Annotated in this window: 43 protein-coding genes; 21 read left to right on the forward strand and 22 right to left on the reverse strand. The window is 65.3% G+C overall.

The window, feature by feature from the left end; all coding sequences use genetic code 11:
• Positions 1-356: 356 nt before the first annotated feature.
• Positions 357-1,139, reverse strand: a complete 783-nt coding sequence (gene ubiG, locus QJT82_RS37560; RefSeq protein ID WP_028343593.1) for a bifunctional 2-polyprenyl-6-hydroxyphenol methylase/3-demethylubiquinol 3-O-methyltransferase UbiG — start codon at positions 1,137-1,139, stop codon at positions 357-359.
• A gap of 14 nt (positions 1,140-1,153) precedes the next feature.
• Positions 1,154-1,621 (reverse strand): PH domain-containing protein, encoded by a 468-nt coding sequence (locus tag QJT82_RS37565; protein ID WP_028343592.1) that lies wholly within the window; start codon positions 1,619-1,621, stop codon positions 1,154-1,156.
• Between the two features lie 209 nt (positions 1,622-1,830).
• On the opposite strand from QJT82_RS37565, the gene QJT82_RS37570 reads away from it, so the two are divergent.
• The 3 genes from QJT82_RS37570 to prfA all read left to right on the forward strand — a co-directional run bounded on the left by QJT82_RS37570 (position 1,831) and on the right by prfA (position 6,933).
• Positions 1,831-3,087, forward strand: coding sequence for an aspartate kinase (locus QJT82_RS37570; protein ID WP_028343591.1), 1,257 nt, complete (start codon positions 1,831-1,833; stop codon positions 3,085-3,087).
• Positions 3,088-3,528: 441 nt separating this feature from the next.
• Positions 3,529-5,796: a phosphoenolpyruvate--protein phosphotransferase gene (gene ptsP / locus QJT82_RS37575; protein ID WP_028343590.1), complete on the forward strand. Its 2,268-nt coding sequence runs from the start codon at positions 3,529-3,531 to the stop codon at positions 5,794-5,796.
• A 57-nt stretch (positions 5,797-5,853) separates the two neighbouring features.
• Positions 5,854-6,933: a peptide chain release factor 1 gene (gene prfA, locus QJT82_RS37580; protein WP_028343589.1), complete on the forward strand. Its 1,080-nt coding sequence runs from the start codon at positions 5,854-5,856 to the stop codon at positions 6,931-6,933.
• A 34-nt stretch (positions 6,934-6,967) separates the two neighbouring features.
• Here prfA and QJT82_RS37585 read toward each other — a convergent pair whose 3' ends face one another.
• Together QJT82_RS37585 and QJT82_RS37590 are read right to left on the reverse strand one after the other, a co-directional pair.
• On the reverse strand, positions 6,968-7,438 hold the full coding sequence (locus QJT82_RS37585; protein WP_028343588.1) for a helix-turn-helix domain-containing protein: 471 nt from the start codon (positions 7,436-7,438) through the stop codon (positions 6,968-6,970).
• A 145-nt stretch (positions 7,439-7,583) separates the two neighbouring features.
• On the reverse strand, positions 7,584-8,045 hold the full coding sequence (locus tag QJT82_RS37590; protein WP_245288859.1) for a hypothetical protein: 462 nt from the start codon (positions 8,043-8,045) through the stop codon (positions 7,584-7,586).
• A gap of 292 nt (positions 8,046-8,337) precedes the next feature.
• Here QJT82_RS37590 and QJT82_RS37595 point away from each other — a divergent pair, with 292 nt between their 5' ends.
• The 4 genes from QJT82_RS37595 to QJT82_RS37610 all read left to right on the forward strand — a co-directional run bounded on the left by QJT82_RS37595 (position 8,338) and on the right by QJT82_RS37610 (position 13,246).
• Positions 8,338-9,693, forward strand: coding sequence for a substrate-binding protein (locus tag QJT82_RS37595; protein WP_028343586.1), 1,356 nt, complete (start codon positions 8,338-8,340; stop codon positions 9,691-9,693).
• 114 nt (positions 9,694-9,807) lie between these two features.
• On the forward strand, positions 9,808-10,683 hold the full coding sequence (locus QJT82_RS37600) for a branched-chain amino acid ABC transporter permease (protein WP_028343585.1): 876 nt from the start codon (positions 9,808-9,810) through the stop codon (positions 10,681-10,683).
• Positions 10,684-10,697: 14 nt separating this feature from the next.
• Positions 10,698-12,551 (forward strand): branched-chain amino acid ABC transporter ATP-binding protein/permease, encoded by a 1,854-nt coding sequence (locus QJT82_RS37605; protein ID WP_028343584.1) that lies wholly within the window; start codon positions 10,698-10,700, stop codon positions 12,549-12,551.
• On the forward strand, positions 12,548-13,246 hold the full coding sequence (locus QJT82_RS37610) for an ABC transporter ATP-binding protein (protein WP_028343583.1): 699 nt from the start codon (positions 12,548-12,550) through the stop codon (positions 13,244-13,246). Before QJT82_RS37605 ends, QJT82_RS37610 begins: the two co-directional genes overlap by 4 nt.
• Positions 13,247-13,499: 253 nt before the next feature.
• On the opposite strand, the gene QJT82_RS37615 is transcribed toward QJT82_RS37610, so the two are convergent.
• Positions 13,500-13,925 carry an HIT domain-containing protein gene (locus tag QJT82_RS37615; RefSeq protein WP_028343582.1) on the reverse strand — a complete coding sequence of 142 codons (426 nt, stop codon included), beginning with the start codon at positions 13,923-13,925 and terminating at the stop codon, positions 13,500-13,502.
• A gap of 104 nt (positions 13,926-14,029) precedes the next feature.
• Here QJT82_RS37615 and prmC point away from each other — a divergent pair, with 104 nt between their 5' ends.
• Both prmC and QJT82_RS37625 read left to right on the forward strand, forming a co-directional pair.
• The gene (prmC, locus tag QJT82_RS37620) at positions 14,030-14,920 is read left to right on the forward strand and encodes a peptide chain release factor N(5)-glutamine methyltransferase (protein WP_028343581.1); all 891 of its coding nucleotides are present in this window, start codon (positions 14,030-14,032) and stop codon (positions 14,918-14,920) included.
• A gap of 497 nt (positions 14,921-15,417) precedes the next feature.
• Positions 15,418-16,185: a DUF4167 domain-containing protein gene (locus QJT82_RS37625; RefSeq protein WP_028343580.1), complete on the forward strand. Its 768-nt coding sequence runs from the start codon at positions 15,418-15,420 to the stop codon at positions 16,183-16,185.
• A 49-nt stretch (positions 16,186-16,234) separates the two neighbouring features.
• Here the strand turns inward: QJT82_RS37625 and QJT82_RS37630 are convergent, their stop codons facing one another.
• On the reverse strand, positions 16,235-16,987 hold the full coding sequence (locus tag QJT82_RS37630) for a class I SAM-dependent methyltransferase (protein WP_028343579.1): 753 nt from the start codon (positions 16,985-16,987) through the stop codon (positions 16,235-16,237).
• Positions 16,988-17,171: 184 nt separating this feature from the next.
• Between QJT82_RS37630 and gloB the strand changes: the two genes are divergently transcribed.
• Positions 17,172-17,939 (forward strand): hydroxyacylglutathione hydrolase, encoded by a 768-nt coding sequence (gloB, locus tag QJT82_RS37635; protein ID WP_028343578.1) that lies wholly within the window; start codon positions 17,172-17,174, stop codon positions 17,937-17,939.
• A complete protein-coding gene (locus QJT82_RS37640; protein WP_028343577.1) occupies positions 17,939-18,370 on the forward strand; it encodes a cupin domain-containing protein in 432 nt (143 codons plus the stop codon). The genes gloB and QJT82_RS37640 overlap by 1 nt, the downstream gene beginning before the upstream one ends.
• Positions 18,371-18,570: 200 nt before the next feature.
• Here the strand turns inward: QJT82_RS37640 and QJT82_RS37645 are convergent, their stop codons facing one another.
• The 3 genes from QJT82_RS37645 to QJT82_RS37655 all read right to left on the reverse strand — a co-directional run bounded on the left by QJT82_RS37645 (position 18,571) and on the right by QJT82_RS37655 (position 21,802).
• Positions 18,571-19,443, reverse strand: a complete 873-nt coding sequence (locus tag QJT82_RS37645; protein WP_028343576.1) for an EamA family transporter — start codon at positions 19,441-19,443, stop codon at positions 18,571-18,573.
• Between the two features lie 185 nt (positions 19,444-19,628).
• Positions 19,629-20,354 (reverse strand): acetoacetyl-CoA reductase, encoded by a 726-nt coding sequence (gene phbB / locus QJT82_RS37650; RefSeq protein WP_028343575.1) that lies wholly within the window; start codon positions 20,352-20,354, stop codon positions 19,629-19,631.
• Between the two features lie 269 nt (positions 20,355-20,623).
• The gene (locus tag QJT82_RS37655; RefSeq protein WP_028343574.1) at positions 20,624-21,802 is read right to left on the reverse strand and encodes an acetyl-CoA C-acetyltransferase; all 1,179 of its coding nucleotides are present in this window, start codon (positions 21,800-21,802) and stop codon (positions 20,624-20,626) included.
• Between the two features lie 313 nt (positions 21,803-22,115).
• Between QJT82_RS37655 and phaR the strand changes: the two genes are divergently transcribed.
• Positions 22,116-22,706, forward strand: a complete 591-nt coding sequence (gene phaR / locus QJT82_RS37660) for a polyhydroxyalkanoate synthesis repressor PhaR (protein WP_016841133.1) — start codon at positions 22,116-22,118, stop codon at positions 22,704-22,706.
• A 76-nt stretch (positions 22,707-22,782) separates the two neighbouring features.
• Here the strand turns inward: phaR and QJT82_RS37665 are convergent, their stop codons facing one another.
• Positions 22,783-25,161 (reverse strand): acetamidase/formamidase family protein, encoded by a 2,379-nt coding sequence (locus QJT82_RS37665; protein WP_028343573.1) that lies wholly within the window; start codon positions 25,159-25,161, stop codon positions 22,783-22,785.
• 385 nt (positions 25,162-25,546) lie between these two features.
• Between QJT82_RS37665 and QJT82_RS37670 the strand changes: the two genes are divergently transcribed.
• A complete protein-coding gene (locus QJT82_RS37670; RefSeq protein WP_028343572.1) occupies positions 25,547-27,001 on the forward strand; it encodes an acetamidase/formamidase family protein in 1,455 nt (484 codons plus the stop codon).
• A gap of 260 nt (positions 27,002-27,261) precedes the next feature.
• On the opposite strand, the gene QJT82_RS37675 is transcribed toward QJT82_RS37670, so the two are convergent.
• Entirely contained in the window at positions 27,262-28,953 is a 1,692-nt protein-coding gene (locus QJT82_RS37675) for a bifunctional diguanylate cyclase/phosphodiesterase (RefSeq protein WP_028343571.1), read from the reverse strand.
• 219 nt (positions 28,954-29,172) lie between these two features.
• Here QJT82_RS37675 and QJT82_RS37680 point away from each other — a divergent pair, with 219 nt between their 5' ends.
• Positions 29,173-29,457: a hypothetical protein gene (locus QJT82_RS37680; protein WP_028343570.1), complete on the forward strand. Its 285-nt coding sequence runs from the start codon at positions 29,173-29,175 to the stop codon at positions 29,455-29,457.
• Between the two features lie 52 nt (positions 29,458-29,509).
• Here QJT82_RS37680 and QJT82_RS37685 read toward each other — a convergent pair whose 3' ends face one another.
• The 4 genes from QJT82_RS37685 to mtgA form a co-directional block, all read right to left on the reverse strand.
• Positions 29,510-29,980 (reverse strand): nuclear transport factor 2 family protein, encoded by a 471-nt coding sequence (locus QJT82_RS37685; protein ID WP_035632811.1) that lies wholly within the window; start codon positions 29,978-29,980, stop codon positions 29,510-29,512.
• 18 nt (positions 29,981-29,998) lie between these two features.
• Complete coding sequence (locus QJT82_RS37690) at positions 29,999-30,631, reverse strand: hypothetical protein (protein WP_028343568.1); 633 nt, start codon at positions 30,629-30,631, stop codon at positions 29,999-30,001.
• Positions 30,632-30,774: 143 nt separating this feature from the next.
• Positions 30,775-30,960 carry a 50S ribosomal protein L32 gene (gene rpmF / locus QJT82_RS37695; protein ID WP_021077536.1) on the reverse strand — a complete coding sequence of 62 codons (186 nt, stop codon included), beginning with the start codon at positions 30,958-30,960 and terminating at the stop codon, positions 30,775-30,777.
• 157 nt (positions 30,961-31,117) lie between these two features.
• Positions 31,118-31,789, reverse strand: coding sequence for a monofunctional biosynthetic peptidoglycan transglycosylase (mtgA, locus tag QJT82_RS37700; protein ID WP_028343567.1), 672 nt, complete (start codon positions 31,787-31,789; stop codon positions 31,118-31,120).
• Between the two features lie 199 nt (positions 31,790-31,988).
• Between mtgA and QJT82_RS37705 the strand changes: the two genes are divergently transcribed.
• Positions 31,989-32,909: a polyprenyl synthetase family protein gene (locus QJT82_RS37705; RefSeq protein WP_028343566.1), complete on the forward strand. Its 921-nt coding sequence runs from the start codon at positions 31,989-31,991 to the stop codon at positions 32,907-32,909.
• 257 nt (positions 32,910-33,166) lie between these two features.
• Positions 33,167-33,847, forward strand: coding sequence for a DUF1345 domain-containing protein (locus tag QJT82_RS37710; RefSeq protein WP_028343565.1), 681 nt, complete (start codon positions 33,167-33,169; stop codon positions 33,845-33,847).
• A 78-nt stretch (positions 33,848-33,925) separates the two neighbouring features.
• On the opposite strand, the gene QJT82_RS37715 is transcribed toward QJT82_RS37710, so the two are convergent.
• The gene (locus QJT82_RS37715) at positions 33,926-34,360 is read right to left on the reverse strand and encodes a GFA family protein (RefSeq protein WP_028343564.1); all 435 of its coding nucleotides are present in this window, start codon (positions 34,358-34,360) and stop codon (positions 33,926-33,928) included.
• A gap of 202 nt (positions 34,361-34,562) precedes the next feature.
• On the opposite strand from QJT82_RS37715, the gene QJT82_RS37720 reads away from it, so the two are divergent.
• On the forward strand, positions 34,563-34,937 hold the full coding sequence (locus QJT82_RS37720; protein WP_028343563.1) for a nuclear transport factor 2 family protein: 375 nt from the start codon (positions 34,563-34,565) through the stop codon (positions 34,935-34,937).
• 108 nt (positions 34,938-35,045) lie between these two features.
• Positions 35,046-36,653 carry a Na+/H+ antiporter gene (locus tag QJT82_RS37725; RefSeq protein WP_028343562.1) on the forward strand — a complete coding sequence of 536 codons (1,608 nt, stop codon included), beginning with the start codon at positions 35,046-35,048 and terminating at the stop codon, positions 36,651-36,653.
• 477 nt (positions 36,654-37,130) lie between these two features.
• Here QJT82_RS37725 and QJT82_RS37730 read toward each other — a convergent pair whose 3' ends face one another.
• From QJT82_RS37730 to ispG, 3 genes are all read right to left on the reverse strand, one after another.
• Positions 37,131-38,471, reverse strand: coding sequence for a Rieske 2Fe-2S domain-containing protein (locus QJT82_RS37730; protein WP_259245053.1), 1,341 nt, complete (start codon positions 38,469-38,471; stop codon positions 37,131-37,133).
• 175 nt (positions 38,472-38,646) lie between these two features.
• Positions 38,647-39,540: a TauD/TfdA family dioxygenase gene (locus QJT82_RS37735; protein WP_028343560.1), complete on the reverse strand. Its 894-nt coding sequence runs from the start codon at positions 39,538-39,540 to the stop codon at positions 38,647-38,649.
• Between the two features lie 268 nt (positions 39,541-39,808).
• Positions 39,809-41,098 (reverse strand): flavodoxin-dependent (E)-4-hydroxy-3-methylbut-2-enyl-diphosphate synthase, encoded by a 1,290-nt coding sequence (ispG, locus tag QJT82_RS37740; protein ID WP_028343559.1) that lies wholly within the window; start codon positions 41,096-41,098, stop codon positions 39,809-39,811.
• 259 nt (positions 41,099-41,357) lie between these two features.
• On the opposite strand from ispG, the gene QJT82_RS37745 reads away from it, so the two are divergent.
• Positions 41,358-42,233, forward strand: a complete 876-nt coding sequence (locus QJT82_RS37745; protein WP_028343558.1) for a sulfurtransferase — start codon at positions 41,358-41,360, stop codon at positions 42,231-42,233.
• A gap of 232 nt (positions 42,234-42,465) precedes the next feature.
• Here the strand turns inward: QJT82_RS37745 and QJT82_RS37750 are convergent, their stop codons facing one another.
• The 3 genes from QJT82_RS37750 to QJT82_RS37760 form a co-directional block, all read right to left on the reverse strand.
• Positions 42,466-42,654 (reverse strand): hypothetical protein, encoded by a 189-nt coding sequence (locus QJT82_RS37750; protein WP_028343557.1) that lies wholly within the window; start codon positions 42,652-42,654, stop codon positions 42,466-42,468.
• A 118-nt stretch (positions 42,655-42,772) separates the two neighbouring features.
• A complete protein-coding gene (locus tag QJT82_RS37755) occupies positions 42,773-43,729 on the reverse strand; it encodes a DMT family transporter (RefSeq protein ID WP_028343556.1) in 957 nt (318 codons plus the stop codon).
• A gap of 239 nt (positions 43,730-43,968) precedes the next feature.
• Positions 43,969-44,457, reverse strand: coding sequence for a transcriptional repressor (locus tag QJT82_RS37760; protein WP_026191999.1), 489 nt, complete (start codon positions 44,455-44,457; stop codon positions 43,969-43,971).
• Between the two features lie 168 nt (positions 44,458-44,625).
• On the opposite strand from QJT82_RS37760, the gene QJT82_RS37765 reads away from it, so the two are divergent.
• Both QJT82_RS37765 and QJT82_RS37770 read left to right on the forward strand, forming a co-directional pair.
• Entirely contained in the window at positions 44,626-45,105 is a 480-nt protein-coding gene (locus QJT82_RS37765; protein WP_085970781.1) for a MarR family transcriptional regulator, read from the forward strand.
• Positions 45,098-46,270 carry an HlyD family secretion protein gene (locus tag QJT82_RS37770; RefSeq protein ID WP_259245054.1) on the forward strand — a complete coding sequence of 391 codons (1,173 nt, stop codon included), beginning with the start codon at positions 45,098-45,100 and terminating at the stop codon, positions 46,268-46,270. Before QJT82_RS37765 ends, QJT82_RS37770 begins: the two co-directional genes overlap by 8 nt.
• Positions 46,271-46,406: the final 136 nt, after the last annotated feature.

Genomic DNA, 46,406 nt, shown 5'->3' on the forward strand with positions numbered 1-46,406 from the left:
AAGCTGCTCACGGTCCTCAATGCCATGATGCGAGACCGAAAGCCGTACCTACAGACCAAACCGACATAACAGTTGCCTGCTTTCGCAGGGACGACACCTTTCGGGAGGCAACAACGTCTCACATTTCCACCGATTGCACCACAATCTCGCTGTCGTCCCTGCGGAAGCAGGGATCCATAACCGCAGGGAGCGGTTTGGGGCACGGTGGTTGAACGGAAGATAAGATGGATGGTGTTGATCAGATTCCGAAGCAGGTCCTGAACCAAGATCGCACTCAACAACATTGGCCGGTGGTTATGGGTCCCTGCTTTCGCAGGGACGACACCTATTGTGTGGCCGAGACCGTGGTATCTAACTCACACCTCTTCCGCCACCACCATGTAGTTCACATCCATGTCGGTCGACACGGTCCATTTGTCGGCGAGCGGGTTGTAGACCACGCCGGCCTGTTCGGTGACGGTGAGGTTGACATCGCCGAGGTAGCGCTCGAGCTCGGCGGGGGTGACGAACTTGCTCCACTCATGGGTGCCGCGCGGCAGCCAGCGCAGCACGTATTCGGCGCCGACAATGATCAGCGCAAAACTCTTCCAATTGCGGTTGATCGTCGACGCCACCATCAGCCCGCCGGGCTTGAGCATCGCCGTACAACGCTTGATGAAGGCGCCGACGTCGACGACGTGCTCGACCACCTCCATCGCCAGCACGATGTCGAAGCGCTCCCGCACGTCCATCTCCTCCACCGTGGTGCAGCGGTAGTCGATCGACAGATGGCCCTTGTCGGCGTGCAGCTTCGCGGCGGCGATGTTGGTGGCGGAGGGATCGATCCCGATCACCTGGGCCCCTAACCGCGTGAACGGCTCGCACAGCAGGCCGGCGCCGCAGCCGATGTCGAGCAGGCGCAGGCCGGACAGGCAGCTGAGGCTCTTGGCGTTGCGCTCGAACTTACGGCAGGCGGCGTCGCGGATATAGGTCAGGCGCAGCGGGTTGATCTTGTGCAGCGGCGCCATCTTGCCGCGCGGATCCCACCATTCATCGGACAGCTTCGAGAATTTCGCGACCTCGGCCGGATCGACCGAGCTGGCGGAGGCATTGGCGGAGGAACCGGCGGAGGAACTGGAAAGCGTTGATTGCGTGGCCATGATTGCGCGCGCCCCTATCGCGCGGTGATCGAATTGCGGAACGACAGCGGCGCGGCGATGGTCCTGATGGTCTCGATGCCCTCGCCGACGCCGCGGATGGTGACGTCGCCATAATTGAGCAGGCGTCCCATGATGCTCTGGTTGACGTCGACGCTCTCGACCTTGTCGAGGCTCATCTCGAAGGTGCGCCGCTTGATGAAGCCGCTCTTGTGCACCACGCGGAAATTGGTGACGTCGGTTTCGGTGGTCCAGCGGTGGAACCAGGCCGCGGCGGTCCAGTACAGCGCCGCGACCGCGACCACGGCGGCGGCCGCCAGGCAGGCCATCACGAGGCCGTCGACCGTCGTCATCCGCGACAGGATGAAGAGCGCCAGCACCACGATCCAGGCCCCGATCGCCGGCAAATAGAACATCCAGTGCGCATTGGTGGAATACAGCACCTTCTCGCCAGGCTGCAGGATCTCGTCGATATAACGTCCCATCCAATCCGCCTTCGAGTTGTCCCGTGTTACCCGTGCGCCACAACCCGCCCGCAACCGGTCAAAACACCCCCAAAAGACACTCGAGGGCCCCCTACCTACCGGCTTGCCCCCGGGCGCGGCGCTATGTATACGCGCGTTTCGGTCCCCGCGCTTGCGGTTTTCGGCGTGGGTTAACCTACTTATCCTCTTAAAGGAATAGACGCGTCGTCATGGGCCGCCTCGTGATGAAATTCGGCGGTACGTCCGTCGCCAATATCGATCGTATCCGCAACGTCGCGCAGCATGTGAAGCGCGAGGTCGACGCGGGCCACGAGGTCGCCGTCGTCGTCTCCGCGATGTCCGGCAAGACCAATGAGCTGGTGGCCTGGTGCACCGATGCCTCGCCGATGCACGACGCGCGCGAATATGACGCGGTGGTCGCCTCCGGCGAACAGGTCACCTCGGGCCTGCTCGCGATCGTGCTGCAGGGCATCGGCATCCAGGCGCGCTCCTGGCAGGGCTGGCAGATCCCGATCAAGACCTCGGAGGCGCACGCTTCGGCGCGCATCCTCGATATCGACGGCACCGAGATCATCACCCGCTTCAAGGAGCGCAAGGAAGTCGCCGTGATCGCAGGCTTCCAGGGCATCAATCCCGACACCGGCCGCATCACCACGCTCGGCCGCGGCGGCTCGGACACCTCGGCGGTGGCGATCGCGGCCGCGCTGCGCGCCGACCGCTGCGACATCTACACCGACGTCGACGGCGTCTACACCACCGATCCCCGCGTGGTGCCGAAGGCGCGCCGGCTCGACAAGATCGCCTTCGAGGACATGCTGGAACTGGCCTCGCAGGGCGCCAAGGTGCTGCAGGTTCGCTCGGTGGAACTCGGCATGGTGCACAACATGCCGATCTTCGTGCGCTCCAGCTTCGACAAGCCAGAGGATATCGACCCGCACGCCAACCAGCCGCCGGGCACGCTGATCTGCAGCGAGGAGGAAATCATGGAAATGCACGTCGTCACCGGCATCGCCTTCTCCAAGGACGAAGCCCAGATTTCCGTGCGCCAGATCGAGGACAAGCCCGGCATCGCCGCCGCGATCTTCGGGCCGCTCGCGGACGCCAGTATCAATGTCGACATGATCGTGCAGAACGTGTCCGAGGACGGCAAGACCACCGACCTCACCTTCACCGTTCCGGCCAGCGACTATAACCGCGCCAAGGACACGATTACCGCCGCCAAGGCCAAGATCGGCTACGCAAGGCTCGATACCGCGACCGACGTCGCCAAGGTCTCGGTGATCGGCAGCGGCATGCGCAGCCATGCCGGCGTCGCGGCGAAGGCGTTCAAGGCGCTGGCCGACCGCAACATCAACATCCGCGCCATCACCACCTCCGAGATCAAGTTCTCGGTCCTGATCGACGCCGCCTACACCGAACTCGCGGTCCGCACGCTGCACACGCTGTACGGCCTGGACCAGGCGTAGGCGCGACCGGCAGGGGCGGGGCTCGCTCCGCTGTCATTCCGGGGCGATGCGACAGCATCGAACCCCAATTCGCAATTGCGAATTGTGGAATCTCGAGGTTCCGGGTTCGCCGCTTCGCGGCGCCCCGGAACGACGAGACCGAGCATTGGCCGTGCTCCCCAGCCCCGCCCGGAGTTAGAATTTCTCTTAGCGGGCGCAGCATTGGGCTGACGCAGACGTTATTTGCTACTGGCAGGCGTTTTGCTTGGCAAAGCAAGCCTCGATTGGCTATACGGCCAGTCAGGTAGGCTGTCGCAAACTGTGGCACAGTTTCGGTGATCGCGAATCGGCGGGAACTGGCGAGCGGCGACACCGAATGACTAAAATTGTTGTTTTTGACGAGTTTTACGCCAGCGGCCGGCCGCACCGGTGCGCCGGCTTCGTGGGGAGGGACTGAAACACATGCGGAGCGCGTCGGGAGGCCCCCGCATCCTGTTGAGACGGCTTCGCGAGACCATGGCGGAGCAAGTCTCCGCCCAGGAACGGCTCGACAAGATCGTGGTGCTGATCGCGGCCAACATGGTGGCCGAGGTCTGCTCCTGCTACGTGCTGCGCATCGACAACACCCTCGAGCTCTATGCCACCGAAGGTCTGAACCGCGACGCCGTCCACCGCACCGTGATGAGCGCGCATGAAGGCCTGGTCGGCCTCGTCGCCAGCGAGGCGACGCCGCTCAATCTGTCCGACGCGCAAAGCCATCCGGCCTTCGCCTACCGCCCGGAGACCGGCGAAGAGGCCTACCACTCGTTCCTCGGCGTGCCGATCCTGCGCGCCGGCAACACGCTCGGCGTGCTCGTGGTGCAGAACCGCGCCAAGCGCACCTATGTCGAGGAAGAGGTCGAGGCGCTGCAGACCACCGCCATGGTGCTGGCGGAGATGATCGCCTCCGGTGAGCTTGCCGCGCTGGCGCAGCCCGGCGCCGAGCCCGCCGCGCGGCATTCGCTGCACAAGACCGGCGCGGTGCTCTCCGACGGCATCGCGCTCGGCCATGTCGTGCTGCACGAGCCGCGCGTCGTCATCACCAACTACATCGCCGAGGATCTGCCGAAGGAGATCAAGCGGCTCGACACCGCGCTCGCCAATTTGCGCGCCGATCTCGACCGCATGCTGGAGCGCGGCGACGTCGCCGACGGCGGCGAGCACCGCGAGGTACTGGAAGCCTACCGCATGTTCGCCAACGACCAGGGCTGGTCGCACAAGCTGCATGAGGCGGTCGCCACCGGCCTCACCGCGGAAGCCGCCGTCGAGCGCGTGCAGTCCGACACCCGCGCGCGCATGCTGCGCTCGACCGATCCCTATCTGCGCGACCGCCTGCACGACCTCGAGGATCTCGGCCATCGCCTGATGCGGCAGCTGGTCGGCCAGGACCATGCGCCCTCGCGCGAGCAATTGCCCGACAACGCCATTCTGATCGCCCGCGCGATGGGCCCCGCGGCGCTGCTCGACTATGACCGCAAGCGGCTGCGCGGCCTGGTGCTGGAGGAAGGCACCGCGAATTCCCACGTCTCGATCGTGGCGCGCGCGCTCGGCATTCCCGCGGTCGGCGAGGTGCCGAACGCGCCCGGCATCGCCGATCCGGGCGACGCCATCATCGTCGACGGCATTTCCGGCGAGATCTATGTCCGCCCCTCGACCGAGATCGAATCCGCCTATGCCGAGCGCGTCCGGTTCCGGGCGCGGCGGCAGGCGCAATATTCGGCGCTGCGCGACAAGGCCTGCGTGACCAAGGACGGCCAGCCGATCGAGCTTTTGATCAATGCCGGCCTGACCATCGACCTGCCGCATATCGACGACACCGGCAGCGCCGGCATCGGCCTGTTCCGCACCGAATTGCAGTTCATGGTGAGCCCGAACCTGCCGCGCTCGAGCGACCAGCTCGCGCTGTACCGCACCGTGCTCGACGCCGCGGGCTCTAAGCCCGTCACCTTCCGCACGCTCGACATCGGCGGCGACAAGGCGCTGCCCTATATGGAGACCGTGATCGAGGAAAATCCCGCGCTCGGCTGGCGCGCGATCCGGCTCGGCCTCGACCGTCCCGGCCTGCTGCGCGGCCAGATCCGCGCGCTGCTGCGTGCCGGCGGCGGCCGCGCGCTGAAGATCATGTTCCCGATGATCTCCGACATCGCCGAGTTCGACCAGGCCAAGGCGATCGTCGAGCGCGAGCTGACCTATCTGCGCCAGCACGGCCATTCGCTGCCCGAGCGGATCGATATCGGCACCATGGTCGAGGTGCCGGCGCTGCTCTACCAGCTCGACGAGCTGCTGAAGAAGGTCGACTTCGTCTCGGTCGGCTCCAACGACCTGTTCCAGTTCCTGTTTGCGGTCGACCGCGGCAATGCCAAGGTCTCCGAACGTTTCGACATTTTGTCGGCGCCGATCCTGCGCGCGCTGCGCGACATCGTGCGCAAGGCCAAGGCGGCGAAGAAGGCCGCCTCGCTGTGCGGCGAGATGGCGTCGAAGCCGATCGGCGCGCTGGCGCTGATCGCGATCGGCTACCGTTCGCTTTCATTGTCGGCAACTGCGCACGGCCCGGTCAAGGCGCTGATCCTCGACCTCGACGCCAAGAAGGCCGAGGCGATGATCAATCCGCTGCTGGACGCGCCGGTCGGCAGCGTCTCGATCCGCGCGGCGCTGACGAAGTTTGCGGAAACCGAGGGGCTGGCCTTGTAGCGACGCTGCCGTCGCCGCTGCCGCCCTTCCGTACCTTCCGCAATTCGAGATACCGCCATGCTACCCGAAGCCAAACTCGACGTCCTGCTCGCCCATCATGCCTCGCTCGAGGCCGAGCTGCTCGGCGAGGTCAAGTCCGAGCGCTATGTTGCGATCACGCGCGAGCTCGCCGAGCTCAATCCGCTGATCGACGCGGTGAAGGCCTATCGTTCCGCGCGTAGCGAACTCGCCGATACCGAGGCGATGCTGGCGGATGCCGGGACCGACGCCGAAATGCGCAGCATGGCGGAGGCCGAGCTGGAAACGCTGCAGGCGCGGCTCGGCGAGCTCGAGCAGCAGATCCGGATCGCGCTGTTGCCGAAGGACGCAATGGACGACCGCAACGTGATGCTGGAAATCCGCGCCGGCACCGGCGGCGACGAGGCCTCGCTGTTCGCCGGCGACCTGTTCCGGATGTATGAGCGCTTCGCATCCTTGCAGGGCTGGAAGGTCGAGGTGATTTCGGCGAGCGAAGGCACCGTCGGCGGCTACAAGGAAATCATCGCCGAGGTGCAGGGCCGCGGCGCGTTCGCGAAGCTGAAATTCGAATCCGGCGTGCACCGCGTCCAGCGCGTGCCCGACACCGAGACGCAGGGCCGCATCCACACCTCGGCCGCCACGGTCGCCGTGCTGCCCGAGGTCGAGGACGTCGACGTCGATATCAAGGACACGGACTTGAGGATCGAGACCATGCGCGCGGGCGGCGCCGGCGGCCAGCACGTCAACAAGACCGAATCGGCGATCCGCATCACCCATCTGCCGACCGGGATCGTCGTGATGATGCAGGACAGCCGCTCGCAGCACAAGAACCGGGCGTCGGCGATGAACATCCTGCGCTCGCGCATCTACGATGCCGAGCGCCAGCGCGTCGAGGCGGCGCGCTCCGCCGACCGCAAGGAGAAGGTCGGCTCCGGCGACCGCTCGGAGCGCATCCGCACCTATAATTTCCCGCAAGGGCGAGTCACCGACCACCGCATCAACCTGACGCTCTACAAGCTGCCGCAGGTGATCGCGGGCGAAGCGCTCGGCGAATTGATCGACGCGCTGACGACCGAGCACCAGGCGGCACAGCTCGCCGCGCAGGGCGCCGCGGCCTGACGCGCGCCGCCGCTTGCGCCGGCGGATGCGTCACTCACGGCTCGCCGGAAGACGGCGAAGACTTCAGCAAGCGGCGCAGCGCCGGGCTCGCGACGCGGCGGAGCTCCTCGATGTTCTTCTTCGAAACGGACTGGAGCTTCTGCTCGCCCTTTGCCGTCAGCCTGAGCTGAACCCGCCGCGCGTCGTCGGGATCGGCAAGGCGGCTGACCAGCCCGAGCTTTGCCATGCGGTTCATCAGCTCGACGGCGGAGTGATGCCGGATCAGCAGAAACCGCGCGATGTCGCCGACGGTCGGCGGACCGGGGTCGACGAAACCCTTGATGCCGAGCAGCGCCTGATGCTGTCGCGGCGTCATTCCGGCCTTCCGGGCCCCCTCCTCGCTGAATGCGAGAAACCTCCGCAACTCGTAGCGAAACTGCGCCAGCGCCCGGTAGTCCACCGTCGCGGATACCGTCTTGCGTTTCGTTGCTCCGGCTGGCGCTCGTCGTTGCTTTGGTTGCGGCATTCGATCGTCCTGCTGCTGGCTCGCTCCGCCGGACGGCAGACGCCGCGCAACGCTATCAAGCCCGCGCCGGACGCACCATACTACCGGCCGTCCTTCCACCCATGTTTTCAACGGTTTGACGATCGAACGGCGGGGCCGGTAAAGGTCAGGGCTGCGGCCAGCGATCGTAGGTCGAGCTCAATATCTTCAGCAGCACGATCTGGAAGGCGACCGGAATCCGCGGGCTCCTGCGGCGAATGGATTTCTCCAGCGCCTCGGTGATCTCGCTCTTGGTGAGATGCCCGGCCGAAGCGCGCGCGACCAGATCGCCCCAGACCTCCGACAACGACTTGCCGGTGTGATGCGGAGACGGGATCGTTATTCCGCGCGTCTCGGCCCAATCGATGATCTCGCGCATGGTTTGCCGTCCGCAATTTCGCGCGGTCGCGAGATGGCGCGCGGTGAGCAGGCGCAGCAGATCGTCCGGCGGCGTCCAGCCCATCTTCGGCGGCACGTCGTCGAGCAGCTCGACCGCCAGCTCCTTCAGGACGTTGATCGCGCGGATGCTCAGGCTGCCCGATTGCTCGGCGCCACCGTGTTCGGTCACGGCGTGACCGTGCTCGGTCACGGCGTGCTCTCCGGCATTTCCGGTGCGACTTGAAGGCTCCTGGATCATCGCTCCCTCACTTACAGGACCCGCACCCGGTCGGTAAACCCTCGATACATCGTAGAACGATATTATTTCTATCGTATGCCGATATGATTCGACGAAAGGTGACATTGACTAAATATGCCGGTGAGGAATTGTAGCTGTGACAGGCTGCTCGATTGCAGCCGGCGCATCGTGCCGCCGATCGATCCGATCCGGCGACGAGTGAATATGCGCGGCAACAATCAATATAATTGGAGGATACTGAGCGATGAGCACCAAGGATTTTCGGCCGGGCAGCGCCCTGAACGTTTCGCGCCGCACTTTGCTGCAAGCCGGCGCGGGCCTGATCGGCGGCACCGTGCTGCCGGCCTCGATCGCGTCGCGGGCATTCGCCGAGGACCATCCGGCGATCGGAACCTATCCCGCGGGCACGTCGGGCTCTTCGGCATTCATCGGCATCTCGGTGCCGCGCACCGGCACCTACGCGGTGCAAGGCGAGGATGAGCTCAAGGGCTACCAGCTCGCGATCGAGCACATCAACAGCGGCCACGAGCTGATCAAGAAGATCTCGCCGAAGACCAGCAAGGGCGTGCTCGGCAAGGAGCTGAAGTTCGGCGTCGCCGATTCCGCGGCGAAGCCGAACGAGGCCGTGCAGGCGCAGCAGCGCTTCATCTCCGAGAACAAGGCGGTGATGATCACCGGCGGCACGTCGAGCGCGGTCGCGGTGGCGCTCAACAAGCTGGCGCAGCGCGAGAAGGTGATCTTCGTCTGCGGCATTTCCGGCTCCAACGACACCACCGGCAAGGATTGCGTGCGCTACGGCTTCCGCCAGAACTTCTTCGGCCAGACCGCCGCGGCGGCGATCGCGCCGGTGCTGATCAAGCAGTTCGGCAAGAGCAAGAAGGCCGCCTACCTCACGCCCGACTACACCTACGGCCACACCGTCACCAAGTCGATGCAGGACTACCTCGCCCAGGCGGGCTGGACCACCGTCACCAACCAGGTCTCGCCGCTCGGCGCGCCGGACTATTCGTCCTATCTGCTCAACGTCGCGAATTCCGGCGCCGACGTGCTGATCAACGTCAACTGGGGTCACGATGCCGTGCTGTCGACGCAGCAGGCCAAGCAGTTCGGCGTGCTCGACAAGATGAAGCTCGTGGTGCCCTACCAGGTGCCGTTCATCGCCCGCGAGACCGGCGGCCTGATGCAGGGCGTCTACGCCGCGACCGATTATTGGTGGACCATCGAGGACAAGTATCCGCTGGCCAAGATGTTCAACGAGGCCTTCGAGAAGAAGTACGGCTACAAGCCGGAATGGGGCGCGGAGAACGCCTATGTCAGCTTCGCGCACTGGGCCCGCATGGTCGAGGATGCCGGCAGCTTCTATCCGCCCGACGTCATCAAGGCCTATGAGAAGGGCGAGACGCTGCCTTCGCTGGTCGGCGACGTGCATTACCGCCCCGAGGATCACCAGTGCGTCCGCCCCGTCGTCATCGTCCGCGGCAAGATGGAAAAGGAGATGAAGAACAAGGAGGACTATTACGAGGTGATCGAGATCGTCCCCGGCGACGGCTTGATGCAGAAGCCGGATGCGTTCGGCTGCCATCTCGGCGACTACACCTGATTAACGTGGGAAGACTCGGCGCCGTGGGCGGGGCGACCCGACCCGCGGCGCCGCTTTTCTCGGAACGCATCCTCCACTGACCGGGCCAGATAAACGGCTGAGTGAACGCGCGCCATGATCAACTGGCCAAATTTCATCTCGCAACTTTTCAACGGGCTGGCGCTCGGCGCGCTGCTCGCGCTGATCAGCTCCGGACTGACGATCATCTACGGCACGCTCGGGGTGCTCAACCTCGCCCACGGCGCCATGTTCATGATCGGCGGCTACGCCGGATATGTGGCCTATTCCTACACCGGCTCGTTCATCCTCGCCGTGATCGCCGGATCGCTGTTCGTGATGCTGCTCGGCGTCGCGATGGAGCGGATCATCATCCGCCACTTCTACCATCGCCCGCATGAGGACCAGCTGCTGGTCACGTTCGGCCTCGGCATCTGCTTCGTCGAGATCGTGCGGCTGATCTTCACCAGCCAGTCGCAGGTGGTGCCGCCGCCGGCGCTGTTGCAGGGCATCACCTCGCTCGGCTTCCTGTTCTACCCGACCTACCGGCTCGCGGTCGTCGGCATCGTCGCGGTCGCGCTCGGCGCGCTGTTCCTGATCCTGTACCGCACCCGGCTCGGCATGATCGTGCGCGCCGGCATCGAGGATTCGGTGATGGTCGATTCGCTCGGCATCAACGTCTACCGCGTCTTCATGATCGTGTTCGGCATCGGCGCGATGGCCGCGGGCTTCGCCGGCATAATCAACGCGCCGGTGGTGTCGCTGACGCCGGGTGTCGGCGACGACATCCTGGTCGAGACCTTCGTGGTGGTGGTGATCGGCGGCGTCGGCTCGTTTCCCGGCGCCATCCTCGGCGGACTGATCGCCGGCGAGATCATCAGCATCACCTCGATGTTCAACCCCGGCTACGCCTACGTCATGCTGTTCGCGGCGATGACGCTCGTGCTGGTGCTCAGACCGCACGGCCTGCTCGGCACGCAGGGCCGCGAATGACGACGGATATTTAGATGCTTAAACAGCGCCCATACCTGATCGAATTCCTGACCGCCGCCGGCCTGATCGTCGCGCCCTTCGTGCTGCCGTGGCTCGGCTTCGCGCCCAACACGGTGAACCGGATCCTGGTCTGGGGCCTGTTCGGCCTCGGCTTCGACATCCTGTTCGGCTTCACCGGCCTGCTGTCGTTCGGCCAGTCGGCCTTTTACGGCACCGGCGGCTTCGTCGCCGCCTATCTGCTGACGCGCGCCGGCTTTCCCTACGTCGTGCTCGCCCTCGTCATCGGCATGATCGCGGCCGCCGCCACCGGCTATCTGATCGGCCTGATCGCACTACGCCGCACCGGCATCTATTTCGCCATGATCACGGTCGCGATCGCCGAGGTGTTCTTCTTCGTCGAGTTCAATCCGCTGTCGGACTTCACCGGCGGCGAGAACGGGCTGCCGGGCGTGCCGACCCCGAGCTTCAATCTCGGCTTCACCACGCTGCACTTCACCACCGGCTGGTCGCTCTACCAGTTCCTGGCACTGTGCTACTTCATCGGCGTCGTGATCGCGCTGCGCATCGTGCGCTCGCCGGTTGGCGCCGTGTTCAGCGCGATCCGCGACAATCCGCTGCGCGCGACCGCGGTCGGCCACAACATCCACGGCTACAAGCTGACCGCCTTCGTGATCGCCGCCGCCTATGCCGGCTTTGCCGGCGGGCTGCTGGGCGTGCTGCAGGCCTTCATGCCGCCCGACGCATTCACCTTCGATACGTCGGGCCAGCTCGTGATGCAGACCGCGATCGGCGGCCGCGGCACGCTGTTCGGGCCGCTGGTCGGCGCTGCGGTCTGGCTGTCGCTGCAGGACTTCCTGCAGGCGGCGCTCGGGCTCGGCGCGGCCTGGAAGCTCGTGCTCGGCATCGTGTTCGTGCTGCTGGTGTGCTTCCTGCGCCGCGGCATCATCGGCGGCCTCGCCGATCTCTACCGCCTCCTGACCGGACAGCGCGGCGCCAAGGAGCCCGAGGAGAGCGCACCCGAGGTCGTCGCCGTGGCAAGCGACCGGCACGCCACAGCGCCCGCGCCGAAGCCGGCGGCGCCTCGCGCCGGCGGCAATCGGTCCGGTCCGATCCTCCAGGCCAAAGGCCTGACCAAGCGCTATGGCGGCCTGCTCGCCAACAGCGACATCGACTTCACCGTCAATCACGGTGAGCTGCGCGGCATCATCGGCCCGAACGGCGCCGGCAAGTCGACCTTCTTCAAGATGCTGACCTGCGAGGTGCATCCGACCTCGGGCACCATCCTGTTCGAGGGCCGCGACATCACCGGCATGAATGTCACCGATGTCTGTCAGCTCGGCCTGACCAAGAGCTACCAGGTCAACCAGCTGTTCGCCGGGCTGACGGTGCGCGAGAATTTGGTGGTCGCGGCGCTGTCGGCGCTTCGCGGCAAGTTCAAGCTCGACCTGTTCCGCAGCATCGACAGCATCCCCGGCCTGTCCGAGCGCGTGCAGCAGACGCTCGAGCTGGTCAATCTCACATCGAGGCCCGATACGCCCGTGTCCGAGCTTGCCTATGGCGAGAAGCGGCGGCTGGAGATCGGGCTGGCGCTGGCGACGTCGCCGAGCCTGTTGCTGCTGGACGAGCCGCTCGCCGGCATGAGCCCGCGCGAGCGCGTCGAGACCGTCAAGCTATTGAAGTCGATCAGCCAGGGCCGCACCATGATCATCATCGATCACGACATGGATGCGCTGTTCGAGCTCGCCGAGCGCGTCACCGTGCTGCAGGAGGGCCGCGTGCTGGTCGAGGGAACGCCGGAAGAGATCAAGAACAATTCGACCGTCCAGGAGGCCTATCTTGGCGGCGTGCATGGAGTGCTCGCCGCATGAGCCTGCTCGAGGTCAACGGACTGAACAGCTATTACGGGGATTCCCACATCCTGTTCGACGTCTCGATGCGCGTCGAGCGCAACGAGGTGGTGGCACTGCTCGGCCGCAACGGCGCCGGCAAGAGCACGACGCTGAAGAGCCTGATGGGCGTCGTCACCCCGCGCCGCGGCTCGGTGATGTTCGACGGCGTCGATATCTCCGGCAGGAAGAGCCACAAGATCGCGCAGGCCGGCATGCAGCTGGTCCATGAGGAGCGCCGCATCTTCGGCAGCCTGAGCGTCGAGGAGAACCTGGTGATCGCGGGCCTGACCGCCTCGCAGCGCTGGCCGCTCGACCGCATCTACGAGATGTTCCCGCGGCTTCGCGAGCGGCGGAGCAATCGCGGCACCGACCTGTCGGGCGGCGAGCAGCAGATGCTGGCGATCGCGCGCGCCTTGGTGCGCGATCCCAAGATCATCCTGCTCGACGAGCCGTTCGAGGGACTGGCGCCGGTGATCGTGCGCGACCTGATGAAGGCGTGCCGCGATCTGGCCGAGGCCGGACAGACCATCGTGCTGGTGGAGCAGAACCTCGCCGCGACGCTGGCGCTGGCGCAGCGCATCTACATCATCAACAACGGGCACATCGTCCACGAAGGTCCCGCGCAGGAGATCAAGGCCCAGCCCGACGTCCTGCAGCGCTATCTGGGGGTTTAACCCGCTAACTCGTGATGAAGCCAGGGAGAATAGATCTCACCGCACGCTCACTGCACCTCTCCCGCTTGCGGGGGTCGAGACGAGCGAAGCTCGCTCTTAGGTCGCTTCGCATCGAAGATGCGACGCGGGTGGGGGCTCTCTCCACAATGCGACTCGCGGAGAGAGCCCCCACCCCAACCCTCCCCCGCAAGCGGGAGAGGGAGCGTACTGCCGCTGGCGCCGCTCTTCCGCGCTGACCGCTTCCAGCTGCAACTCAGTCCGCGAGCGCCGCGATCATGCGTTTGGCGTGATCTGCTAGCACATCCATCTCCGCCTTGACGGTTTGCGCGGGCAGCAGCGCGACGCCGGCCTTCACCGGCATCACATGCATGTGCAGGTGAAACACCACCTGGCCACTGGCGGGCTCGCTGAACTGCTGGATAATGATGCCGTCGGCGGCAAACGCCTTCATCGCCGCGATGGCGATGCGCTTGGCCGACTGCGCCACCGCGGCAAGGTCGTCTTCGGCGATATCGAGGATGCCGCGCGCGGGCGCCTTCGGAATGACGAGCGTGTGACCGGGCGATCGCGGCATGATGTCGAGAAAGGCAAAGGTCCGGTCGGTCTCGTAGACCTTGAAGCTCGGGACCTCGCCGCGCAGGATCCTGGCGAAGATGTTCTGGTCGTCATAGCCCGTCATGGTCGCGCGTTCCGGATCGATGGGTTGAGATTTGACCGTGCGCGCCGGCCGCACGGGGCGCAAGCGATATCGACGCCGCATCGACCATCGGCTAACAACGCGCGATGAGCACATCTGCCGACAATGCCAGCCAGACCGTCGAGAGTATCAGGCGCAGCCTCGCCGCCCGCCTCAAGGCGGCCGGCCGCGACGCCGCCGAACTCGATGCACGACTGCTGGTCGGCGCCGCGCTGGGGCTCGATCTGACCGGCATGGTCACGGGCGCCAAGCGCACGCTGACGAAGGACGAAGCCGATCGCCTCGAGCACCTCGCACGGCGCCGTCTCGCCGGCGAACCGGTGGCGCGCATCCTCGGCATCAAGGAGTTCTGGGGACTGCCGCTGCATCTCTCCACCGCGACGCTGGTGCCACGGCCGGACACCGAGACCGTGGTCGAGCGTGCACTCGAACTGCTGCGCGCCGATGGCGTGGCCGAGCGCGCGTTGCGGATCGCCGATCTCGGCACCGGTTCTGGCGCGATCCTGCTGGCGCTGCTCTCGGAACTGCCGAACGCGCATGGCTTCGCCACCGACATCTCGGCGGAGGCGCTGCAGACCGCGAGGCGCAACGCCGCCGCGCTCGGACTTAGCCAGCGCACGACATGGATCGAGTGCGACTACGGCAGCGGGCTGGCCGGCGTGTTCGAGCTGATCGTGTCCAACCCGCCCTACATCCCCTCGGCCGACATCGCCGGGCTCGACATCGAGGTGCGCGCGCATGATCCGCGCGCGGCGCTCGACGGCGGGGCCGACGGGCTCGACGCCTACCGCGCGCTGATTTCGCAATCCGCGGGTCTTCTGACGTCAGGAGGATTTCTGGTTGTGGAAGTCGGACAGGGTCAGAGCGGCGACGTTGAAGCGCTGATGACGGCATCCGCCTTATCCCCAACGGGGCCGCCAAAAGCCGATCTCGGGGGCATCCCGAGGGCCGTTTCCGCCCGCCGGCTGCCCCGATAAAGTCCTATTGGAACGAAAAAAAACCTCTTGGATTATCCCCCGGGAACGACTACGTTCCGGGCACAACATCGGTGCTGGCCCCGTAATCCGTTACGGGTGATGACCAGGGTTCAGCAGAGCCCGCCGATCGAAAGGTTCCAGGAACGCAGGTCACATAGAGCGCAATAGCCGAAGCTGTGCTGCTCTCGACCGCCAAGCGAACGAAAGCCTGTTATTGCGCTTGAAGACTTACGCACGAGAACTGGGCCTGTCTCAACGGGCGGAATGATTTGGTCGCTGGCGCGATTGCCGGCGGTTGGGGAACGCGTCTTTGCTGCACGCGACTTTGCTGAACGAGATGGTCGGCGACATCGAAACCACTTCGAACGGTATTGCGATTCTGTGTGCCTAGGCGCGCGCCGAATCGGACTCTGGGAATCGGACTTCTGAGAAATCGGACTGCTGAGAAATCGGACTGTGGACTGCAATAACTTCAGGGCTGGAATAAAAGGCGACAGATGAGAAACGGTCAGAACAACAAGCGGATGCGCAACCGGAATAACAACAACAACAATAACAACAACAATAACCGGCGCGGCCAGAATCCCCTGACACGGGTGTACGAATCGAACGGACCCGATATCAAGATCCGCGGCACGGCCTCCCACGTGGCCGAGAAATACGTTCAGCTTGCGCGCGATGCGCGCTCCTCCGGCGATCCGGTGGCGGCTGAAAACTACTACCAGCATGCTGAGCACTACTACCGGATCATCGCGGCCGCGCAGGAGCAGTTCCGGCAGAACCAGCAGCCGCCGCGCCCCGACGCCGAGGTCACCCCGACCGAAGACGGCGACGACGACAGCGACGGCTATTCGAGCTTCGGCCAGGAGCCGGGCTTCGTGCCGCAGCAGCAACCTTTCATGCGCGACAACGGCCAGCAGCCGTACCAGCGCGAGCAGCAGCAGCCGCGCGAGCATCGCGAGCGTGACCAGCAGCCGCGTGAGCACCGCGAGCGCGAGCATCGTCCGCAGCCGCAATATCAGCCGCAGCCGCAGAACCAGCCGCAGCCCGCGATGGCCGATGCCGGCGGCGTCGATCGCCTGCCCTCGTTCATCACCGGCGGCGCGCAGCCGCAGGTCAATGGCACCTATGAAGGCAATGGCGGCGCAGAACGCGGCGAACGGAGCGAGCGCTTTCCGCGCCGCCGCCGCCGTCCGCACGGCCCGCGCCCCGACATGGCGGCGCAGCCCGCGCCGAGCGACGACTTCAATCCGGGCAACGAGTAATCGTGAGAATCTGTCACCCTCCCTTCACAGGGAGGGTGAATTGTCCGCGTCACGACTCTGCGTGAGTCGATTTGCGCGTCGCCGTCGAGGACGGCACCAGCACCGGACGCAATGACGGGATCAGCTGTGTGCGCTCGCGGCGCGCGGGGATGGCGCGATAGACCTGCTTGGTCGCCTCCACGATATGCACGCCGGCGAACGGCATCGACAGCGCCGCGCCGACCCGCTCCCACGCCATCGCCGAGCGCAGAAACCAGCTGCCCTGCACCGGCGGCATGAACAACGCCTCGCCCCACGACGACGGCGTGAACCAGGTCTGCCGCAACAGCTGCGTGATCTGCGCCCGCGAATAGGGCCGGCCATGGCCGAACGGCGTGGCATCGGTGCGCGTCCAGACGCCGCGGCGATTCGGGATGATCGCGATCAGCCGCCCCGAGGGCGAGAGCACCCGCCACACCTCGCGCAGCAGCCGCTCCGGATCATCGGACATCTCCAGCGCGTGCACCAGCAGCACGCGGTCGACCGCGGCATCCGGCAGCGGCATCGAGAATTCGTCGATCAGAGTGGCCAGCGCCGGCCGGCCGGTCGGCCATTTCAGCACGCCCTGGGCCGCCGGCATGAAGGCAATGCAGCGCTCGCAGGACTCACGGAACAGGCCGAGATAGGGGGTCGGATAGCCGAGGCCGAGCACGCGCTGGCCTTCCGCGTTCGGCCACCGCGCGCGGATACCCCGGTTGATCAGCTGCCGCGCCACGATGCCGAGGCGCTGCGAATAGAAGTCGCGCAGGTCGATGACGTCCATGGTGTTTAGCCTAACACGCCCCCTGCTGCCCGGGTGCGCCGAAAATTGCATTGCCGCCGGAGCGTTAACGCCATATTTCACCCCTATATTGGGCGCGTTAAAGCATGATCCGGGAAAGCCGATACCGGCCTTTTCGAATACATCATGCTCCAAAATGTCCGTCCCGTTTGTTCGTGGAGATATCATGACCGCCGAAATTCGCACCTTCAGCTGCCTCACCGACAATTTCGGGTATTTGATCCACGATCCCGCGACCAAGGCGACCGCGTCGATCGACGCGCCGGAGGCCGGCCCGATCATCAAGGCGCTGGAGCGCGAAGGCTGGACGCTGACCGATATCCTGATCACCCATCACCATGGCGACCATGTCGGCGGCGTCGCCGAGCTGAAGCAGAAATACGGCTGCCGCGTCGTCGCCCCGCACGACCAGTCGGCCAAGATTGCCAATGTCGATTTGCGCGCCGCCAATGCCGATGTCATCAAGGTCGGCAGCCTGTTGGCCCGTGTGGTCGAAACTCCCGGCCATACGCTCGACCATATCTCCTATGTGTTCGACGGCGAGAAGGCGGTGTTCGCCGCCGACACGCTGTTCTCGATCGGCTGCGGCCGCGTGTTCGAAGGCACCTACCCCATGATGTGGGATTCGCTTTTGAAACTGCGCTCGCTGCCGGACGATTTCCGTCTGTATTGCGGCCATGAATACACCGCCTCCAACGTGAAATTCGCGCTCACCATCGAGCCCGACAATCCGGCCCTGCAGGCGCGCGCAGCAGAGGTCACAAAACTGCGCGCCGAGAACAAACCGACGATCCCGGTGCTGCTCGGCGACGAGAAGAAGGCCAACGTGTTTCTGCGCGCCGACGAGCCTGTTGTCGCGGCCAAGCTGCACATGAAGGGCGCCGACCCGGCGCTGGTGTTCGGCGAACTCCGTGAGCGCAAGAACAAGTCGTGATGGCAGACCTCTCGGCGGCCGACATCATCGCGCAGCTTGCGCTGAAGCCGCATCCCGAAGGCGGACATTATCGCGAGACGTTTCGTGACAAGCGCGTCGACGCCAATGGCCGCGCGCATTCGACCGCGATCTACTTCCTGCTGGCGCGCGGCGAGCGTTCGCATTGGCACCGCATCGACGCGGTCGAGATGTGGCACTATTACGCCGGCGCGCCGCTGACATTGCGGATCGCGCAGGACGGCGCCCCACATGCGATCACGCTCGGGCCGGATGTGGCGCGCGGCGAGCAGCCACAGGCGATCGTGCCGGCGGATGCATGGCAGGCGGCCGAAAGCAGCGGCGACTGGACGCTGGTCGGCTGCACCGTCGCGCCGGGATTCGAGTTCGCGAAATTCGAGCTCGCGCCGAAGAGCTTTTTCCCGTCATCCTGAGGTGCGAGCGGAGCGAGCCTCGAAGGATGAATCGGCCACAGTCGGGCCGTCGACCCTTCGAGACGGCCGCGTTGCGGCCTCCTCAGGGTGACGGTGAAACAGTAGCAACAACCTTCTTCGTAGGATGGGTAGAGCGCAGCGAAACCCATCATCTCGCCGCGTGGATAGGAGTTGATGGGTTTCGCTTCGCTCTACCCATCCTACGTTCTTTTTCTCAGCACCATGTCTTTCGCCGCGATCAGCCCGCCGCCGGCGATCAGGATTGCGGCGATAGCAATATTGGCGCTGGGCTTGGCAAAGCCCGCTGCGATCAGGAACGCGGTCGAGAGCAGCGGCGTGGCGTAGGATGCGGCACCGAGCACGCGGATATCACCGCGCTTCATGCCGATGTCCCAGGCGAAGAACGCAGCCCCCACCGGACCGATGCCGAGCGCGATGACGGCCAGCCATTGCAGCGGCGTCGCGGGCCACACCGTTGTCTCCACCATCATGTGCACCAGCGCGGCAAGCACGGCGGTCGCGAGGCAGAAGCCGGCCACGGCATCGGTCGGCACCGCCTTGAGCCGGCGCGACATCACCGAATAGGACGCCCAGACGAACGCCGCGACGAAGGCGGCCGCGAAGCCTGGAATTTGCTCTTTTGTGAAGGCGCCGGTGTTGCCGGCGAACAGCAGCACGGTGCCGGCGAGGCCGAGCAGCGCGCCGACGATGTGATGCAACGCAAGCCGCTCGCCCGGCAGCAGCGAGGAGAACAATACGATCAACAGCGGCCAGAGATAATTGAGCAGGCCGGCCTCGGCCGGCGGGGCGAAGCGCAGCGCCAGGAAATACAGCGCGTGATAGCCGAACAGCCCGCCGACGCCGACGACCCAGGCGACCAGCGGCTGCTTCAACGCGCCGAAGGCTGACGGACGCAACAGGAAGCTCGCGAACGCGAACGCGGCGCCGATCGCGAACGTCATGGCCGCGAGCTGGAACGCCGGGATCGTCCCGGTCGCGACCGTCATGACCGACAGCAGCGACCACATCAGGATGGCGGTCAGTCCGACAAGGGTGGCAGTTCGGGTCGTCATCTCAATTCAATCCGTCATGGCCGGCATGACTGTCTAAGGATGGCCGTCTGAAGCCGCTCGCTGATGTCCCGGCTGGGCCACGTCTTCCTTCGCGTGTGGCACGTTGTAAAGACGAAAATGCCCGGCACAAGGCCGGGCATTCGCTGGTCGATTGTGCGCGCCTGCGACGCGACGACGTGCTCGCGTCAGGCGTGATACTGGCCGCCGTTCACGGTCAGCGTCGAGCCGGTGATGAAGCCGGCATCGTCGGCGGCGAGGAAGACCACGGCCCGCGCGATCTCTTCGGGTTCGCCGAGCCGGGCGACCGGAATCTGCGGGATCACGTTCTTCTCGAGCACATCCTTCGGCACCGCCTGCACCATCTCGGTGTTGATATAGCCGGGGCAGATCACGTTCACGGTGATGCCGCCCTTGGCGTTCTCCAGCGCCAGCGCCTTGGTGAAGCCGATGTCGCCGGCCTTGGCCGCCGAGTAGTTGACCTGGCCGAACTGGCCCTTCTGGCCGTTGATGGAGGAGATCGAGATGACGCGGCCGAACTTGCGGGCGCGCATGCCCTCGATCACCTGGCGCGTCATGTTGAACAGCGAGCCGAGGTTGGTGTTGATCACGGCATTCCACTGCTCGACCGTCATCTTATGGAATGCGGTATCCTTGGTGATGCCGGCATTGTTGACGAGCACGTCGACCGGGCCGAGATCGGCCTCGACCTGCTTGACGCCGGCCGCGCAGGCGTCGAACGACGCGACGTCCCACTTGTAGACCGGAATCCCGCTCTCCGCCTTGAACTTCTCCGCCGCGGCGTCATTGCCGGCGTAGCTCGCCGCCACCTCGTAGCCCGCCGCTTTCAGCGCCTTGCTGATCGCAGCTCCAATACCGCGCGTTCCGCCCGTCACCAATGCAACACGTGCCATGTCCGTTTCCTCCTTGGCCGTCTTTTATAACCGGATAACTCCGGCCTACGCACTCACTCAACAAAGCGCGATGAGATCAGGTTGAATTGTCATCGCGCTTTGGCTCCCTTTTTTTGAGCATGATCTTCTCGGAAAACCGCTTCACACTTTTCCGGATCATGCTGTCGAAACAAAAATGCCCGGCGCAAAGCCGGGCATCTTATTTATCAGCTCGCTTCGCGGTTGACAGATGATCTTTTCATCACCTAACCGGCCTCGCTGCCTTTTGTTCAGTCGCGTGCAACGCACATAGCGATGCCCATGCCGCCGCCGATGCACAGCGTCGCGAGGCCCTTCTTGGCATCGCGCTTCTGCATCTCGTGCAGCAGCGTCACCAGCACGCGCGCACCCGACGCGCCAACCGGATGGCCGATTGCGATCGCGCCGCCATTGACGTTGACCTTGGCCGGATCCCAGCCGAGGTCCTTGTTCACCGCGCAAGCCTGCGCCGCGAACGCCTCGTTGGCCTCGATCAGGTCGAGGTCGGCGATGTTCCAGCCGGCCCTTTTCAGCGCGGCGCGCGAGGCGGGGATCGGACCGGTGCCCATGATCTTGGGGTCGACGCCGGCCTGGCCCCACGACACGATGCGGGCCAGCACCTTCTTGCCCTGCTTGGCGGCTTCCTTGGCGGTCATCAGCACGACGGCGGCGGCGCCGTCATTGATGCCCGAGGCGTTGCCCGCGGTCACGGTGCCGTCCTTCTCGAAGGCCGCGCGGAGCTTGGCCATCGCGTCGAGCGTGGCGCCGTGGCGCGGATACTCGTCGGCATCGACCACGATATCGCCCTTGCGGGACTTGATGGTGACCGGGACGATCTCGTCCTTGAACTTGCCGGCCTTCTGCGCCGCCTCGGCCTTGTTCTGCGAAGCGACCGCGAACTCGTCCTGCTGCGACCGGGTGATCTGGTACTGCTTGGCGACGTTCTCGGCGGTGTTGCCCATGTGGTAGCCGTTGAAGGCATCCCACAGCCCGTCCTTGATCATGGTGTCGATCAGCTCGAGGCCGCCCATCTTGACGCCGCCGCGCAGATATTGGGCGTGCGGGGCCATGCTCATGGATTCCTGGCCGCCGGCGACGACGATCGAGGAATCGCCGTTGAGCAGCGCCTGGTAGCCGAGCGCCACCGTGCGCAGGCCGGAGCCGCAGAGCTGGTTGACGCCCCAGGCCGGGCTTTCCACCGGGATGCCGGCCGCGATCGAGGCCTGGCGGGCCGGGTTCTGGCCCTGCGCGGCGGTGAGGATCTGGCCCATGATGACCTCGGAGACCTGACCGCCCTCGACGCCGGCACGCTCCAGCGCCGCCTTGATGGCGATCGCGCCGAGGTCATGGGCCGGGGTGGTGGCGAAAGCGCCGTTGAAGCTACCGACGGGGGTGCGGGCGGCGCTGACGATGACGACATCGTCTGACATGGACATCTCCTATGGGTTGTAGCTGGGTTTCTCGACGGCGGGCGGCCGATTTGGCGGGCCTGTCTCTTGACGGCTATCCTGTAAACCTCGTTGAGACATGTCAATCGCACTGTCGGGCAAATCGCGCCGCGACGCACTCAAAATGACGCCCTTGGCACTTTCCTGAGCAAATCCTATGCTTTGGAATTAACCGCACAGCACAAAACTGTAGCCGAACCGCTTTGAAAATGCTTACCTTTGCTGCGATGCGTTGCATTTTGCCCTGCGGCGATGCCGTAGGGTTCCAGGTTCTTCGGTGTTGAAGTGAGAGCCCATGGCAAAATCTGAACAACCGACCACGATCAAGAAATACGCGAACCGGCGGCTCTATAATACCGGGACGAGCACCTACGTGACGCTCGAGGATCTCGCGGCGATGGTGAAGGAAGGCGAGGATTTCCTCGTCTATGACGCCAAGACCGGCGACGACATCACCCGCTCCGTGCTCGCGCAAATCATCTTCGAGCAGGAAAACAAGGCCGGGCAGAATCTGCTGCCGACCACCTTCCTGCGCCAGCTGATCCGGTTCTACGGCGACAGCATGCAGATGGTGGTGCCGAAATATCTCGAACAGTCGATCGAGACGCTGACCAAGGAACAGGAAAAATTCCGCAAGCAGATCGCGGGCGCGCTGAGCGGGACACCGTTTGCGCCGCTGGAAGAACAGGTCCGCCGCAACATGGAGCTGTTCCAGCAGACCTTCTCGATGTTCAAGCCGTTCGTGCCGCAACGCGGCGGCGGCGAGGCCGAGAAGGCGCCGGAGCCGACGCCCGATGACGGCAACATCGACGATCTTCGCCGCCAGATGAAGGACATGCAGGAACGCCTCGAGCGCATGTCGCAGCCGACGAAGAAGGACGAGTAGGTCGCTTCGCCGATCGGCCGGACGCACCGGCCGCTATCGTTTCGCGAAATCCTGACGGCGGCAACCCTGGCCGGCGTCAGGCGCCGCTTGCCCCGGGCAGCATGCTCTTGCGGACGATCGCATGCACGCCCCAATTGCCGTCGGCAACCTGCGTGACGCCGAAATCGACGCCGAGCGAGATCAGCGCCAGCGCCTCGTCCTCGCTGAGGCGATAACACTCCATAAGAAATTTGCGCGTCGCCCGGAACGCGTTACGCAGCGCCAGATCGACCGACGAGCGCTGGTAGATTTCCGACTGCGCGTTGCGCCCGAGCTCGCGCAGATAATTGCCGTAGCTGAAGCCGTGCAGGATCCACTCCTCCGGCGTTTCCAAAAGCGGGTGCGCCAGCCCTTCGACATGCGGCTTGGTCGCCTTGCCGCTCTTGTGCACGATGAAGCGAAACTGGCCGGTGAGCGAAAGCTCGAGCGCGGTGCCGTTGACCTCGCCATCGCCTTGCGCGAAATGCGGATCGCCGATCGAGAACAACGCGCCTGATACGGTGACCGGCAGATAGAGCGTGGTGCCCTTGGTGGCGCGCCAATTGTCGACATTGCCGCCGAAATAGCCGGGCGGAATCGAATCGATGATGTCGGACTCGCGCGGCGCCACCGCCATGAAGCCGAAATGCAGCCGCGCCGGAATCCGCACGCCGGCGAGCACGCCGGGCTGTTTCTCGACGGTGGCGTGATCGACCGGCACGCCGGGATAATCCATCGTCTCGTGGCGCACGCCGAACGGATCGGTCTGCGGCGTCCAGCGGTAGGAATAGACGGCGCGGGCCCATTCGGCCTCTGCATCGGTCTCGAAGATCGTGATGGTCTCGCGCTTGGCCGGCGGATCGATCAGATCGTTGTATTGAAAACCCCACCAGGCCGCGGCATTGCTGCCGAACGACTTGCCGGCGTAGGCCGGATTGGCTGATGGCCGCGGCCAGATGTCGAGGATCTGCACCTCGAGCACATCGCCCGGCTCCGCGCCGCAGACATAGATCGGCCCGGTGCAGATGTGCACGCCGAACCCTTCGCCGGCGCCGCGGCCGAAGATCGAACCGTCCATCGGACCGGCGCCGCGCCGTTCGACCGACTTGCCTTCGGCGGTCCAGCGAAACACGCTCTCCGCGCCGGGATCACCCTTGATCATGCGCTCGTAGTCATCGAAGGCGTGCTGGGTCAGCGTCTCGATCGTCACCACCGCGCCCGACTGCACGCTCATGACAGGCGGGATGGCGCGGCTGAGATAGCCCCAATGCGCGGTCTCCCTGGACACCTTGAGATGGTGATGCGAGGCGCCCCGCCCTTCCGGCACAGCCGCCGGCGGTTCAACCGGTACGATCGGCTCCAGCGGCGCAACCGTCTCGCGCGCCACCGGGCTTGACGCGAGATTTGGCGCGAGCCGCAACACCGTTGCGGTGCCACGCGCCAGCCGCGGCCGGCCGCGCGTGCGCTCGCCCTCTACATCGCGCGGCACCGCCTTGCGGAAGTCGCGCGGCGAGGTGCCGTAGGTCGCGCTGAACATCCGGCTGAAATGCGCCTGATCGGTGAAGCCCCAGCGGTAGCTGATTTCGGCGATGCGCTGGTCGGCATAGTTCGGATCGATCAGGTCGTTGCAGCAGCGCTCCAGCCGCCGCTCGCGCACATAGGCCGAGAACGTCGTATTCTGCCGCTCGAACAGCCGTTGCAGATAGCGTTGCGACAGCCCTTCCTGCCGCGCGATGTCGGCGATGGTCAGGGCGGCATTGCCGAGCTGGGCCTCGATCGCGGCATCGACCCGGCGCAGATGGCCGGCCTGGACCTGCGTCATTGCTTCGGCATCGAGCCGCGTCTCGCCGAGCAGCGCGCCGGCGACGAGTTCGGTGACCGCGACCTCGGCGGTGGCGAGATCGGCCTTGTCCAGGATCGCGAAATTGCCGCCCAGGGTCCGCATCACCGGACGCACGGACGCAGCGGCAATCGTCGCGCCGAGCACCGCCGGCAAACGCAAGCGATTATGCCCGAGCCGGCCGAGCAACCGCTCACGCGGCAGTTCGAGCAGCAGGATCTCGAAATCCTCCCGCAAGGTCATGCGCCAGGGCGATTGCAGGTCACACACCGAGACGTCGTTGTCGGCAAACTCGCAGCTGCGTTGGCCGGACGTGATGCTGCCGCGGCCGTAGCCGTGGAAGATGATGGCAACCCGCGCCGGCATTCCCGGCGAGGCCGCATGACCGCTGCAGACGATCTGCTGCTCGGTGGAACGCAGCAGCGCGAGCTGGCCGCCGCTGGTCGAGCGCTTCGCGGTCAATTCGCCGAACTGGAATTGGCCGGCCTCCGGCAATTCGCAATCGAGCTGCAAACCGGCCAGCGCCTCGCGCCAGACCTCCCGCCGGTTTTGCCGCGGGATCGCATCGACCGAAACCCGAAAGGTCGTCGCGACCATCACCCCTCCAGGCCGCAGCACCGCAGCCTTCCACTCACAGAGCCGTGAACGCAGCCTGCACCGATTGCAGGCAGGCGGCAAGCGTGTTGCGACGGCACACGTTGCCCAGCCTGCGTGCAACGCGCGGAAGCGGCGGCTTTCGCGTGGCAGCGCTATCAGCGGCGAACGCAGTGCAACTTGATCGAATGCGCCCAAATTCTTGACCGCTCCGGCCATGCCGCGATGCGAAGGCGGCCGCCGCAGATGCCTTGCACGCTGCTGCACAGGCCTTTGCGCTGCGACGACAGCAAGCGCGCCGACAAATTATTGGGCGCTCCCGGTCATGTCGGAGCGGCGCGCCGCCATGCACTCTCATGCGCACTTTCGATCCAAGGAGGAGCTCAAGATGTGCGCAGGTGACGACAAGAACTGCCCGGACTTCGAATTGCATCATCGCCAGTTCAAGGAGACGCTCGACCGCGAACGCCGTTCGTTCCTGCGCTCGAGCTTCGCGGCGGCGGGCGGCGCCGCGGCAATGACCGCCGGCGGCATCTCGCTGGTGACGCCGAAAATGGCGGCCGCCGCCGAGAAGCATCAGCCGGCGCAGCGCGCCTATCACCATTTGCCGGCCAATGCCGACACCGTGCATTGGGGCTATTTCAGCAAGTCGCTGAAGCCGCGCGTCGAGATCAATTCCGGCGACTTCATCACCATCGAGGCGCTGACGCATCACGCCAATGACGATGCCGAGCGCATGGTGAAGGGCGATCCCGGCGTCGAGAGCGTCTATCTCTGGACCAAGGAGAAGAAAGGCGTGAACCGGCGCGGCGCCGGCCCGATGGATGCCTCGCTGTACGGACGCGGCGCGGGCGAAGGCCTCGGCGTGCATATCTGCACCGGGCCGGTGTTCGTGCGCGGCGCCGAGGAAGGCGATTTGCTCGAGCTGCGCATCATCGACGTCGCGCCGCGGCCCTGCGCCAACCCGAAATATTCCGGCAAGGCATTCGGCAGCAACGCCGCGGCATCGTGGGGCTTCCACTACAAGGATCTGCTCACCGAGCCGAAGCCGCGCGAGGTCGTCACCATCTACGAGGTCGACGCGACCGGCGAGCGCAACTGGGCGCGCGCCGTCTATAACTTCACCTGGACGCCGCAGACCGATCCGTCCGGCGTGGTGCACAAGACCATCGATTATCCCGGCGTCCCGGTCGATCATTCGACGGTCAAGGAGAACCACGGCATCCTGAAGAACGTGCGCATCCCGGTGCGTCCGCATTTCGGCGTGATCGGGCTCGCTCCGAAAGAGGCCGAGTTCGTCGATTCGATCCCGCCAAGCTATACCGGCGGCAACATCGACAATTGGCGCATCGGCAAGGGCGCCACGATGTATTACCCGGTGGCGGTCGAAGGCGGACTGCTGTCGGTCGGCGACTCCCACGCCTCGCAGGGCGATTCCGAACTGTGCGGCACGGCGATCGAATGCTCGCTCAACGGCACCTTCCAGATCATCCTGCACAAGAAGGCCGACCTCGCCGGCACCGCGCTGGAAGCGCTCGACTACCCGATGCTGGAGACCCAGGACGAATGGCTGGTGCACGGCTTCAGCTATGCCAACTACCTCAGCGAGCTGGGAGCCGGCGCGCAGACCGAGATCTACAAGAAGTCGTCGGTCGACCTCGCCTTGCGCGATGCCTTCCGCAAGATGCGCAAATTCCTGATGACGACGAAGAAGCTGACCGAGGACGAGGCCATCTCGCTGATCTCGCTCGGTGTCGACTTCGGCGTCACCCAGGTGGTCGACGGCAATTGGGGCGTCCACGCGGTGATCCGCAAGGACATCTTCGCCGGCGGCGAGAGCTGACGAAAAGGCCAGGAGCGAGCGTGGCGGTCAGCCGAAGAAGGGCGAGTAGGGCTTTGCTGCGCGCACCTAATACAACGTCGCCCCGGCCTAGTGCGCAATTGCGCACGGGAGCCGGGGCCCATAACCACAAATGTCGGTTGTTTGAAGCAAGCGTCTACCAGATCGCTTCATCGAGAAGCCGCGGCGTATGGGTCCCGGCCCCCGTGCGCAATTGCGCACTAGGCCGGGACGACACCGTTAATTTGGCCGGCGACTGTGAACTAGCCCGTGGCGGGCACGGGCTTCTCCGCCGGCGCATTCCACGGGCGGTCCGGGGAGGCGAGGCCGATCAGGCGGCCCTGGATGAAGTCGCAGCCCCAATCGCGCAGCATCACGGCGGCTTCCTCGTCCTGCACCCATTCGGCGACCGTCTTGATCTCGAGGCGGCGCGCGAGATCGATCAGCGTCTGCACGAAAGCGCGATCGTCGGCCGAGCGCACGATGTTCTGCACGAAGGCGCCGTCGATCTTCACGATGTCGACGCCGAGCTTGCGCAAATTGCGGAACGAGGTGTAGCCGGCGCCGAAATCGTCGATCGCGATCCGGCTGCCGAAGTTCTTCAGGCGCGTGACGAAGCCACGCACGTCGTCGATATCCTGGATCGCGACCGTTTCGGTGATCTCGACGATCAGCCGCTCGCCGACACCGGGATGCGCGCGCATCAGGGATTCGATGGTGGCCCACCAGTCCGGATCCATCGTGGTGTCGGGCGAGATGTTGAGGCTGAGCTGTACGCCGGGAGCGGCGGCGAGCTCGGCGATGGCGAGCTCCAGCACGCGGTGATCGACCAGCCGGATCAGGCCGAGCCGCTCGGCGACCGGCACGATATCGGGCGCCAGCAGCGCGCGGCCGTCGTCCTGCTCCATGCGGACCAGGCACTCGTAGAACGCGGGCTGCCGCAGGCGCGCATCGACCACGGGCTCGAAGCCGATCACGATGCGGCGCTCGTTCAGCGCGGTGACGATCTCGTCGGTGACGCGGATGTTGACGCGGCGCTGGGCGTCGCGCTCGACATTCGGCTTCCACAGCGCGAACGATCCGGCGCGGCGGCTCTTGGCGGTCTCCAGCGTCTCCTGGGCGCGATTGACCGCCTCCTCCGCCGACCTCGCATGGCGCGGAATGGTGACGGCGCCGATCGAGACCGTTACCGACACCGGGCCGGACTTGGTCGGCACCACCTCGTCGCGCACCGCGGCGAGGAAGCGCTCGGCCGCGACATTGGTGTCGTCGACGGTGCAGTTGCGCAGGATCAGGCCGAACTTGTTGCCGGAGAAACGCCCGAGCATGTCGCCGCTGCGCAGCCGCGCACGAATCCGCTTCGCGACCTCGGCGATGACAGCATCCGCGACATCGAAGCCGAAGGCATCGTTGACGCGCGCCAGATGATCGATGCCGATCAGCATGAAGGCACAGGAGGAGCGGAAGCGCGCGCACTCCTCCATCGTCTCGGCGAGCGAGGCGATCAGATGGGTGCGGTTGAGCTCGTTGGTCAGCGGATCATGCCGCGACAGCTTGAGCAGCTGCTCGTCGCGGGCATGCCGTTCATTGTTGATGCGGACGACGCCCTGCACGCGCGCCGGCCTGCCGTCGGCGCCGGCAAACCAGCAGCCGGTCTCCTCGATCCAGATCACCGGCGCCGAGGTGACGGCCCGCACGCCATACTCGATCCGGTAGGGAACGCCCTCCCCGCCGCGCACCGGCGCCGGCGCGCCGAGCGCATCGGATCGCACCGAGCGCGATGGCTCGATCAGCTTGGCAAGCTCGGCACCGCTCGCAAGCGCCGCAACCGGGATATCCGGGAAGACCGCCGCCACATTATCGCTCCAGGCAATCGCATCGGTCGCCAGGTCCCAAGCGAATGTCGCTTGGCCGAGCGAGGCGAGGATGCTGGCAGCTGGCGGGACAGGGGGCATCGAACATGTCTCGATTTGGGACGGCGCCCGGTGATTCTACACGCTCTCAAGATAGTGGTTCCGGCGAATCCAACGCTAGGTGAAGTTGATAAATAATCTGGAAACCACGTTTGCGACTGTCCGGGAACGAACTGGGGACGGCGGGCATGACCCTTGCCAGAGGGGTGTTGCGGAGGGACGCAACGTCCCAAACTATGACGCTCCAACGGGTCGCAGACGATGCCGGATATCGATCAATCGGAAATCCTCGACGGTGAGTGCACCGGCGATCCTGCTGCGGCCGGCACGGCGCTGGTGCCGCTGGCCGCGACCACCCATTGGGCGCCCAAGATCCCGCTGCCGCATGCCGATCCGTCGTTTGTGGCTCAATTGATCGCAACCGCCGCACACGAACCGCAGACGCGCGGGCAGCGGCGTGGGTCATTGGCCGACGCGCAGAGCGCTTACGGCCCGCATGTCGACGAACGCCGCAGCGTGGCGCGGCGGACCCGGCAAATCATCTAGCAAATCATCTAGAAAGGCCGGACGCCGGAACTGGCGTCCAAGCAGCAGGCGGTCAGCGGGCCTTGACGGGCCGATTGCCGTGACTGTCCTGCGGCACGCCGCGTTGCAGCGACATGTGGGAATGGATGCCGAGCCAGCGCCCGTCGGCCTGACGCGCGAGAATGATCGTCGCTCGCCCCGGCCGATCAAAGCGGCTGCCGTCCGCATGGAAGCCGGCGCTCGTCCAGGGCGTGATCACCGTCGCCATGCCGCCGTCGGCGCTGATCAGCACCGCCGTATGCGCGAGATCGAAGGCGAAATCCGCGGTGCGGGGCCAGACATTGTCCCATTGCATCTCGGTCCAGCGCGCGCGGCCGTGGATGAGTTCCTGATAGGTGCCGAACGAGATGATGTCCGAATGCCAGAACGGACGCGCGGCAGCATAGTCGACCGCCCTGACGCAGGCGGCGAACCGTTCGAGCCAGTCAAAGATGGATTGGGTTGTCGTTGAGTCGGCGATCGGAAGAGGCGTTTCTGCGCTCATGATCGGCCTCGAAAACACTCAGCGCTGCGGCGCGTCCGACGGCGGATGGCCGCCCGGCTGCAAGTCCGGTGAAGCGACGGTCGGCTTCGGGGCGGACTGATCGAGCAGCACGGATTCCGCAACCGACGTCGCCGGTGGAACGGGTGCGGCTGGCGGCGGGGCAGCAGGCGCCGGCGCGGCGACGGGCGCGGGCTCGGAACGCGGCGCGGACGCCTCTGCCGGCGCGGGCTGCGGCGCCTCGGGCTGCGGCCTGCTGGCGCTTGGTGCCGCAGGCGCGACCACCGCACGGCGGCGGGTGCGCAGCGCAATTCCGGAAATGAAATCGACCAGCGCCAGCAGCGTGAGCAGGCCATAGGTCGAGTTGCCGAATTTCGGCCAGAGCACGAATTCGGCGGCGGCGGCGCCGAACACGATCAGCGACAGCAGATGGTCGGTGAGATATTTCGCGCCAGGGCGCGCGCCCTTGATGACCTCGAGCAGCAACAGCAGCACGGCGGCCGCGAGCAGCATGTCGCTGAGCGTGATCTGCCACTGCTCGCCCGACAGCAATGTCAGCCTGATCAGCGGGTCCGTGAAGGACACGCCGGGCATCAGGAAAGCGATGATGTTGTAGACCGCGAGCGGAACGAGCAGCAGCGGAAAACCGACCATCGGGGCTTGCGCCTTATTCAGGGAGAACCAGCAATGCGGCGATGCTCATTGGCCTCGCCGCGGACGCGCCCGTCTTGGCCGCACTCGTTGACCGAATTCAGGCGCCGCGCCGCATGGCTGCGGCGCGTAGGCCGAATGTCCGATCAGGACTCTTTCTTGGCCTTCAGGACCTGGCGGCCCTTGTACATACCGGTCTTCAGGTCGAGGTGGTGCGGACGGCGCAGTTCGCCGGAGTCCTTGTCCTCGACATAGGTCGGGGTCTTGATCGCATCGGCCGAACGGCGCATGCCACGGCGCGACGGCGAGGTTTTTCTTCTGGGAACGGCCATGACGGTGTCCTCTAGGGGTGTTGCGGAGGCATCGTCCGAAATGCGGACGGCTCAGCGCTTCGAAGCGCAAGCTGCGATGCCGGTAAGGCCGCGCTTATAGAGGAAGGCATCGCGTAAAGCTAGGGTCCGGGCCAGCAAAAAGCGCCCGAAATGGCCCTCAGGAGCCGCGATTTTCGCGCCAGCAGCGCTCCACCGCGTTGGCCCGGACCATATAGGTCGCAGACAGCCTGCGGACCCCCGGCCCCGGGCTCCGGGCGCTCCTCTTGACCGGATTCGGCAGGATCGCCGCCAGAAGCGCGGCCTCACGGGGTGACAGCCCCGCCGCCGACCGGCCGAAAGCATATTGGGCGCCGGCCTCAGCGCCGAACTGGCCGGACGGGCCCATTTCCGCGATATTGAGGTAGATTTCCAGGATCCGCTGCTTGGGCAGCACGAGATCGATCCAGAGCGCCAGCGGCAGTTCCAGCCCCTTGCGGACAACGCTGCGGCCGGACCACAGGAACAGGTTCTTGGCGACCTGCTGGGTGATGGTCGAGCCGCCGCGGGCCACCTCGCCATCCTCGGCGTCGTCGAGCACCTCGCGCAGCGCGCCCCAATCGATGCCCCGATGCTTGCAGAAATGGGCATCCTCCGAGCCTACCACGGACCGCACCAGATAGGGCGACATGGCGCCGAAATCGATCCAGTGCCGCGTGACCGGAGCCCCTCGCAGGGTCCGCCACGCCATCAGCGCCGAAACCGGATGGCCGGTGCGGTAGAACGGCGCCACCAGATACGGCAGCAACAGCAGGGCCAGCAAAACCAGCAATAAAATTCGGACGATGCGCAAAACAGGGGTTTCCGGGGAGGACCATTCCAGGAAGGATTTGGGACCCGCCCGCCAGAACACGGCCGGCGCCGTCGACGTCTGCGGGATAATTCACGGTTTTTCCAGCACTTTTAAGGCGCATTCCGTCGCAGGGCAGGAATTGACGAAGCCGATGCCATCAACGATTGTCCCGCCGAAAATCGATCTGGAGCAATTCTTAATGACGACCGGTACTGCAGAGTTTTCCAAGCGGCTGGACCAGACCGCGGAGGATACCGAAGCCCTGCTCGCGAAACTGCTGTCCGACGCGACCGAAAGCGACGAGATCGTGCGCCCGAAGCGGCTGATCGAGGCGATGCGCTATTCGAGCCTCGGCGGCGGCAAGCGGCTGCGGCCGTTCCTCGTGGTCGAGAGCGCGGCGGTGTTCGGCATCCCGCGCGAAGCCGCCCTGCTGGTCGGCGCCGCGCTCGAATGCATCCACTGCTACTCACTGATCCACGACGACCTGCCGGCGATGGACAATTCCGATCTGCGCCGCGGCCGCCCGACCCTGCACAAGGCCTATGACGACGCCACCGCGATCCTCGCTGGCGACGCGCTGCTGACGATTGCCTTCGACATCATTACCCGCGATGCGATCCACAAGGACGCCCAGGTGCGCCTGGCCTTGACCCGCGCGCTTGCGCGCGCCTCCGGCATCGGCGGCATGGCCGGCGGCCAGATCCTCGACCTCGCCGGCGAAGGCCGCTTCGGCGACCGCGAGCCGGTCGACGTCGCGCGCGTGCAGCAGATGAAGACCGGCGCGCTGCTCCGCTTCGGCTGCATCGCCGGCGCGATCCTCGGCCAGTCCTCGCAGAAGGAATACCAGGCGCTCGACGATTACGGCAAAGCGCTCGGCGAAGCCTTCCAGATCGCCGACGATTTGCTCGACGTCGAGGGCGATGCTGCCGCGCTCGGCAAGCCGGCCGGCGCTGACGCCGCGCTGGGCAAGACCACCTTCGTCACCCAGCTCGGCATCGACGGCGCCAAGCAGCGCGTCCGCGATCTCCTGGCGCGCGCCGATGCCGCGCTGTCGGTTTTCGGCGACCGCGGCGACGTGCTGCGCGCGGCCGCCCGCTTCGTCGCCGAGCGCAAGAACTAAAGCGGGATGAGTCTTGGTTGAATCGGCTTGGCGCGGTCTCGGTTCACCTCTCCCCGTTGGGGAGAGGTCGGATTGCGCCTGGCGATGCGAAGCATCGTCCAGTGCAATCCGGGTGAGGGCTTTTGCTCTCTCGATGGACCGTAACCCCTCACCCGATTTGCTGCGCAAATCGACCTCTCCCAAGGGAGAGGTGAACTTTCGACGCCGCTCCAGCTCAACCTAATCTCATCAGGCTCTAGCCGAAGGCACTGCGCGACATGAACAGGGAGATCGACGACCGCCTTGTTCGCTTCCGCAAGCTGCCGCTGCCGGTCCGCGTCGTCGTGGGCCGGCCGCGCACGTTCGGCTCGATCGCTTTCGGCATCCTGGCTGCGCTGCTGGTGCCGGGAGCACCGCGCATCGTCACGCGCCTGCTCGCGGGCTGGGATGCCTTCACAGCGCTCTATCTCGTGCTCGCCTATGTGATGATGCTGCGCTGTGGCGTCGCCCATATCAAGCGAAGCGCCATGCTGCAGGACGATGGCCGTTTCCTGATCCTGCTGCTGACCGCGTTCGGCGCGCTGGCGAGCCTCGCGGCCATCGTGTTCGAGCTCGGCGCATCCAAGGGCAGCCCGGCCGGACTGGCGCTGGCAATCGTCACCATCACGCTGTCATGGGCCTTGGTGCACACCGCATTCGCGCTGCACTACGCCCATGAGTATTATCGCGGCAAGACGCCCGGCGGATTGCAGTTTCCGAGCGGCGAGGAATATGTCGACGCCGATTACTGGGACTTCGTCTATTTCTCGTTCGTGATCGGCATGACGGCGCAGGTCTCCGACGTCGGCATCACCGACAAGATCATCCGCCGCACCGCGACCGTGCACGGCATCATCTCGTTCGTGTTCAACACCGCGCTGCTGGCCCTGATGGTGAACATCGCCGCAAGCGCGATCTAGCTGCGCCGCCTGATGAGATGCCGTCCGCAAGGCGGTCGGCAAGGACTACAAGCAGCACGCCGATGACGTCGCGCGAATTTATTCCCCGCCTTGCGTCACGTGCCCCTGATATTGCGGCAGATCGTCCGATATCGCGTACCACGGCGCCTTGGAGCCGACGAAGATGTGGGCGGTCGGGCGGATCGCCGGCGCATCGCGCAGCGTGCCCATCGCGACGTGGACATAGGCGCCGCCGCGGACCAGCGAATAGAGCAGCGAGCCGCAGCGGCCGCAATGCGCGTCGTGGGTGAGCTCATCGCCATAGATCAGGAGCCCATCAGCGCCGCGGACCACGGTGAATTTGTCGCGCGCGATTCCCGCGAACGGCTTGAACGCCGATCCCGTGGTGCGCCGGCAGTTCGAGCAGTGACAATTGAGCGCATAGGCAAACGCGTCGGCCACCTCGTAGCGCACGTCGCGGCAGAAGCATTCGCCGGTCAGGATATGTTCGTTCGAATTTGCAGATGCGGTCACAACTCATCCCTCACGCAGAATTTTGTCGCCGGCCATGGCGCAATCCGGCGGTTCATGGCTAAATCCTAGAGCCCTTTCCGTTCCAATTGAATCGGAACGGGGGCTCCAGATTCGAGCTTTGACGCGTTTTCTTCACACGAACGGGCACCCGCTTCGCACGAAAACGCTCCAGCCGATCCAATCCTGCCGGGAGGACCAACCAATGAGCCAAGATCGATCCAGCGTCGAAAGCGTCGTGCAAACCTATTTCGACGGTCTCTACGAGAGCAATGCCGACAAGCTCGCCGAGGCTTTTCATCCGAGCGCCGATTTGCGCTGGGTGGAGAAGGGCGAGCTGAAGGTCCTGACCGTGCCGGACTGGCTTGCCCTGGTGCGCAAGCGCAGCTCGGCGAAGGCCGAAGGCAAGCCGCGCGAGGATTTTATCGTCACCATCGACCGCTCCGACGACAACACAGCCTTCATCAAGGTGCGCTGCCAGCTGCCGCCGCGCTATTTCACCGACTACCTCGTGGCGATGAAGCTCGCCGACGGCTGGCAGATCGTCTCGAAGTCGTACCGCTACGACCTCAGGGATTGATCGACTGCACGCGGCGCGCTCCGCGACGGCTTTGTGACACGCCCCAGCGGTCCGGCTCCGGCCGGACCGCATTGACTGGCGATGGTTTCCGGGCGAATTGAGCCCGTTATGGAAGCCAAATTTCAGATTTTTCTCACTTTGCTCGGCGTGCTGGCGGGAACCGCCCTGGTGGCGCGGCGGACCGATATCGCGCCCGCGATCCTGCTGCTGCTGGTCGGCATCGTGCTCGCCTTCGTGCCGGGCATGCCGTCGCTGGAACTGCCGCCTGAGCTCGTGCTGCTGGTGGTGCTGCCGCCGCTGATCTATTCGGCGAGCGTCGCGATGAGCTGGCGCGAGTTCAAGGCCAACCTGCGGCCGATCATCCTGCTGTCTGTCGGCTGCGTGATCTTCACCGCCTTCATGGTCGCAACCGCGACCCATTATCTGATCGGCCTGCCCTGGAGCATCGGCTTCCTGCTCGGCGCCATCGTCGCGCCGCCGGACGTGGTCGCGCCGCTGGCGATCGCCCGCAAGCTCGGCATGCCCCGCCGCATCCTGGTGGTGCTCGAGGGCGAAGGGCTCGCCAATGACGCGACCGCGCTGATCCTCTACCGCTTCGCGCTCGCCGCGATCACCACCGGACTGTTCTCGCTGCCGAAGGCGACCGGCACCTTCCTCGTCATCGTCGCCGGCGAGATCGCGTTCGGCACCGCGGTCGGCTGGCTCAGCCTGCGCGCCCGCCGTCGCGCCAGGGATCCGCAGGTCGAGATCACGCTGTCGCTGATCACGCCCTATCTCGCCTACTGGATCCCGGAGCATTTCGGCGGCAGCGGCGTGATCGCGACCGTCGCCTGCGGCCTCTACATGAGCTGGAACGGGCCGCTGTTGATCTCGGCCGCGACGCGCCTGCAGGGCATCTTCTTCTGGGACTTGATCATCTATCTGATCGAGGGCCTGCTGTTCCTCTTGACCGGCTTCCAGATGCGCTCGCTGTACGAGAAGTCGAAGTCGTTCCCGCTGCACGACATCCTCACCGCGACCGTGCTGGTCGCCGTCATCGTGATCGTCGCGCGCTTCGTCTGGGTGTTTCCCGGCACCTATCTGCCGCGCTGGATCAGCCGGCGCGTGAGCGAGCGCGATCCGCTGCCATCGTGGCGGGCGGTGTTCGTGGTGGCCTTCACCGGCGTGCGCGGCGCCGTCTCGCTCGCCGCGGCGCTGGCGCTGCCTCTGACATTGCCGAACGGGGACGCCTTCCCGTATCGCGACCTGATCCTGTTCGTCGCCTTCGGCGTGATCTTCGTGACGCTGGTCGGGCTCGGCCTCACTTTGCCGCCGGTGGTGCGCTGGCTCGGCCTCGCCAGGGACGGGCGCAGCGAGCACATCGCCGAGCACGAGCAGGAGATCGCGGCGCGGCGCGAGGCGCTGAACGCCGCGCTGAAGTCGCTCGATGCCATCACCGACGACCGCGAGCTTTCCGACGAGGTGATCAAGCTCTTGCGCTCGCGGCACGAGATCCGCATCAACCAGCTGCCCGACTCGCTCAATCCCGACACCCACGACGTCTCCGCCACCGGCACCGAGCTGACGCGGGAGCTGATCGCCTCCGAGCGCAAGTTCATCCATATGCTGCTGCGCGACGGCAAGATCACCGACGAGACCAGGCGGCGGATCGAGCGCGACCTCGACCTCGAGGAAGCGAGCCTCGCCAACCGCGAGTATCGCAGGATTCCGCTGTAGTCCCGATGTCGTCCCGGGCAAGCGACTTGTCCGCCGTAGCTCAACGAGCGAAGGCGGAAGCGCGATCCGGGACCCATCACCACCGATCGATATTGTTGGACTAGGCTATAGCCACAGCCCATTCCAACAATTTCCAACTGTGGTTATGGGTCCCTGCTTTCGCAGGGACGACACTGAATGTGAGGCGCCGCTGTCTCCCCACGTCGTCCCGGGCTTGACCCGGGACCCATAACCACCGTTGCCGGTTTGGCGAAGGTTGGGGCGACAGCGTGCTCCTACAATTCGGGTCGGTGGTTAGGGGTCCCTGCTTTCGCAGGGACGACACTGAATGTGAGGCGCCGCTTTCTCCACACGTCGTCCCGGGCTTGACCCGGGACCCATAACCACCGTTGCCGGTTTGGCGAAGGTTGGAGCGACAGCGTGCTCCTACAGTTCGCGTCGGTGGTTATAGGTCCCTGCTTTCGCACGGACGACAGATCATTCTGCCGCGGCGTTCTGGCCGGGACCGCCGACGAAGCCGGCGGGATCGCCGAACCGCTCGATCATGACGGCGGTGAGATCCTTGGTCTTGCTGGTGACGCAGGCGCCGGAGCGCACGGTGTAGCGATCCTGATGCCGAGCATGCGGCGGCGCCTCGCCCTTCTGCAGCGCGCGAGCCGCCTCCATCACCAGCTTGCGGAAATGCATGATGCCGAGATCGGTCGGGCCGAGATGCTCGCGGGTGCGGTCCGCGATCGGGCCCTGGCTGTCCTGCACCGCGGCGTCCTGCTCGGAGACGCCCTTGATGCCGGTGTAGCTCTTGGTCCGCTGCAGCTTGCGGTCGATCAGATAGTCGTTTGCCTTGTTGCGCAGCGGCACATAGTTCTCGTCGACCACTGCCATCACGCCGTTGCCGTTGGCGTAGCCTTCGCGCTCGGCATCGGTCAGCGGCCGGTGCGGATTCCACGCATAGGTGTAGATCCAGCAATTGGTGTCGCTGACCGGCACGAAGGTCTGGCCGAACATGTTCTCGCCCGGCATCGAGCTCGGCGCGTAGCTGTGGAACGGCATCAGGAACTGGGCGATGCGCCAATAGATGTTGTCGCTGCCGGTGAGCCGTCCGCCCGCCACCGTGAGACCCGCCTCATGCGGATTGATCTTGATCACCGGGCGCGGATCCTCGGCGATCCAGCGCATGTGATCGGTCGCGACCCGCGTCAGCGGGTTCACGAAATGCTTCTTGATGTCGAGGATCTCGTTCTCCTCCTTCTCGAAGGAGAGATGCGCGAAGGTGAAATGCGCGGTGTCGATCGAGCCTTCCACCGCCTGCACCCAGTTGCAGTCCTGCCACTTCTTGGTGACGAAGCGGTGCGAGGCCGGCAGCAGCGCCATCTCCAGCGCCGGCAGTTCGGGCATCTGATCGGCCGGGCCCATATAGGCCCAGATCATGTCGCCCCATTCACGCACCGGATAGGACTTGATCCGGATCAGGTCCTTTGCGTTGAGGTCGGGATACGACGTCGGCATGTCGACGCAGCGGCCGTCGGTATCGAACTTCCAGCCGTGATAGACGCAGCGGATGCCGCATTCCTCGTTGCGGCCGAGCCAGAGATTGGCGCCGCGATGCGGGCAGTATTGATCGATGACGCCGACCACGCCTCTGGTGTCGCGGAAGGCGAGCAGCTCCTCTCCCATCACCACGATCTTCTTCGGATCGCTGTCCGGCTCCGGCAGCTCCTCCGACAGCAGCACCGGAATCCAGAACCGCCGCAGCAATTCGCCCATGCCGGTCCCCTCACCGGATTCGGTGAGGAATTTGTTGTCTTCGGCGCGAAGCATGGGCGGTCTCCCGATGGCTTTTTTTCAGTTCGTAGTTCGTAGGATGGGTGGAGCGAAGCGATACCCATCAACTTTTTGAGCCGCACGATGAGACGATGGGTTTCGCGGAGTTTATCATCGGGCCGCGCGTTGCGCGGACCCGTTGGCTCTACCCATCCTACGCACCACGCAATCCTCACACCGGCCGCTCTCCCTTCACAGTGACGCGGGTGCCGGAGCGGGTGTGCGGCCAGTAATCCCACATCGCGCGGTGCTGGGCGCAGCGGTTGTCCCAGAACGCGATCGCGTTCTCGGTCCAGCGGAAGCGGCACTGGAACAGCGGGTTCTCGGCGTGCTGGTAGAGATAGGCCAGCATGGCGTCGCTTTCGTCGCGCGGGATGCCGACGATGAAGCGGGTGAAGCCGCGATTGACGTAGAGCGATTTCTTGCCGGTCACCGGATGGGTGCGGACCACCGGATGCTCGGCGCGGGGATATTCCCGTTTGTCGGCGACGCCGTAGTTGGCATAGAGCCCACGATAGGTCTGTTCGCCGTCATGCAGCGCGGTCAGCCCGTCGAGATAGGCCTTCATGCGGTCCGACAGCGCCTCATAGGCGGCGTACATGTTGGCGAACAGGGTGTCGCCGCCGCGCGGCGGGCACTGCTTGATGTAGAGGATCGAGCCCATTGGCGGCTCGAGGTCGCAGGACACGTCGGTGTGCCATCCCTCGCCATTGGCGCGTGGGCTATCCTTGTCGGCATAGATCTTCATCAGCGCCGGATCGCCCTCATTGGGCGCGGCGGGGTGCACATGCAGCTCGCCGAACTTGCGGCCGAAGGCGAGATGCTGGTCGGGGCTGATGTGCTGGTCGCGGAAGAAGATGACGAGGTTTTCGGCGAGCGCGCGATGGATCTCGTCCATCTGGCGGTTGGAGCGCGCATCGTCGCCCACGAGCTTGCCGATATCGACGCCGGAGATCTCCGCGCCGATGATCGGCGTCAGCTTCTCGACGCCGATGGTCTCATAGGGCTCGGATTGGTCGGCGAGGTGGCGGTAGCGCGGGCCTTGCTTGCCGGACAGCGAGCTCATGGGCGTTCTCCCGATGGTTCTTGTTTTGACCATGGTAGCCCGGATGCAGCGAAGCGCAATCCGCGCCGCAAGCATATCCGTCGTCCCGGACAAGCGTAGCGAAGCGGAGCGCAGATCCGGGACCCATAACCACAGGGTGGCGTTTTGCGAAGACTGGTAACCCGCATCTCGCGCCAAAACCACTGCCTGTGGTTATGGGTCCCTGCTTTCGCAGGGACGACATTTGAGTGTGGGTCACGCGTGAGTGTGGGTCACCCGCGGAGTGAAACTACTCCGCGGCGCCGGCCTGCTCCGGCAGCTTGGCGCCGTTGCCGTAACGCTGGTCGATATAGTCGATCACCAGTGCCTTGAAGTCGGCGGCGATGCCGGGGCCGCGCAGGGTGCGGAACTTCTTGCCGTCGACGAAGACAGGCGCGGCCGGCGCTTCGCCGGTGCCGGGCAGCGAGATACCGATATTGGCGTGCTTGGATTCGCCGGGGCCGTTGACGATGCAGCCCATCACCGCGACGTTGAGCTGCTCGACGCCCGGATATTTGGTCTTCCAGGCCGGCATCTCGTCGCGGATGAAATCCTGGATCGAGCGCGCCAGCTCCTGGAACGTGGTCGAGGTGGTGCGGCCGCAGCCCGGGCAGGCCGCAACCAGCGGCACGAAGGTGCGGAAGCCCATCGTCTGCAGCAATTCCTGCGCGACCTGCACTTCCAGCGTGCGGTCGCCGCCGGGCTCCGGCGTCAGCGAGATGCGGATGGTGTCGCCGATGCCCTGCTGCAGCAGGATGCCCAGCGCGGCCGCGGAGGCCACGATGCCCTTCGAGCCCATGCCGGCCTCGGTGAGGCCGAGATGGATCGCATAATCCGAGCGGCGCACGACTTCCTGATAGACCGCGATCAGATCCTGCACGGCCGAAACTTTCGCCGACAGGATGATCCGGTTCTTGGGCATGCCGAGCTCTTGCGCGCGGGCCGCCGACAGCAGCGCCGACTGCACCATCGCCTCGCGGGTCACCGCGCGGGCATCGCGCGGATTCGCAGACGCCGTGTTCTCGTCCATCAGCTTGGTGAGCAGCTCCTGGTCGAGCGAGCCCCAATTGGCGCCGATGCGCACCGGCTTGTTGTTCTTGTTGGCAATCTCGATGATGTCGGCGAACTGCGTGTCGCGCTTGTTCTTGAAGCCGACATTGCCGGGATTGATGCGGTACTTGTCGAGCGCCTCGGCGCAGGCCGGATATTCGGCGAGCAGCTTGTGGCCGATATAGTGGAAGTCGCCGATCAGGGGCGTGGTGATGCCGCGCTTGCGCAGGCCGTCACGGATGTGCGGCACGGCGGCAGCGGCTTCCTCGCGGTCGACGGTGATGCGCACCATCTCGGAGCCGGCGCGGGAGAGCGCGGCGACCTGGGCGATGGTGCCGTCGACATCGGCGGTGTCGGTGTTGGTCATCGACTGCACGACGATCGGCGCACCGCCGCCGACGGCGACGTTGCCGACCATGACCTGCGTGGTTTGGTGCCGCGGCGCGGGACCGGCGACGTCGTCTTGCGGCAAAATCTCGGGCTTGTTCATGGCGTCTCGAATATCAGGTTTTGGTGACATTCACCAAGGGGGCGATGGGCCTCGCGCGCGGCGGGCCAAACGATCATGTTTCGGAGTGAATTCAACAGCTTATGGCGCCGATTGAGGTCAAACGCAAGCCATGCAGCGGCGTCCTGCATGCCCAGCTATATTGGACCGGATTGGGGTGAATCAAAGGGCAAAGTGACAGCTTTTCATGTGACCTCGCGCATCTTAGCATCCTGTTAAGGGCACAGCGGGAGGACGTGAAATGGCCGGCCACAGCGAGCTGATCACCACGGCGGAACTTGCCGAGATCCTGACCCGGCCGGACCTTCGCCTGTTCGACTGCACGACCTATCTGGAGCCGGCCCCCGCCGGCAGCAACGTTCCCTATATTGTCGTCTCGGGCCGCCAGACGTTCGAGGCCGGCCACATCCCGGGCGCGAATTTCCTGGATTTGCAGGCCGAATTCTCCGAGGCCCGTACCGAGCTGCGCTTCATGATGCCGCCGACAGCGCAGCTCGAAGCCGCGTTCGGCCGCCACGGCATCTCGGCGGGCAGCCGCGTCGTGCTCTATTCGATCGGCACCGCAATGTGGGCGACGCGGTTCTGGTGGATGCTGCGCTCGCTCGGCTTCGAGGGTGCCGCGGTGCTCGACGGCGGCATCGACAAATGGACCGCCGAAGGACGCGACATCGAGACCGGACTTGCCGGCGGCTATCCGCCGGCGACGTTTCCGGCACGGCCGAAGGACGGCATGTTCGTCGGCAAGCATGACGTGCTCGCCGCGACCACGGAAAGCGACACCGTCATCGTCAACGCGCTCGGCCCGCAATTCTACAAGGGACTGGAGCCGAGTCGTTACGGCCGGCCCGGCCGCATCCCCGGCAGCGTCAGCGTGCCGGCGGCGACCTTGATCGATCCCAAGGCCAAGACGTTCGTGCCGCTTGAGGAGGCCGAAGCAACCTTCGCCGCGCAAGGCATCACCAGGGACAAGCGCGTCGTCGCCTATTGCGGCGGCGGCATCTCCGCGACCATCGACCTGTTCCAGCTGCATCGGCTCGGCTACGACAATCTCACGCTCTATGACGGCTCGATGGGCGAATGGGCGAAGGATGCAGAGTTGCCGATCGAGAGGGGTTAGTGGACGGGGCGCACAGCTCTCTCCTCACGTCGTCCCGGCGAAGGCCGGGACCCATAACCACCGAATTTGCTTGTGAACGGGAAAGCGGCCCCCAGCGTCGCGCGATAACCGACAGTTGGGGTAATGGGTCCTGGCCTTCGCCAGGACGACGCTGAATGTTTGGCGCGCTTACGAGAGGACACCTGCCACTAAGGCGTCAGCTTTTGTCGCAGCGGCCCGGTGGCGCGGGCGATCAAGCCGGCTTCTTGACGATCTCGAAGCCCCTTGCCGCCAATTCTTTCAGGATGCTCCGTGCGAGGTGGGAGCACTCATCCGGCTTGATCCAGCACGCGCTCCGCCAGTCCGGATCATCCTCCTTGGAGTATGCGGTGAACGCGGAGCGAATACCGGCTTCAATTGCATCGGTGGCATCGATTGGCATCAGCGCGCCTCCACGGCCTTCCTCCCATGGGAGGGTTCACGGAGTATCGGTGGCAGTGTTGATGTAGATCAACACCGCATCAAGCGGCCTCATTCGCCGCCGACGATGTGCCGCGCTCTCACGCAGGCACGTTCGGGTCCGGCGTCACCTTCGGGTCGGGCTTGTTGACGAGATAGAGCCCGGCGATCACCAGCAGCGCGGCGACGCCGAACACCGCCGTCAGGGTGTCGTGCATGATGAAATAGGCCGCGACGACGCCGAACAGCGGCGTGACGAAGGTGAAGGCCGACAGCTTGCTCGCCGAATAGGTCTTCACCATCGCAAACCAGATGACAAACGTGCAGCCCACCACCCAGACCGCCTGATAGGCGAGCAGCGAGATCGACAGCGCGCTCGGCACATGCTCGATGCGCTCGCCCGCGATCCAGGCGGCGAGGCCGAGGATCGGAATCGAGATCGCGACCTGGTAGCCGAGCGCCTTTTCCGGCGCGGCCTTGCGCAAGCCCGTGCCCTTGGCGACCAGCGTGGTTGCCGCCCACAGTGCGCCGCCACCGACCACCATGAGGTCGCCGAGCAGCACCTTGGCGTCGACGTTGGGCTGCGGCACGCCGATCGCGAGCGCGACGCCGGCAAAGCTCAGCGCAAGCCCGCTCCACTGCACGGTCGAGAGACGCTCGCCGAGGAACTGGTGCGAGCCGAGCGCGACGAAGAACGGCGCGGTGTAGAGGAACACCGAGGCACGCGACGCCGAGGTGAAGACGAGGCCGGTGAAGATCAGCACGAACTCACAGCCGAACATCAGCCCGGCGATGATGCCGGGCACCAGGGTGCCGTCGCGCTCGAAGAATTTGACGCCACGCAGGTGGCCGACGATCAGCATCACCGGCAGCGCGCCGGCGGAGCGGATCATCGCCTGCAACATCGGCGGCACGTCGGGCAGCGCGAGTTTCACCGCAAGCTGGTTGAAACCCCAGCTCACGCACAGCATCAGCATCACGGCGATGGCGCCGGGCGGCAGCCCGTGTCCGACGCTGACGGGCCTCGTGACGCTGGCGGAGATCGCTTGGGTCGACATGTTTCCTCGCGGGCCGGCCTATCGGCCTGTTGTTGTTGCTTAGTAGGGGCCTCAGGTGCTCGTTGCTTTCTTACCTCTCCCGCTTGCGGGGGAGGTCGACGCGCTCGCCAGAGCGCGGCGGGTGGGGGCTCTCTCCACGATGCGACTCGTGGAGAGAGCCCCCACCCCAACCCTCCCCCGCAAGCAGGAGAGGGGGCGCAGCATCTTCGCGGCAACCGTTCGACTCAATCGCATCCGCATCACGTCTTCTGGCAATGCGCGCAGGTGCCGGCGATCTCGACGACGGAGAGTTTCGGGATGAACCCCGAGGCCCGCGCCGCCGCGGTCAGGCTTTGCGCGACGGGGGCAGCCGGGATCTCGCCGACCGAGCCGCAATGGTCGCAGATCAGGAACGCCACCATCGAGGTCTCGTCATGGTCATGCGCGCAGGCGAGGAAGGCGTTGCGGCTCTCGATGCGGTGGACGAGGCCGTTCTCCATCAGGAAGTCGAGCGCGCGGTAGACGGTAATCGGTGCCGGCCGCGGCATCGTCTTGGCCAGTTCGTCGATCACCTCATAGGCGCCGAGCGGGCGATGGCTCGACAGCAGCGCCTGCAGCACCTGACGGCGGATCGGGGTGAATTTCTGGCCGCGGCGCGCACAAACCTGCTCGGCATGCGCCATCGCGTCCGCGGCGCAGCGGCCGTGATCGTGGTCGGGGGCAGGAAATGTCGGCTTGGCCAGGCTCATTGCCTCGATATGTAGCATTTGCGCGCCCGTTCCCAAAGCCCGGCCCCGCAACCCCGGTCGGCCGCCGCGTTGCAGCCATGCCCACAATGCGGGGCAGCCTCGCGTTAACCCGGCATGCAGAAATCATAAGCAAGCTTATTATATCCCAAGCTTATGGAGGCAGGATCGATGCGCGGTTCGGTGGACACCGATTTCTTGTTTACGCTGGGCGAAGTGTTTCGGCTGATCCGGGTCTACGCCGACAAGGAGGCCGCACGCTACGGCATCACCCGCGCGCAATGGGCCGTGCTGTCCAAGGTGGAACGCCAGGAAGGGCTGAAACAGACCGAGCTCGCCGAGTTGCTCGAAGTGCAGCCGATCACACTGACGCGGCTGATCGACAAGCTCTGCGACAATGGCTGGATCGAACGCCGCAGCGACGAGAACGATCGCCGCGTCAACCGCCTCTATCTGAAGAAGGCCGCCCGCCCGCTGCTCGGCAAGCTCGCCGGCCTCCGCTCCGAACTCACCGCGACCGCGCTCGAGGGCATCAGCCCCGCTGACGCGTATCGCCTGCTCACACAATTGGAATCGATCAAGGAAAACGTTCGCAATGCCGTCCAAACCCCAGCCGGCGAGCCCTCCCGAAAGGAACAGCGCTATGGCTGAACCCGTCCTCAAGCTGGCGCCCGAGCAGAAGAGCAATCCGGGCGAGCCTGCGCCGTCGGGCAAGGCCAGCCGCGCGCCGCGCCGTCGCCTGATGGCGGGCCTGCGGCGCTATCGCCGGGTGCTGCTGCTGGTCGTGCTGCCGACGCTCGCTGCGATCGGCGGCATCGTGTTCTATCTCAATGGCGGCCGCTATGTCGGCACCGACGACGCCTATGTCGGGGCGCAGAAGGTGCTGATCACGCCGGAAATCTCCGGCAAGATCGACAAGATCGTCGTGAAGGAAGGCCAGCACGTCAAGAAGGGCGACGAGCTGTTCGAAATCGACCCGGTGCCGTTCCGCCTCGCGGTGGCGCAGGCCAAGGCCGCGCTCGACCAGACCAGGACCACCTATGACAACCTGGTCGACAACATCAAGATCAACGGCAGGATGCTGGAGTTCGCCCAGCAGAGCATCGAATTGAAGAAGCGCGACGTCGAGCGCAAGTCGACGCTGGCCAAGCAGAATTTCGGCTCGCAGCTCGACCTCGACAACGCGGCGAATGCGCAAGTGACGGCCGAGAGTCTCGCGCAATACATCAGGCAGCAGATCTCCAAGGACAAGACGCAGCTGCTCGGCGATATCGACCTGCCGATCGAGCAGTTCCCGCCCTACGCCCAGGCCAAGGCCAAGCTCGACGACGCCCAGCGCAACCTCGACCACACCGTGCTGCGCGCGCCGATGGACGGCGTCGCGACCCAGGTCGACCAGATCCAGCTCGGCCGCTTCGTCGCCGCCGGCTCGCCGGTGTTCTCGATCATCGACGTCGACCATCCCTGGGTTGACGCCAATCCGAAGGAGAGCGACTTCACCTATGTTGCGGTCGGCCAGCCGGTTGAGCTCGACGTCGACGCGTTCCCGAACCATCAGTTCAGGGGCAAGGTCGGCTCGCTGTCGCCCGGCACCGGCGCGCAATTCGCGATCCTGCCGCCGCAGAACGCGACCGGCAATTTCGTCAAGGTGGTGCAGCGCGTGCCGGTGCGGATCTATTTCGACGAGAACGATCCGTTCGTGAAGAAGCTGAAGGCCGGCATGAGCGTCTACGCGACGATCGACACCAACCACCGCCGCACGCTGGCCGGCCTGCTCGGGCTGGCGCCGGCCTCGGCGCACCCGGACCGCGAATAGAGATAAGAAGCGGTCGATCATCGACCGCAGAGACAGTGCGCCCCCTCTCCCGCTTGCGGGGGCTTTGCGCAAAGGCGAATCTGCGATTCTCTAAGACCGATCTGAAGGGGGAGGCGGGGATGGCGTATCGGCAGGT

Origin of the sequence: Bradyrhizobium sp. Mp19, from assembly GCF_029952935.1 — a bacterium.
Classification (GTDB): Bacteria; Pseudomonadota; Alphaproteobacteria; order Rhizobiales; family Xanthobacteraceae; genus Bradyrhizobium; species Bradyrhizobium elkanii.

Coding starts and splice junctions, on each gene's coding strand:
- ptsP (WP_028343590.1), top strand. CDS start 3,529: ATGCGGAGCGCGTCGGGAGGCCCCCGCATCCTGTTGAGACGGCTTCGC.
- QJT82_RS37665 (WP_028343573.1), bottom strand. CDS start 25,161: ATGGTCGCGACGACCTTTCGGGTTTCGGTCGATGCGATCCCGCGGCAA.
- QJT82_RS37770 (WP_259245054.1), top strand. CDS start 45,098: ATGGCTGAACCCGTCCTCAAGCTGGCGCCCGAGCAGAAGAGCAATCCG.
- QJT82_RS37605 (WP_028343584.1), top strand. CDS start 10,698: ATGCTTAAACAGCGCCCATACCTGATCGAATTCCTGACCGCCGCCGGC.
- QJT82_RS37735 (WP_028343560.1), bottom strand. CDS start 39,540: ATGAGCTCGCTGTCCGGCAAGCAAGGCCCGCGCTACCGCCACCTCGCC.
- QJT82_RS37705 (WP_028343566.1), top strand. CDS start 31,989: ATGACGACCGGTACTGCAGAGTTTTCCAAGCGGCTGGACCAGACCGCG.
- gloB (WP_028343578.1), top strand. CDS start 17,172: ATGACCGCCGAAATTCGCACCTTCAGCTGCCTCACCGACAATTTCGGG.
- prfA (WP_028343589.1), top strand. CDS start 5,854: ATGCTACCCGAAGCCAAACTCGACGTCCTGCTCGCCCATCATGCCTCG.
- ubiG (WP_028343593.1), bottom strand. CDS start 1,139: ATGGCCACGCAATCAACGCTTTCCAGTTCCTCCGCCGGTTCCTCCGCC.
- QJT82_RS37600 (WP_028343585.1), top strand. CDS start 9,808: ATGATCAACTGGCCAAATTTCATCTCGCAACTTTTCAACGGGCTGGCG.
- QJT82_RS37725 (WP_028343562.1), top strand. CDS start 35,046: ATGGAAGCCAAATTTCAGATTTTTCTCACTTTGCTCGGCGTGCTGGCG.
- QJT82_RS37765 (WP_085970781.1), top strand. CDS start 44,626: ATGCGCGGTTCGGTGGACACCGATTTCTTGTTTACGCTGGGCGAAGTG.
- phaR (WP_016841133.1), top strand. CDS start 22,116: ATGGCAAAATCTGAACAACCGACCACGATCAAGAAATACGCGAACCGG.
- QJT82_RS37610 (WP_028343583.1), top strand. CDS start 12,548: ATGAGCCTGCTCGAGGTCAACGGACTGAACAGCTATTACGGGGATTCC.
- QJT82_RS37750 (WP_028343557.1), bottom strand. CDS start 42,654: ATGCCAATCGATGCCACCGATGCAATTGAAGCCGGTATTCGCTCCGCG.
- QJT82_RS37680 (WP_028343570.1), top strand. CDS start 29,173: ATGCCGGATATCGATCAATCGGAAATCCTCGACGGTGAGTGCACCGGC.
- phbB (WP_028343575.1), bottom strand. CDS start 20,354: ATGGCACGTGTTGCATTGGTGACGGGCGGAACGCGCGGTATTGGAGCT.
- QJT82_RS37565 (WP_028343592.1), bottom strand. CDS start 1,621: ATGGGACGTTATATCGACGAGATCCTGCAGCCTGGCGAGAAGGTGCTG.
- QJT82_RS37625 (WP_028343580.1), top strand. CDS start 15,418: ATGAGAAACGGTCAGAACAACAAGCGGATGCGCAACCGGAATAACAAC.
- ispG (WP_028343559.1), bottom strand. CDS start 41,098: ATGAACAAGCCCGAGATTTTGCCGCAAGACGACGTCGCCGGTCCCGCG.
- QJT82_RS37655 (WP_028343574.1), bottom strand. CDS start 21,802: ATGTCAGACGATGTCGTCATCGTCAGCGCCGCCCGCACCCCCGTCGGT.
- rpmF (WP_021077536.1), bottom strand. CDS start 30,960: ATGGCCGTTCCCAGAAGAAAAACCTCGCCGTCGCGCCGTGGCATGCGC.
- QJT82_RS37670 (WP_028343572.1), top strand. CDS start 25,547: ATGTGCGCAGGTGACGACAAGAACTGCCCGGACTTCGAATTGCATCAT.
- QJT82_RS37640 (WP_028343577.1), top strand. CDS start 17,939: ATGGCAGACCTCTCGGCGGCCGACATCATCGCGCAGCTTGCGCTGAAG.
- QJT82_RS37570 (WP_028343591.1), top strand. CDS start 1,831: ATGGGCCGCCTCGTGATGAAATTCGGCGGTACGTCCGTCGCCAATATC.
- QJT82_RS37685 (WP_035632811.1), bottom strand. CDS start 29,980: ATGAGCGCAGAAACGCCTCTTCCGATCGCCGACTCAACGACAACCCAA.
- QJT82_RS37720 (WP_028343563.1), top strand. CDS start 34,563: ATGAGCCAAGATCGATCCAGCGTCGAAAGCGTCGTGCAAACCTATTTC.
- QJT82_RS37585 (WP_028343588.1), bottom strand. CDS start 7,438: ATGCCGCAACCAAAGCAACGACGAGCGCCAGCCGGAGCAACGAAACGC.
- QJT82_RS37615 (WP_028343582.1), bottom strand. CDS start 13,925: ATGACGGGCTATGACGACCAGAACATCTTCGCCAGGATCCTGCGCGGC.
- QJT82_RS37645 (WP_028343576.1), bottom strand. CDS start 19,443: ATGACGACCCGAACTGCCACCCTTGTCGGACTGACCGCCATCCTGATG.
- QJT82_RS37730 (WP_259245053.1), bottom strand. CDS start 38,471: ATGCTTCGCGCCGAAGACAACAAATTCCTCACCGAATCCGGTGAGGGG.
- QJT82_RS37675 (WP_028343571.1), bottom strand. CDS start 28,953: ATGCCCCCTGTCCCGCCAGCTGCCAGCATCCTCGCCTCGCTCGGCCAA.
- QJT82_RS37630 (WP_028343579.1), bottom strand. CDS start 16,987: ATGGACGTCATCGACCTGCGCGACTTCTATTCGCAGCGCCTCGGCATC.
- QJT82_RS37745 (WP_028343558.1), top strand. CDS start 41,358: ATGGCCGGCCACAGCGAGCTGATCACCACGGCGGAACTTGCCGAGATC.
- QJT82_RS37690 (WP_028343568.1), bottom strand. CDS start 30,631: ATGGTCGGTTTTCCGCTGCTGCTCGTTCCGCTCGCGGTCTACAACATC.
- QJT82_RS37710 (WP_028343565.1), top strand. CDS start 33,167: ATGAACAGGGAGATCGACGACCGCCTTGTTCGCTTCCGCAAGCTGCCG.
- prmC (WP_028343581.1), top strand. CDS start 14,030: ATGAGCACATCTGCCGACAATGCCAGCCAGACCGTCGAGAGTATCAGG.
- QJT82_RS37760 (WP_026191999.1), bottom strand. CDS start 44,457: ATGAGCCTGGCCAAGCCGACATTTCCTGCCCCCGACCACGATCACGGC.
- QJT82_RS37755 (WP_028343556.1), bottom strand. CDS start 43,729: ATGTCGACCCAAGCGATCTCCGCCAGCGTCACGAGGCCCGTCAGCGTC.
- QJT82_RS37595 (WP_028343586.1), top strand. CDS start 8,338: ATGAGCACCAAGGATTTTCGGCCGGGCAGCGCCCTGAACGTTTCGCGC.